This is a genomic window from Mesorhizobium sp. WSM4816 (genome assembly GCF_055811535.1).
Window position 1 is genome coordinate 1 of sequence record NZ_JBVVQR010000045.1, and the last position, 42,791, is coordinate 42,791.

Annotated in this window: 37 protein-coding genes and 2 pseudogenes; 14 read left to right on the top strand and 25 right to left on the bottom strand. The window is 63.5% G+C overall.

Annotated features, from left to right (window positions below; translation table 11 throughout):
• From AC0L3H_RS29250 to AC0L3H_RS29260, 3 genes and pseudogenes are all read right to left on the bottom strand, one after another.
• A pseudogene (locus tag AC0L3H_RS29250) lies at positions 1-81 on the bottom strand (cobalamin-binding protein); the annotation flags it as partial.
• Between the two features lie 96 nt (positions 82-177).
• On the bottom strand, positions 178-1,827 hold the full coding sequence (locus tag AC0L3H_RS29255; protein ID WP_473521652.1) for an ABC transporter substrate-binding protein: 1,650 nt from the start codon (positions 1,825-1,827) through the stop codon (positions 178-180).
• 42 nt (positions 1,828-1,869) lie between these two features.
• Positions 1,870-3,420, bottom strand: a complete 1,551-nt coding sequence (locus AC0L3H_RS29260) for a trimethylamine methyltransferase family protein (RefSeq protein WP_473587784.1) — start codon at positions 3,418-3,420, stop codon at positions 1,870-1,872.
• Positions 3,421-3,512: 92 nt separating this feature from the next.
• Between AC0L3H_RS29260 and AC0L3H_RS29265 the strand changes: the two genes are divergently transcribed.
• The gene (locus AC0L3H_RS29265; RefSeq protein WP_473587785.1) at positions 3,513-4,415 is read left to right on the top strand and encodes a LysR substrate-binding domain-containing protein; all 903 of its coding nucleotides are present in this window, start codon (positions 3,513-3,515) and stop codon (positions 4,413-4,415) included.
• A gap of 15 nt (positions 4,416-4,430) precedes the next feature.
• Here the strand turns inward: AC0L3H_RS29265 and AC0L3H_RS29270 are convergent, their stop codons facing one another.
• Positions 4,431-5,423: a zinc-dependent alcohol dehydrogenase family protein gene (locus tag AC0L3H_RS29270; RefSeq protein ID WP_473587786.1), complete on the bottom strand. Its 993-nt coding sequence runs from the start codon at positions 5,421-5,423 to the stop codon at positions 4,431-4,433.
• A gap of 103 nt (positions 5,424-5,526) precedes the next feature.
• Here AC0L3H_RS29270 and AC0L3H_RS29275 point away from each other — a divergent pair, with 103 nt between their 5' ends.
• Together AC0L3H_RS29275 and mutL are read left to right on the top strand one after the other, a co-directional pair.
• On the top strand, positions 5,527-6,429 hold the full coding sequence (locus tag AC0L3H_RS29275; protein WP_473587787.1) for a LysR family transcriptional regulator: 903 nt from the start codon (positions 5,527-5,529) through the stop codon (positions 6,427-6,429).
• An 80-nt stretch (positions 6,430-6,509) separates the two neighbouring features.
• The gene (gene mutL, locus AC0L3H_RS29280) at positions 6,510-8,399 is read left to right on the top strand and encodes a DNA mismatch repair endonuclease MutL (protein WP_473587788.1); all 1,890 of its coding nucleotides are present in this window, start codon (positions 6,510-6,512) and stop codon (positions 8,397-8,399) included.
• Positions 8,400-8,605: 206 nt separating this feature from the next.
• Here the strand turns inward: mutL and AC0L3H_RS29285 are convergent, their stop codons facing one another.
• Positions 8,606-9,499, bottom strand: coding sequence for a DMT family transporter (locus AC0L3H_RS29285; protein ID WP_473587789.1), 894 nt, complete (start codon positions 9,497-9,499; stop codon positions 8,606-8,608).
• 89 nt (positions 9,500-9,588) lie between these two features.
• On the opposite strand from AC0L3H_RS29285, the gene AC0L3H_RS29290 reads away from it, so the two are divergent.
• Both AC0L3H_RS29290 and AC0L3H_RS29295 read left to right on the top strand, forming a co-directional pair.
• Positions 9,589-10,515, top strand: coding sequence for a LysR substrate-binding domain-containing protein (locus tag AC0L3H_RS29290; RefSeq protein WP_128247848.1), 927 nt, complete (start codon positions 9,589-9,591; stop codon positions 10,513-10,515).
• A gap of 143 nt (positions 10,516-10,658) precedes the next feature.
• Positions 10,659-10,892 carry a DUF2093 domain-containing protein gene (locus AC0L3H_RS29295; RefSeq protein WP_027153867.1) on the top strand — a complete coding sequence of 78 codons (234 nt, stop codon included), beginning with the start codon at positions 10,659-10,661 and terminating at the stop codon, positions 10,890-10,892.
• Between the two features lie 242 nt (positions 10,893-11,134).
• Here the strand turns inward: AC0L3H_RS29295 and lpxK are convergent, their stop codons facing one another.
• The 6 genes from lpxK to AC0L3H_RS29325 form a co-directional block, all read right to left on the bottom strand.
• Positions 11,135-12,163: a tetraacyldisaccharide 4'-kinase gene (lpxK, locus tag AC0L3H_RS29300; protein WP_473587790.1), complete on the bottom strand. Its 1,029-nt coding sequence runs from the start codon at positions 12,161-12,163 to the stop codon at positions 11,135-11,137.
• A 1-nt stretch (position 12,164) separates the two neighbouring features.
• Complete coding sequence (gene waaA, locus AC0L3H_RS29305) at positions 12,165-13,481, bottom strand: lipid IV(A) 3-deoxy-D-manno-octulosonic acid transferase (protein WP_473587791.1); 1,317 nt, start codon at positions 13,479-13,481, stop codon at positions 12,165-12,167.
• Positions 13,478-14,266, bottom strand: a complete 789-nt coding sequence (locus tag AC0L3H_RS29310; protein ID WP_473587792.1) for a lysophospholipid acyltransferase family protein — start codon at positions 14,264-14,266, stop codon at positions 13,478-13,480. The genes waaA and AC0L3H_RS29310 overlap by 4 nt, the downstream gene beginning before the upstream one ends.
• Positions 14,267-14,271: 5 nt before the next feature.
• Positions 14,272-14,517, bottom strand: a complete 246-nt coding sequence (locus AC0L3H_RS29315) for a DUF4170 domain-containing protein (RefSeq protein ID WP_023802307.1) — start codon at positions 14,515-14,517, stop codon at positions 14,272-14,274.
• Between the two features lie 76 nt (positions 14,518-14,593).
• Positions 14,594-15,403 (bottom strand): 3'(2'),5'-bisphosphate nucleotidase CysQ, encoded by an 810-nt coding sequence (locus AC0L3H_RS29320; protein WP_473587793.1) that lies wholly within the window; start codon positions 15,401-15,403, stop codon positions 14,594-14,596.
• Positions 15,390-16,733, bottom strand: a complete 1,344-nt coding sequence (locus tag AC0L3H_RS29325) for a TldD/PmbA family protein (RefSeq protein ID WP_473587794.1) — start codon at positions 16,731-16,733, stop codon at positions 15,390-15,392. The genes AC0L3H_RS29320 and AC0L3H_RS29325 overlap by 14 nt, the downstream gene beginning before the upstream one ends.
• A gap of 356 nt (positions 16,734-17,089) precedes the next feature.
• Between AC0L3H_RS29325 and AC0L3H_RS29330 the strand changes: the two genes are divergently transcribed.
• Genes AC0L3H_RS29330 through AC0L3H_RS29340 form a run of 3 tightly spaced genes read left to right on the top strand, consistent with a single transcriptional unit; the run spans position 17,090 to position 19,239 of the window.
• Complete coding sequence (locus AC0L3H_RS29330) at positions 17,090-18,145, top strand: glycosyltransferase family 2 protein (protein WP_473587795.1); 1,056 nt, start codon at positions 17,090-17,092, stop codon at positions 18,143-18,145.
• The gene (locus AC0L3H_RS29335) at positions 18,120-18,806 is read left to right on the top strand and encodes a class I SAM-dependent methyltransferase (RefSeq protein ID WP_473494978.1); all 687 of its coding nucleotides are present in this window, start codon (positions 18,120-18,122) and stop codon (positions 18,804-18,806) included. The genes AC0L3H_RS29330 and AC0L3H_RS29335 overlap by 26 nt, the downstream gene beginning before the upstream one ends.
• A complete protein-coding gene (locus AC0L3H_RS29340; protein ID WP_473587796.1) occupies positions 18,799-19,239 on the top strand; it encodes a GtrA family protein in 441 nt (146 codons plus the stop codon). The genes AC0L3H_RS29335 and AC0L3H_RS29340 overlap by 8 nt, the downstream gene beginning before the upstream one ends.
• A gap of 22 nt (positions 19,240-19,261) precedes the next feature.
• Here AC0L3H_RS29340 and AC0L3H_RS29345 read toward each other — a convergent pair whose 3' ends face one another.
• The gene (locus AC0L3H_RS29345; RefSeq protein ID WP_473587797.1) at positions 19,262-20,098 is read right to left on the bottom strand and encodes a GNAT family N-acetyltransferase; all 837 of its coding nucleotides are present in this window, start codon (positions 20,096-20,098) and stop codon (positions 19,262-19,264) included.
• 175 nt (positions 20,099-20,273) lie between these two features.
• Here AC0L3H_RS29345 and AC0L3H_RS29350 point away from each other — a divergent pair, with 175 nt between their 5' ends.
• Positions 20,274-21,599, top strand: coding sequence for an NAD(P)/FAD-dependent oxidoreductase (locus AC0L3H_RS29350; protein ID WP_473587798.1), 1,326 nt, complete (start codon positions 20,274-20,276; stop codon positions 21,597-21,599).
• A gap of 362 nt (positions 21,600-21,961) precedes the next feature.
• Here AC0L3H_RS29350 and AC0L3H_RS29355 read toward each other — a convergent pair whose 3' ends face one another.
• The gene (locus AC0L3H_RS29355) at positions 21,962-22,939 is read right to left on the bottom strand and encodes an ornithine cyclodeaminase family protein (protein WP_473587799.1); all 978 of its coding nucleotides are present in this window, start codon (positions 22,937-22,939) and stop codon (positions 21,962-21,964) included.
• A gap of 244 nt (positions 22,940-23,183) precedes the next feature.
• Between AC0L3H_RS29355 and AC0L3H_RS29360 the strand changes: the two genes are divergently transcribed.
• A complete protein-coding gene (locus AC0L3H_RS29360) occupies positions 23,184-24,209 on the top strand; it encodes a threo-3-hydroxy-L-aspartate ammonia-lyase (protein ID WP_473587800.1) in 1,026 nt (341 codons plus the stop codon).
• Positions 24,210-24,314: 105 nt separating this feature from the next.
• Here the strand turns inward: AC0L3H_RS29360 and AC0L3H_RS29365 are convergent, their stop codons facing one another.
• The 9 genes from AC0L3H_RS29365 to AC0L3H_RS29405 form a co-directional block, all read right to left on the bottom strand.
• Positions 24,315-24,938 (bottom strand): hypothetical protein, encoded by a 624-nt coding sequence (locus AC0L3H_RS29365; protein ID WP_473587801.1) that lies wholly within the window; start codon positions 24,936-24,938, stop codon positions 24,315-24,317.
• Positions 24,925-26,088: a hypothetical protein gene (locus AC0L3H_RS29370; RefSeq protein WP_473587802.1), complete on the bottom strand. Its 1,164-nt coding sequence runs from the start codon at positions 26,086-26,088 to the stop codon at positions 24,925-24,927. The genes AC0L3H_RS29365 and AC0L3H_RS29370 overlap by 14 nt, the downstream gene beginning before the upstream one ends.
• 110 nt (positions 26,089-26,198) lie before the next feature.
• Positions 26,199-28,208 carry a glycoside hydrolase family 127 protein gene (locus AC0L3H_RS29375; RefSeq protein WP_473587803.1) on the bottom strand — a complete coding sequence of 670 codons (2,010 nt, stop codon included), beginning with the start codon at positions 28,206-28,208 and terminating at the stop codon, positions 26,199-26,201.
• A 27-nt stretch (positions 28,209-28,235) separates the two neighbouring features.
• Positions 28,236-29,093, bottom strand: coding sequence for a carbohydrate ABC transporter permease (locus AC0L3H_RS29380; RefSeq protein ID WP_473587804.1), 858 nt, complete (start codon positions 29,091-29,093; stop codon positions 28,236-28,238).
• Positions 29,093-30,019: a carbohydrate ABC transporter permease gene (locus AC0L3H_RS29385; protein ID WP_473587805.1), complete on the bottom strand. Its 927-nt coding sequence runs from the start codon at positions 30,017-30,019 to the stop codon at positions 29,093-29,095. The genes AC0L3H_RS29380 and AC0L3H_RS29385 overlap by 1 nt, the downstream gene beginning before the upstream one ends.
• Positions 30,020-30,196: 177 nt before the next feature.
• A complete protein-coding gene (locus AC0L3H_RS29390) occupies positions 30,197-31,453 on the bottom strand; it encodes an ABC transporter substrate-binding protein (RefSeq protein WP_473587806.1) in 1,257 nt (418 codons plus the stop codon).
• 55 nt (positions 31,454-31,508) lie between these two features.
• Positions 31,509-32,564, bottom strand: coding sequence for a LacI family DNA-binding transcriptional regulator (locus AC0L3H_RS29395; protein WP_473587807.1), 1,056 nt, complete (start codon positions 32,562-32,564; stop codon positions 31,509-31,511).
• 349 nt (positions 32,565-32,913) lie between these two features.
• Positions 32,914-33,384: an SRPBCC family protein gene (locus tag AC0L3H_RS29400; protein WP_473494967.1), complete on the bottom strand. Its 471-nt coding sequence runs from the start codon at positions 33,382-33,384 to the stop codon at positions 32,914-32,916.
• On the bottom strand, positions 33,381-33,725 hold the full coding sequence (locus tag AC0L3H_RS29405) for an ArsR/SmtB family transcription factor (protein WP_473587808.1): 345 nt from the start codon (positions 33,723-33,725) through the stop codon (positions 33,381-33,383). The genes AC0L3H_RS29400 and AC0L3H_RS29405 overlap by 4 nt, the downstream gene beginning before the upstream one ends.
• Before the next feature lie 593 nt (positions 33,726-34,318).
• Here AC0L3H_RS29405 and AC0L3H_RS29410 point away from each other — a divergent pair.
• The 3 genes and pseudogenes from AC0L3H_RS29410 (at position 34,319) to AC0L3H_RS29420 (ending at position 37,755) form a co-directional block, all read left to right on the top strand.
• The gene (locus AC0L3H_RS29410; RefSeq protein WP_091590900.1) at positions 34,319-34,960 is read left to right on the top strand and encodes a peroxiredoxin-like family protein; all 642 of its coding nucleotides are present in this window, start codon (positions 34,319-34,321) and stop codon (positions 34,958-34,960) included.
• A gap of 935 nt (positions 34,961-35,895) precedes the next feature.
• Positions 35,896-36,249: pseudogene (locus AC0L3H_RS29415) on the top strand (adenylate/guanylate cyclase domain-containing protein); the annotation flags it as partial.
• Positions 36,250-36,255: 6 nt separating this feature from the next.
• On the top strand, positions 36,256-37,755 hold the full coding sequence (locus AC0L3H_RS29420; protein ID WP_473587813.1) for an adenylate/guanylate cyclase domain-containing protein: 1,500 nt from the start codon (positions 36,256-36,258) through the stop codon (positions 37,753-37,755).
• On the opposite strand, the gene AC0L3H_RS29425 is transcribed toward AC0L3H_RS29420, so the two are convergent.
• The 3 genes from AC0L3H_RS29425 to AC0L3H_RS29435 form a co-directional block, all read right to left on the bottom strand.
• On the bottom strand, positions 37,738-38,265 hold the full coding sequence (locus AC0L3H_RS29425; protein WP_473587809.1) for a YHS domain-containing (seleno)protein: 528 nt from the start codon (positions 38,263-38,265) through the stop codon (positions 37,738-37,740). The genes AC0L3H_RS29420 and AC0L3H_RS29425 overlap by 18 nt on opposite strands.
• A 504-nt stretch (positions 38,266-38,769) precedes the next feature.
• Entirely contained in the window at positions 38,770-40,128 is a 1,359-nt protein-coding gene (locus AC0L3H_RS29430; RefSeq protein ID WP_473587810.1) for a phosphatase PAP2 family protein, read from the bottom strand.
• A 389-nt stretch (positions 40,129-40,517) separates the two neighbouring features.
• Positions 40,518-41,429, bottom strand: coding sequence for a LysR family transcriptional regulator (locus AC0L3H_RS29435; protein WP_473587811.1), 912 nt, complete (start codon positions 41,427-41,429; stop codon positions 40,518-40,520).
• 165 nt (positions 41,430-41,594) lie between these two features.
• Here AC0L3H_RS29435 and AC0L3H_RS29440 point away from each other — a divergent pair, with 165 nt between their 5' ends.
• Positions 41,595-42,491 carry an MBL fold metallo-hydrolase gene (locus AC0L3H_RS29440; protein WP_473587812.1) on the top strand — a complete coding sequence of 299 codons (897 nt, stop codon included), beginning with the start codon at positions 41,595-41,597 and terminating at the stop codon, positions 42,489-42,491.
• Positions 42,492-42,791 lie beyond the last annotated feature (300 nt).

The window sequence follows — 42,791 nt, forward strand, 5'->3', positions numbered from 1 at the left end:
CCCGTCATAAAGGTCGTCGTGCATCTGCTGCACGAGTTCGTCGTCGGAAAGCTCGGAAAGGATGATCTCGTCGTCGGACATGTTTGACGCACTCACTGATTTCAATGGCTTGCGGTCCGCCGGCACCTGTTTTCTGCAACGGGTGCCGGCGGGTCATTGCCAGCCTTGGGAGCTAACTCAGGCGTCCAGCCAGACGTTCTGAAGATCCATCTCGAAAGTCTGGTGGACCGCGTAGTTCTTCACCTTCTTGTTCATGTGGCTGTACAGCTTCTGCCAGAACGGCTGAATGATGACGCCCGAATCCTGCAGGATCTGCTCGACGTCCTTCATGACCTCGCGGCGCTTCTCCACGTCGATGAGTGAGAGGGCCTGCTTGAGCTTGGCGTCGAAATCAGGATTCGAATACGCCGTCTCATTCCAGGCCTCGCCGGTGCGATAGCCGAGCGCCAACACCTGAACGCCGAGCGGGCGCATGTACCAGATGGTCATGGAATAGGGGTATTTCGTCCAGTCGTTCCAGAAGGTCGACCCCGGCAGCACCGTGCGCTTCACCTTGATCCCGGCATCGCGCAGCTGGCCGGCAATCGCGTCGCCGGTGTTCTTTTGCCAATCGTCCTCGACGGTGATCAGTTCATGCTCGAAATCGGCCTGTCCGGCCTCGGCCATCAGCTTCTTGGCGCCGGCCGCATCGCGTGTCTTCTTGGGCAGCGGAAAATATTCCGGATGGATCGGGCTGACGTGGTGGTTTTCACCTGGGGTGCCGCGCCCGGCGTAGCCAAGTTCGAGCACCGCATTGTTGTCGACGGCCATTTGCAGGGCGTTGCGTACCCGCTGGTCATCATAAGGCTTGTGCGTGATGTTGGTGCGGGCAACGAGCGTGGTTGCTGTCGCGACCTCCGATTTCACCAGATCCATCTGGTCGAGGATGTCGATGAAGTCGGCGGGCGTCTCGAAATTGACGTCGATTTCCTCGGATTCGAATGCATTCACCGAGGCGTTGAAGTCGGTGCCGTAGTCGATGAATTCGACGCTGTCGAGCGGCGCTTCACCGCCCCACCATTTGCCATTCTCGCGACGCTTGACGACCGCGTTCTGGCCGACCGAATAAGACACAAGCTCGAAAGGCCCTGTGCCGATCGGCTTGGCGAGCGGATCGGCGCCATCGGCATCGAATTTGCGGTGGACGACGAGCGCTGGATAGTCGGTGAAGTTCGGGATCAGCGAGATATCAGGTTCGTTCAGCGTCAGCTTGACCGTGTTGTCGTCGACCTTGGTGATCGCCCCGTCCCTGGCCTTGCCGGTTTTGACGTCGATCAGCGCACCGACGCGCGCGGCCATCGAATTGCCGGCGGCATCCTTCTCGCACCAGCGCGTCAGATTGTAGACCACGTCGTCGGCGTTGAAGGCGTCGCCATTGTTCCAGGTGACGCCCTTGCGCAGATGCAGCACGTATTCGGTGGCGTCGTCGTTGACGTCCCAGCTCTCGAGCAGGACCGGCTCGAAAGTGAATTCGCGGGTGTAGCGGACAAGCGGCTCGAGCCAGCAGCGCGAAATGTTTGCAAGTTCGACCCAGTCGTAAGTACGCGGATCCTTCTGCGCCTTTACCGACATCGATACGCGCAGCGTTCCGCCTTTCTTGGGCTCTTCGGCCAAAGCCCGTCCCGGCACCGCAAGACCGATCATAGCGTAGGCAAGGGCAGTCGATGCCCCGAACGCGCTTGCCAGCGCCAGAAACTCGCGCCGGTCCATCCGGCCTGAGCGGGCTTCTTCAGCCATCGCCTCGATAACGCTGGGGACACGATCACCGTTGTTTCTGAAGAGTGCCATTATTTCCTCCCTTATGGTTGCCTTTGGGTCTTCGCCCGTGGATTAACTAACGCTGTCCGGCAGCTTCTCCTCGCGCAGCGCGATCAAATCTTTGAGACCATCGGCGATGCCGTCATCGAGCTTCGGCTCCTCATAATCGGCGAGCATGTTGCGCGCTTTCTCGCGGCCGCGCGTGTCGTGGTCCTTTGCCCCTTCAGCCTTCCACTGTTCGTAGGAATTGAAGTCCATGATGCTGGGCATGAAGAAGGCGGACTGGAAATGCTCGAGCGTGTGCTGGGTGCCGAGAAAATGGCCCTGCGGCCCGACCTCGCGGATCGCCGCCATCGCTTCCTTGAAATCGTCGAACGGCAGGCCGCCGGCATATTTGTACCAGCCGACAAGCTGTTCGCAGTCCGTCGCGAATTTTGAATAGCCGCAGGTCAGGCCGGCCTCGAGCCATCCGGCGGCGTGCCAGATGTAGTTGGCGCCGGCAAGGATGGCGGCATGCATCAGCATGTTCGCCTCGTAGCCTGCCTGGGCGTCGTTGAGTTTCGACCCGACATGGAAGCCCGACGTGCGCCATGGCAGCCGGTATTTCCGCGCCAGTGCTCCCATCAAATACATCATCTGGGCGGCCTCGGGCGTGCCGCCCATCGGCGCGCCGGTCTTCATGTCGACCGTGACCATGAACTGTCCGTAGATCTGCGGTGAACCCGGACGCAGCAGTTGCGTGAAGGCGACGCCCGCCAGCGCTTCGGCATTGACCTGCGCGACCGCTCCCACCGCCGAGGCCGAAGTCGAGGCGCCGCACAGCGCGAACGGCGCCAGGATCAACGGCTGGTTGTGACGTGCATAGACCTTCATCGCGTCCAGCATGGTGGCGTCCCATACCAGTGGCGAGTTGCAATTGGTGATCGCGACCAACACCGGGTTGTCGCGGACAAAATCCTCGCCGAACACGATGCCCGCCATCGCCATCGTGTCTTCGGCGCGTTCCCTGGATGTCACGATGCCCATGAACGGCTTGTCGGAATGCTTCAGCGCCGAATGAATGATGTGGAGGTGCCGCTTCGGCACCGCAATTTCCATCGGCTCGCAGATGATCGAGCTCGACGAATGCAGCGCCGGCGCCATATAGGCGAGCTTATGAAAATTCTGAAGGTCGGCGAGCGTGCCATAGCGCCTGACGTTGTCGAGGTCGCGCACGTAAGGCGCGCCATACATCGGCACGAAGATGGAATTCTTGCCGCCGACACGGACCGAGCGCTCGGGGTTGCGCGCATTGAGCGTGAACTCCGGCGGGACTTTCGAGACCAGCTCCATCAAGAGCGCGCGGTCAATGCGGACGCGCGTCTCAGAGACATCGGCTCCGGCGGCCTGCCACAGGGCTATGGCCTCGTCGTCGCGGAACTCGCAGCCAACCTCTTCGAGGATCGACAGCGACTCCTGGTGGATCAGCTCGACAGCCTCGTCCGGGACCATCTGGTATGCGGGTATGTTGCGAACCAGCGTCGGAAACGACGCCATCGGAGTTCCCCGCAGCGCCTTGCGGCCCAGGCGGCCGCCACCTCGGCGGCTGGCGTGTTCGGTGACTTCGGCGGCCGGTGCGTTCATGGCAACTCTATCCTCCCAATGACGACCAGCCTAGCGAGAGGAAATATGGCTGTGACGCTGGAAAATCCTGATCACTTGTATAAGCTCAGTTTATGCGAAGCTTGCGCCATCTGCTGCCCTCGGCCGGCAGCCTGATCGTTTTCGAGGCCGCCGGCCGGCTGTCGAGCTTTACCGCCGCCGGGCGGGAGCTCGGCATGACGCAGGCTGCCGTGTCCTATGCTATCCGCGGGCTTGAAGAGCAGCTCGGCGCGAAACTCTTTCAACGCCGCCATCGTCAGGTCAGCCTTACCGAAGCCGGCGAGCGTTTCCACGCCGACGTCTCGCTCGGCCTGTCGCACATCCGCAAGTCGGCGGAGGATTTGCGCCTACAGGCGACCGGCGGCCATGTGACGCTCGCTGCCTCGACCGCCTTCGCCTCTTTCTGGATGATGCCGCGCCTGCAGCAGTTCCGCGACGAACTGCCGGGCATCGACCTGCGCATCCAGACCGCCGACCGCGATCTCGACATCATCGCCGAAGACATTCCCCTCGGCGTTCGTGGCGGCGAACCCCGGGAATGGCGGGACTATCATTCGCTGCCGCTCGCCGATGAGGAAATATTCCCGGTTGCCGGCGCGAGCTATGTGGCGCGGTTCGGACTGCCGGAGAGCGTCGAGGATCTGCCATCGCACCGGCTCATCCATCTCGAAGAGCCGTTTCGCGAAGCCGCGAGCTGGGACGAGTGGTTCGCCTCGGCCGGGGTCGACATCACCGATGCCGGGCGCGGCTTGCGCATCAACGATTATGCGCTGGTGATCCAGGCGGTCATGGAAGGGCAAGGCATCGCACTCGGCTGGGGCCACCTCGCCGAGCGCCTGCTGGCGTCTGGACTGCTGGTGCGTGCGACCGGCCACACGATGACGACCGGCAAGGGCTTTCATGTCATCTGGTCGAGAACCCGCGAGCTCAGCGACAATGCCCGCAAGGTGCGGGACTGGCTGGCGGCGCAGGCGTGAGGCTCCCATTAATGCTCAATCAACCGTCACGACGATCTTGCCGAATTGCTCGTTCGACTCGAGAAAGCGATGCGCTTCGACGATCTGCTCGAAAGGAAAGGTTCTGGCGATTGCCGGCTTTAGCGAACCCGACATCAATCCGTCGAGGATAAACGCCTTGGCAGCTTCCAACTTCACCGGATCGCCAGTGATCTCGTGGACGAGATAGCCGCGCAGCGTCAGCGTCTTGGCCAGCACAGCGAACAGCGGGAACGGCGTCGGCTCGGGGCTCAAGCCGCCATATTCGATGAGAATGCCACCCCGTGCCATCGCCGCCGTCAGAGGTTCGAAAATCGGGCCACCGACTGCGTCGAAAACCACTCGGATGTTGTCCGGACTGGCGATTTCCTTCAGCCGGGCTTCCAGATCTTCGTCCGCTGAAGCGACGACATGGGCCGCCCCGAACTTGAGCAGGGCCTGTCTCTTGGCAGATGTCCGCGTCACCGCGATCGCGGTCGCACCAACGATGTTGGCAATCTGGATCGCGGCAAGTCCGACACTGCTCGATGCCGCGGTAATGACGACAAAGTCGTCTCTGCTGAGCTTGGCAATGTCGATCAGTGCGCCATAGGCGGTGAGATATTGCATCCAGACGGCTGCCGCCTCTTCCCAGGTAAGCGATGGCGGGTGCTTGGCCACGAGATGGGCGGGATATGTGGCAATCTCACCATAGGCGGGCCAGCGGGCCATCGATAATGGCGGCACGACGCTGACGGCGTCACCTGGCGCAAAACCGTGCACGGCTTCGCCGACCGCTTCGACGACACCCGCTGCCTCAAGGCCAAGACCGGAAGGCAACGGCGGCGTCTGGATATAAGTGCCCGAACGCAGCAGCGCCTCGGCCCGGTTGAGACCCAATGCCTTGACCCGGATCTGAATCTCGCCCCGACCGAGCGCGGGAATATCGAAATTCTCGATGCGCAGAACCTCGGGACCACCATGCTCATGAAAGCGAACAACACGTGCCATGCGGCCATACTCCAAAATATTTGAACCGAATATGCTATGCCATCGGCCATCCGGCAGATAAATGCTTGCTTGGGCAAGACAGTAGAAACTGGGAGTTTTGAATATGGATCGCCTTACGAGCATGGCCGTGTTCGTCAAAACCGTCGATCTTGGCTCGTTCGCGGCGACTGCTGCCGCTCTCGATCTGTCCGGACCGATGGTCGGCAAGCATGTCCGATTTCTCGAGGAGCGTCTGGGCGTGCGCCTCATCAACCGGACCACACGCCGCCAGAGCCTGACCGACTTCGGGCGCGCCTACTATGAGCGCTGCCGGATGGTACTCGCTGAAGCCGAAGCTGCGGATGCACTGGCGGCCGATCAACTTTCCGAACCACGCGGAAAGCTGCGCGTCATCATGCCCGTGCACTTCGGCCGGCGCTGCGTTGCCCCGGTGCTGCTGGAGCTTGCGCAGCGATATCCCGCTCTGGAACTCGACCTGTCTTTCAGCGATCCCATCGCCGATCTTGCGGAGGATGGCTGCGATCTTGCCATCCGGACCGGCAATCTGGAGGATCAGGCCGGCGTGATGGCGCGTCGCGTCGCGCGCCAGCGCATGGTCGTCTGCGCGTCCCCATCCTATCTCGAGATGCATGGGCTGCCACGGCAGATAGAGGATCTCGGCAGCCACCAGACCATCATCTACCGCCGTTCGGGCCGTGTCGTTCAACCGTGGTTGTTTCCGCGTGACGGCCAGCCTGCGCTGGAAGTCATGCCGGTCAGCCGGCTGCGGTTCGACGACCTCGCTGCAATCGCCGATGCTGCGGCAGCCGGCATGGGGCTTGCCTGGCTGCCATACTGGCTGGTCCGTGAGCGCATTCAGGCCAGCGCACTTGTCCCGCTGTTGCCGGAACAGCCGGGATTTCTTTACGACGCCTATGCGCTCTGGCTGCACACGCCTCACTTGCCGCTGAAGGTCCGCCTTGCCGTCGACGCGCTGGCAGCGGCACTGCCCAGGCTGATGACGTGAAATGCAGGAGCACGGTGAGCGGCGCGGATTCCTGAATTCGCCCCTCCCGCTTGGGCGACGAATCCGCGTATAGTACCCCCATGCCCATTCGCCAGCTTTCCGAAACGATGATCAACCAGATCGCCGCCGGCGAAGTCATCGAGCGTCCGGCAAGCGTGGTCAAGGAACTGGTCGAGAACGCACTCGATGCCGGCGCTGGGAGAATAGAGATCGTCACCGCCGGCGGTGGGCTGAACCTGATCCGCGTCACTGACGACGGCTCGGGCATCCCGGAAAAGGAACTGCCGCTGGCGATCGCACGCCATTGCACCTCGAAGCTCACTGAGGACATTCACGACATCCGCTCGCTCGGCTTTCGCGGCGAAGCGCTGCCGTCGATCGGCTCGGTGGCGCGGCTGTCGATCCGCTCGCGCACCGCCAACGGCGACAGCGCCGCCGAGATCGGCATCGAGGGCGGGCGCGTGTCCGCCGTCAAGCCGGCGGCCGCCAATCGCGGCACCACGGTCGAGGTGCGCGACCTGTTCTTCGCCACGCCGGCGCGGCTCAAATTCATGAAGGGCGAGCGCGCCGAAAGCTCGGCGACCAGCGACGTGATCAAGCGCATCGCGATCGCTTTCCCGGCCGTGCGCTTCACGCTGGCCGGTTCCGACCGCACGACGCTGGAACTGCCGGCGACCGACGACAGCCCGGAAGGCCGGCTGCGCCGCGTCGCGCAAGTGATGGGCGCCGACTTTCCGGCCAACGCGATCGCCATCGACGCCATGCGCGACGGTGTGCATCTTGCCGGCCACGTGTCGATCCCGTCGTTCAGCCGCGCCAACGCGCTGCAGCAATATGCCTATGTCAACGGCCGGCCGGTGCGCGACAAGCTGATTGCCGGCGCCATCCGCGGCGCCTTCTCCGACGTGCTGCCGCGCGACCGCCATGCGGTGACGGTGCTGTTCCTGACGCTCGATCCGGCCATCGTCGACGTCAATGTCCACCCGGCCAAGGCCGACGTCCGCTTCCGCGATCCGGGGCTGGTGCGCGGGCTGATCGTCGGCGCCATTCGCGAGGCGCTGGCCACTGCCGGCATCCGTGCCGCCACATCAGGGGCGGCCGGCATGATGGCGGCATTCCGGCCAGGCGCAGCATCCTATGCGCATCCAGGACCGGCCAATGGCCATCGCAGCTACGAAGCGGCCTACGGGGCCTCCGGCTTCGCCGGTTTCGATCCGGCCCACTCGCCGCAACGGCCGCTGGATATGGGCTCGGAAGGCTGGGGCCTTGACGATGCAGGATCTGCAAATGGCGGCTTCGGCGAAAACGATCAGGCGGCGTTCGATGCCGGTTCACTTCACAGCGCCGACGCGCGCGCCGGACAAGACGAAGCGGCGGAGACGCTGCTCGGCATGGCGCTGGGTGCCGCACGCGCGCAGGTGCACGAGAACTACATCGTCGCGCAGACCAGGGATTCGCTCGTTATCGTCGACCAGCATGCGGCGCATGAGCGGCTGGTCTACGAGGCACTGAAGAATGCATTGCATTCGCGCGCCGTGCCGTCGCAGATGCTGCTTTTGCCCGAGATCGTCGATCTGCCGGAAGAGGATGCAGAGCGGCTCGCCTTGCATTCCGAAACACTGGCCCGCTTCGGCCTCGCCGTCGAGCGCTTCGGCCCGGGTGCGGTCGCGGTGCGCGAGACGCCGTCGATGCTCGGCGAAACCAATGTCCAGCAGCTGGTGCGCGACCTTGCCGACGAGATCGCCGACAACGACACCGTCGACACGCTGAAAGTGCGGCTGGACAAAATAGCCGCGACCATGGCCTGCCACGGCTCGGTGCGTTCCGGCCGCCTGCTCAAGCCGGAAGAGATGAACGCGCTACTGCGCCAGATGGAGGCGACGCCCGGGGCCGGCACCTGCAACCACGGCCGCCCGACCTATATCGAGCTCAGGCTCGCCGACATTGAGCGACTCTTCGGGCGGCGGTGAAGAGCTCGCAGGGCGCAGCCCCCACCCGGACCTTTGGTCCGACCTCCCCACAAGGGGGAGGTAGGGAGCCCAGCCGTGGACGCCTCGCAAAGAACTTACCCTCCCCCTTGTGGGGAGGGTCGCTGCAAAGCAGCGGGGTGGGGGTCCGAAAAGAGCTGCTGTATAGCGGCTCTTTTCGTGTCAACAGACAGCCCCAACCCTCTGATTCACCGCTTCAAATTCACCACGCCCACGCCGCCGAGCGCCAGCGCGCCACCGAGAATGCCGAGCAGCGTCGGCACCTCGCCCAGCCAGAAGAAGCCGATCAGCGTCGCCACCGGCGAAACCAGATAAAGGAAGTTCGAGGCGCGCGCCGCCGGCAGCCGGGAAAGTGCTGTCGCCCAGGCGGCGTAGGCGATGAGGCTTGGCACGATGCCGAGAAAGACGACGGCGCCGAGACCGGCGGTATCGGCAACTGCCGCCTGCGCCAGGCCGTTCGGCAGGAAGGGCAGCAGACAGAGCGCGCCGAGCACCATGTTCGAGGCCGAAATGGTCAGTGGATGATGGCGGGCAAACAGCGGCTTTTGCACGATGGTGTTGACCGCCGAGCACAGCGCCGAGCCGAGGACCAGCAGCGCGCCATTGTTGAAATGCAACCCTTGCCCCTCGCCCATGGCGATGATGCCGATGCCGGCGAAGGACAGCAATGTGCCGGCCCAGGCCAGGCCCGAGAAGCGTTCGCCAAGCAGCGCCATCGCCATGATCGCGGTGAAGATCGGGCTGACATTGATGATGAAGCCGGCAGCACCCGCCGAGACGGTCAGCTCGCCGAAATTGAGCATCGCCGTATACAGTGCAACGAAGACGGCGCCGCCGAAGGCAAAGCGCCATAATTCATCGAGCCGGGGCAGCGCCGGCCGCTTGACGGCGAGGAAGATCGCCGCCGGCACCGCCGCGATGGCGAAGCGCAGCGCGCCAAGTTCCAGCGGCCCGAAAGCGACGAGGCCGGCACGGATCGCCGGAAAGGCGGAGGCCCAGCCGACCACTGTCAACACCACCGCAATGGCCGCCGTGGTGTCGATCCGCTGTGTCGTATTCAACGTGCCGGTACAAGCGTTCATTTCATTATTCCCGCGTTTCATGCTCTCAACATACAAAGCGCCTTTCCCGATCGGTTGACAAACGACCAAATCGAGGGTCAGCTGTGACTATGGATCACAGCTCAGACGCGATGCTGCCGCTCGAAACCCTGCGCGCCTTCGACGCCGCGGCACGGACGGGCAGCTTTTCGGCCGCTGCCGAAAAACTCAATCTCACCCATGGCGCCGTCAGCCGGCAGATCGCCAAGCTGGAGGACTGGCTCGGGCTGAAAGTGTTCGATCGCGGCGCGCGAGGTGTCTCACTGACGATCGAAGGCAACCGCCTGCATCTGCGCACCACTGAGGCCTTCGCGCTGATATCGAGCAATTCGGACCGCTGGATCGAGCCGCGCGGCACCGCCGTGGTGCGGCTGACCTCGATTCCCTCGGTCAGCGGGCTGTGGCTGATGCCGCGCATGGCGGCGCTGGAAAACAATCCGTCCAGGCTGCGCATCGTGCTCGACGTCGATATCCGCCAGGCAGACCTTGCCGACGAGGGCATCGATCTGTCGATCCGCTGCGGCCGCGGCCGCATCCCCGGCCGCGTCTCGGTGCAGCTGTTCGAGGAACATGTGTTTCCGGTCGCCTCGCCGGACCTCGCCCGCGAGATCGGCCGAGGCGACCCTGCCCGGCTGCTCAAATTCCCGCTGATCAACGATTCCGACGCCTCGGCCTGGCGTGCCTGGTTTGCCGCACAGGACATCGATTACCGCCCGCGTCCGCAGGACCGCCGTTTCGAGGACTACAATCTGGTGCTCGGCGCCGCAGCCCATGGTCTCGGCATCGCGCTGGCGCGGCCGCCGATGACCGAGGATCAACTGAAGTCTGGCCGTATCATCGCCGCCGACGAGCGCGTCGTCCTCAGCCCGATATCCTACTGGCTCGACCGGCCAATCGGGCGTCCGCGCGCCGCCGCAGCCGAGCTTGCCCGGCGCATCGCGGCCCAAGCCGGACTGGCGGCGGAAAAGATCGAGGATTTCATCGCAGCCGAGCAGTAGGATGCGGGGCATCCACTTTGCCGGCCTGCCCGGCTGGTTGCCGTCCGAAACGAAGCCGACTGAAGCCAATCTTGCCTCGCTCGGAGCTTGACCTTGCCGGCATTTTGTGGCGATGACATCGTCATGAACCTTGGCTCCATGTCATGATGAATCGCTTTGAAGGCCCTGGCGGCAAGGAAGCCCGTATCCGCTACCTGGACGGCGACTTCCAGGTGACCAGCCCCGGCGCCTTCGTGCGCTGTGCGGTCACCGGCGAAAGCATCCCGCTCGATGAGCTCAAATACTGGAGCGTCGCCAGGCAGGAGCCCTATGTGAGTGCCGCGGCCTCGCTGCGCCGCGAGATCGAGGCACATCCCGAACTGCGCAGCCGGCGTTAGGGCGGCGCCATCAAAGCCGTTCAGTAGCGATCCTTCGCGCCCCCCTCTGCCCTGCCGGGCATCTCCCCCACTTGGGGGGAGATCGGCAGCTTTAGCGCCCTGCTCATCCTGCGACGTCGGTGATTGGCGAAAGCCGGGGTGACGGCCGATCTCCCTCCTTGTGGGGGAGATGTCCGGCAGGACAGAGGGGGCGCTGTCCCGCCAGCGTCAAACAGCTCTACCAACGACGCAATGCTCCAAGATCAGCCCTGCAGCTTGCGCTGCCGCCAGGCATCCAACGTCTCGTCGATGATGCGTTCGGGCACGTGGTCGGGATCGAACACGGTGTCGATCTCCAGCACATCGAGCTGTCCGAGGAAATCGGCCGACGCGGCATCGTGGCGCAGCCGGGCGGCGTCCTTGGCGGTGGTGATGAGGCCAAGTCCGGCACCTCGCGCTGTCGTTGCCAGTTCGGCCAGTTCGTCCTTGCCATAGAAATGATGGTCAGGAAACGACCGGGCCAGCGCAACCTCGCCGCCGGCCTGACGGACCGTGTCGAAGAATTTGTCGGGATGGCCGATGCCGGCAAAGGCCAGATATCGCTTGCCGGCCAGTCCCGCCTTGCTGGTTGGCCGCGTATGCGCCTCGAAGATCGGCCGACCGGCGCGCGCCGCCTGGCGAACGACGGCATCGGCAGCAAGGCCCTCGCCCATCTTCAGCAGCGCGCTGGTGAAAACCAGTTGGTCGACGATGCCAGCCCTGAGCGGACCGCCGGGAATGACGCGGCCGTTGCCGACGCCGTAGCGTGCGTCGACGACGACCAGCGCATAGTCGATGTGGATGCGCGCGCTCTGGAAACCGTCATCCATGATCAGGAAATCACAGCCATGCTTTTCCAGCAGGAGGCGTGCGCCGGCGGCACGGTTCGGCGTCACTGCGACCGGTGCGTGCGCAGCCAACAGCAGCGGCTCATCGCCGACATGCTTGGCGGCGTCATGGTGCGGATCGACGACATGCGGCCGCGCGAAGGAGCCGCCATGGCCGCGCGACAGGAAACCTGGATTGAGCTGCATGCGCCTGGCTTGCCGGGCCAGTGCGATCGCCACCGGCGTCTTGCCGGTGCCGCCGACGGTGAAGTTGCCGACGCAAAGCACCGGCGCCTCGATCTTCTCGCGCGCCGCTGAGCGCATGCGGCGGCCGGCAACCAGCGCATAGACAGCCGACAGCGGCGCCAGCGCCAGCGCCCGCCAGTCCGGTTGTTCCCACCAGAAGGGGGGCGCTTCGCTGGCCATCTTAACGGCCGTTGGCGCCCTTGAGGCGCGATTTGACGACCAAAGGCTGAATGTAGGGTTCGAGCGACTTCAAGGTGAGCGCCAGGGCGCCGCGCATCTCTTCGACAGTCGCCGCACCGGCGGCCATCATCTCGTGGCGAGCCACCTCGTTGGTCAACAGGAAATTGACGGCGCCGGCCAGCATGTCGCGGTCGCGCACCAGCTTGGCGCCGCCGCTGTCGAGCAGGCGCTGATAGGTCTCGCGAAAATTCTGGACGTTGCGGCCGGCCAGCACCGCCGTGTCGAGCATGGCCGGCTCCAGCGGGTTCTGGCCACCCTCCGAGGTGAGCGAACGGCCAACGAAGGCGATCTCTGTCAGCCGGAGATAAAGCCCCATCTCGCCCATCGTGTCGCCGAGCAGAATGTCCGTATCGGCGATGATCCGGTCGCCCTTGCTGCGCCGAGCGAGTTTCAGGCCCATGCCGGAAATCTGCGCGGCAAGCGCCTCGGCGCGATCGGGATGGCGCGGCACGACGATCGTCAAAAGACCGTGGTGCCGCTTGTGCAGCATCGCGTGAACCTCGGCGGCGACCGCCTCCTCGCCGTCGTGGGTCGAGATCGCCGCCCAGGTCGGGCGGGCGCCGATCTGGCGCTTCAGCGTGTACAGCGCCCTTTCATCGGCCGGCGGCGGCGTGGTGTCGACCTTGAGATTGCCGGATACCGTGACCGGCCGGGCGCCGAGCGAGAGGAAGCGCTCGCCGTCGACATCCGACTGGGCGACAACATGGGCGAGATTCTCGAACAGCGCCTCGGCGATGTTGGCGCGCTTCTTCCAGGATTTGTACGAACGGTCCGACAGCCTGCCATTGACCAGCACCTGCGGCACACGGCGTGCGCCGAGCTCGAGGATGGTCATCGGCCAGATCTCCGATTCGGCGATGATCGCCAGATCCGGCCGCCAATGGTCGAGGAAGCGGCTGACCGCCGGCTTGAGGTCGAGCGGCACGTATTGGTGGATGATGCGGTCGCCGAGCCGTTCCTCGGCAACCTGAGCGGAGGTGACGGTCCCCGTCGTCAGGACGATGTTGACACCGTAATCGAGGATGCTCTCGACCAGCGGCACGACGGCGATCATCTCGCCGACGCTCGCCGCATGGATCCAGATCAGCGGCCCTTCGGGGCGCTCGCGCCCGGCGATGCCATAGCGCTCGCGCCGGCGAATTCGATCCTCCTTGCCTCTGGAGGTGCGCCAGGCGACATAGGGCCCGACCAGGGGATAGGCGGCTGCGCCTGCGAAACGATACGCGGTCAGGAAAGTGCGCGCCCAGCGCTCGCTCATTTTGGGCCATCCACGAGGCGGTAGGCCTCGGCGGTCGCGGCGTTGAGCGCGGCCGTGACCTCCTGGCGCTTGCGTTCCATTTCAGCCTCGTCGGCATTGGCCGGAACGAACACCGGCGCTCCAAGCACGATCGAGGAGCGGCCGAACGGCAGATTGATCGTGGTCTTGTCCCAGCTGCGCTCCAGCACCTTGCGGCGGCTGGTGGCGATGGCGGCGGGCAGGATCGGCCGGCCCGAAAGCCGCGCCAGGAGAACGATGCCAAGCCCGGCGTCGCGCGGCGTGCCATGCGGAATGTCAGCGATCATGGCGACGTTCTTGCCGGTGGCGAGTGACTTTTTCAGGGCGATCAGCGCTTTGGCGCCGCCCTTGTCGCGACGCTTCGAGCCTTCGCGTCCACCCGAGCCGCGCACCGCCTCGATCCCGAATTTCTCGATCATCAGAGCGTTGAGCTCGGCGTCGGCGCTACGCGACACCATGGCGACCACTGGCCGTCCCCCGGGATAGTAGGCCGGTGTCAGAAGATGCTGGCCGTGCCACAGGGCGATGATGGCGGGTTCGAACTGCGAATAGGCGCCGCCCGACATCTGCGCCGATCCGTCGACAGCACGGTTGGTCAGGCGGACAAGGCGAACGAACTGCGCAAACAGGCTGGCGATGGCGTTCTTGACGAATCGCGATTGCGCCAGCGGTTCGCGTATCTTGCGCCAGAATGTCTTGGGGGTGCCACCGCGACGCCGCCTTGCCGCGGACCTCGTGGCCGGCCGTTTCACGCCTTCATGATCCATCCATGTCAACCGGCAGGCTTGTTTTCGGGGTCGAGCAACCGGTGCAGGTGAACGACGAAATAACGCATGTGGGCATTGTCCACGCTGGCTTGGGCCTTGGCTTTCCACGCCGTTTGCGCGGATTGATAATCCGGATAGATGCCGACGATATCGAGCGTCTCGAGATCACGGAATTCTGTTCCGCCAAGCGTCTTCAGTTCGCCGCCGAACACCAGGTGCAAAAGCTGCTTCTTGCCGTCTTCCGCGGTCATGTCGGTCCTTCACATATCGTGAGTTTGTGACAGGTCTAGACCAAAGCCGCCGACTTTGGAACCATTGATGACATGTTCAATCGTCCAGCCCTGCGACGACGGCGGAGAGGACGGCGAGCAGTTCGCCGCTGCCGGCGACCAGCGCGCCGTGCTGGATCACTTCGCCGGCATAGCGCGGTGCGCGGCCCTTCTGGTCGAGCAACGCGCCGCCGGCCTCGCGCAGGATGAGATCCGCCGCGGCGATGTCCCAGTCATGTGCGCTGGGTTTGACGAATGTCGCGTCGAGCCGGCCATTGGCGACCATCGCCAGCCGGTAGGCGAGCGAGGGAATATAGGGCACGCGGCTCAGCCGGCCCTGCCATTGCGCCGGCATCAGGGCGATCAATGGCTTCGGCCCGCCAATTTCGACCATCGCTGCCGGGCGGCGCACGGCAATGCGCCGGCCATTCAGGAATGCCCCCTCACCGGGCAGCGCCCAATAGGTCTCCTCCGTGGCGGGACATTCGAGCACGCCGGCAAGCGTGCGGCCGTCCTCGACCACCGCGACGCTGACGCACCAGGAGCGCAGGCCTTCGAGGAAGCCGCGCGTGCCGTCGATCGGATCGACGACGAAGGTGCGGCGGGCGGCAAGCCTTGCCGGATCGTCGGCCGTCTCCTCCGACAGCCAGCCATAGTCCGGCCGCGCTGCAAGCAAGGTTTGACGCAGAAAGGCGTCGGCGGCGTGATCGGCCTCGCTCACCGGTGAGGTGCCGCCCTTCATCCACACTTGCGGATTGTTGCCGAAATAGCGCATGGCGATGGCGCCCGCCTCGCGGGCAGCGTCGCGCAGCAGCGGCAGATCCTCACGAGCCCCGGCGGCGGAGGCGACCTGGTCAAGCTCCGGCAAGGGTCATGCCTTCGATCAGCAGCGTTGGTGCGGCGGTGCCGAAATTGCGATCGAGATCGCTCGCCGGAACCATGTTGAGGAACATCGTCTTCAGGTTCGAGGCGATGGTCACTTCCGCAACCGGATAGGCGAGCTCGCCATTCTCGATCCAGAAGCCGGAAGCGCCGCGACTGTACTCGCCAGTCACCATGTCGACGCCCTGGCCGAACACTTCGGTGACGTAAAAACCTGATTTGAGCGACTTGATGAGGTCCTCGGGCGTCCGGTCGCCCGGCTCGATGGCAAGATTGGTCGATGACGGCGAGACCGAGGAGCCGTTGCGCGAGCCGCGCCCGTTGGTGGTCAGCCCCAATTCCCGCGCGACTGAGGTCGACAGGAACCAGTGGTTCAAAACGCCCTTCTCAACCATAAGCAGCTTTTCACCCTCGATGCCTTCGCCGTCGAACGGACGCGACGCCTGGCCACGGAGCCGGAGCGGCTCGTCGGTGACGGTGATCGCGGCCGCCGCCACCTGCTTGCCCATCATATCGCGCAGAAAGCTGGTCTTGCGCGCGACGGAGGCGCCATTGATGGCGCCGGCGAGATGGCCGGCAATGCCGCGGGCGACGCGCGGGTCGAACACCACATCGACCGGCCCGGTCGCCGCCTTGCGCGCGCCGATGCGCCGCGCCGCGCGTTCGCCGGCCTTGCGGCCGATGTCCTCGGGCGCGTCGAGATCGGAGAAATGCTGGCGCGAGGAGTATTCATAGTCGCGCTCCATGCCGGTGCCCTCGCCGGCGATGACGCTGGTCGAGCGCGAAAAGCGCGAGGCGACATAGTGGCCGACAAAGCCGTGCGAGGTGGCGAGCACCAGCCCGCCAAGCCCGGCGCTGGCGCCGCTGCCGGCCGAATTGGTAACGCCCTTGACGGCAAGGGCCGCCGCTTCCGCGGCCAGCGCCGCTTCCTTCAACTGGTCGGCCGAGACTTCCGTCGGATCGAACAGATCGAGGTCGCGCGGCTTCTTGACCAGCAAGGCCGGATCGGCGAGGCCCTGATAGGGATCTTCCGGCGAGACTTTCGCCATTGCCACGGCGCGCTCGGCTAGCGCTTTCGGATCGGAGGCAGCGGTTGCCGAGACGCTCGTCACCCGCTTGCCGACGAAGACGCGCAGCGAGACATCCTCGCTCTCGGACGCCTCGGTGCCCTCGACCTTGCCAAGCCGCACCGACACGCCGGTCGAACGGCCGCGCACCGCAACCGCGTCGGCGGCGTCGGCGCCGGCCCGTTTGGCAGCCTCGACCAGGGCCGCGACCCGGTCGGTCAATTTCGCTGAGTCCAGCGTATCGGTCATGCGCATAGTCCTGTTTTTCCGCCTGACATAAGGGGCGGCCGCTCCGCACCATCTATTGTTCTGATGTGGCTTGTGCAATGGCAGAAGTGGCAAGCGGGGTAGATCGGCCAGCAGACACCCGGTTTTGGGCGGCATGATCGAAGCGGGTCCTCAAAGGTTGCTTCGCGGCGGTTTGGGAGGGGCGATAGCCCATTGACGCCGTGCTCCGACCACAAGTGGACGTTCGATTGCGGTAACGCCTGTGTTCCTTTCCACGCATGATCGGCACCTGGCCGAAACCGCTAAATTTAGCGATTTCTTGTATGTCCTTGGAACTTTGTAGCTTTCGTTCCATTTTCAATGGCATGCGAGACCCTGTGATCCAAAGCATCAGGACTGCGGTGAACGTGTCGCCGCCGCGGTACTCGCTGGTCCTTCCCATATACAATGAAGAACAGGTGCTGCCGCGACTGATCGAGCGGATCCGTTCGCTGATCGGCCGGCTGGACGGCGAGACTGAGGCGATCTTCGTCGATGACGGCAGCCTCGATGGGAGCGTCGAATACCTTCGCAACGTCGTCGCCGTCGAGCCGCGCTTCCGGCTGATCGAGCTTTCCCGCAATTTCGGCCATCAGGTCGCCATCACCGCCGGCATGGATGCGGCTGCGGGTGATGCCGTCATCGTCATGGATGCCGACCTGCAAGACCCGCCGGAGGTGGTCCTCGATCTGGTGGCGAAGTGGAAGGAAGGCTTCGAGATCGTCTATGCCCGCCGTGTCAAGCGTGAGGGCGAATCCTGGTTCAAGCGCCTGACGGCGAGTCTCTTCTACCGCCTGCTGGAGAAGATGACGTCGGTCGACATCCCCCGCGACGTCGGCGATTTTCGCCTGGTCGGGCGCAAGGCTCTGGAAACCTTCAAGCAAATGCCCGAACACGACCGTTTCGTCAGGGGCATGTTCGCCTGGATGGGGTTCAAGCAGACGGCGGTGCCTTTCGAACGCCCGGCGCGGACCCTCGGCCAGACCAAATACCCATTCTGGAAGATGATGCACCTTGCCGTTCACGGCATCGTAAGCTTCTCCGAGAAGCCGCTGCGCATGGCGCTGTGGGGCGGATTGGCGATCTCCGCGCTTGCGGTGTTGTTCGGCATTTACGCCATCTTCGCCTGGATTTTTGAAACCGGCATCATTGCCGGCTGGACATCCACCGTGGTGATCGTGTCGCTGCTTTGCGGCATCAATCTTTTCATGACCGGCGTGGTTGGGCTCTATGTCGGCGGCATCCACGCCGAGGTGAAACGCCGTCCGCTTTACGTGATCGATCGGGTCGCCGGCTTCGACAAGGCGATGCGTGCCGCCAGTGAGAGCCGTCGACCGTTTCGAAAACCCAGGAACGGAGCCTCGGCTGATGGCCGAACTCTTCGACAGCTATAAATCGAACTATGGCGAGGCGGTCGCAGGATCCATCCGGTTTTCCGGACTCAGGCACGACTTTTTTCTGATCGCCAAGGCCGACCTGCTGCGGCGTCTCGCCATCGAGCGTGGGCTTCGACAGGGCGGGGTGCGGGCGCTGGATATCGGCTGCGGCGTCGGGTCGCTCCACCCTTATCTCGAAGGCGCGTTCGAGAGCCTGGATGGCTGCGACGTCTCGGAACAATCGATCCTGCGCGCCGGCCAGGACAATCCGTGTGTGACCTACAGGGCCTGCACGACGCCGCGCCTGCCTTATGGCGACGGCGCGTTCGATCTGGCTTTCGCCAGTTGCGTCGTCCATCACGTTCCGCCCGCCTCCTGGCTCGATTTCTTCCGGGAAATGCGGCGCGTCGTGCGGCCGGGCGGCGTCGCCTGCATCATCGAGCACAACCCTTATAATCCGCTGACGCGTCTCGCGGTGTTGCGGTGTCCGTTCGACCAGGACGCGGTCCTGCTCAACGCCGCCAAAGCAAGATCGCTTTTTCAGGAGACGGGTTTTCAGGATATCCGATCCGAGCACTTCCTGCTGCTGCCGTCGGCCAGGTCCTTCGCCAGACGACTCGAGCGCCTGCTCGCGCCTCTGCCGCTCGGGGCCCAGTATGCGTGCAGCGCGCATGTCTGAGGACCGTTCGACTGCCGGTGCCGGGCTGAAGCTGCTGGCGCGCTTCGGGTTGGTCGGCATCGCCGCGACAATCCTGTATGCTGCCCTGGCTATCGGTTTGGTCGAATCGAAATGGATCGGCCTTTCGCCGGTCCAGGCGTCGCTCGCGGCTTACGCCGCGGCTGCCGTGTTTTCATATTTCGCCCATAAATCGGTAACCTTCATGTCGAATGGACCGCATCGATCGGAAGCCGCGCGTTTTCTCCTGCTGACGGCGACAGGCTTTGCCGTGGCTTACGCAGCGCCGGCGCTCTTGACGGCGAAACTCGGCCTGCCGCCGATCATTGCCATTCTGGTTACATGCCTGCTTGTTCCGGCGGTCAATCTTCTCATGCTCGACCGATGGGTTTTTGCGCAGCGAGGACCCGGCGAGCACGGCGACCGCTCCACCTGATCCATGGCCTTCTGAGTTCGCCTCAGCCGAGGGCCTGGCTGACCAGGGCAAAGATGCGTGGGTTCGTGGAACCCGGGATATTGCTTGCGCCCCGAAGCATGGCAAGCGGCCCGCCCACATGGGCGAGCCCCAATTCTTCGAGCCAAGGTGAAAGGCCGGCGTCTTCAGGGATGTCGATGCGCACGAAGCGGCCCTGCATTCCCGAGAGAATGAACGCGATCAGGGCTCTCGCCTGATCGCGATCCTCCGCCACGACCGGTCCGACGACCTCGCCCCTGCCGAATGCCCTCACGGCCGCGAAGGCCTCGATGCCGTCCTCGTTGGTGATGGCCGCAAACCGTCCCTCGCCCGCCAACGCGTTCATGAGCGCGGCGCGATCCGCACCGAAGGCGGCGCGATCGAGCACGGTGAGTGTCGGAAGGTGCTCGGACCCGATCCATTCCACGGCCGGAGGCGCACTGATCTGCCCGACGGTGCCCTGGTGCTGCCGAACATCGTGCGTCGCGACAAAACCCAGCTTTTCATAAAGAGGCAGTCCGTCGGCCGTGGCGGTAAGGCGGCACTCGCGGTCGCCGGCCTGCTCGAGCGCGGTGGTGGTCAGCCGCCGTCCCAGCCCGCGACCACGCATTGCCTCAGCGACGATGATGGTGTTGAGAGTTGCGCAGGTTCTTCCGAAAGGGGTCATGAAGGCGGTTCCCACCACCCTGCCGCCATCCAACGCGACCTGACCTTCGCTCAGGGACCAGATCATGGCCCAGCCTTCCTTCCGGTGCGGCCAGCCGGCCGCTCGCGACAGGTCCGTCGCTTCCTCAAGATGGTGCGCTTCAAAAGGTTCGAATGTGACGGACTGGGTGTTCATGAGCACCAGGACTGTTGGAGTGGGAAGACTGACAGGACGATAGAACCGCCTCTTCCGCGCCACCCGCCGAATGCCGGCGAGATTCGGTGCAAAATGCCAAAATGCCGCTGCAGTCAGTGCATTCTACGGCGCCGGTCGCCGATACTGCGAGCTATCATTGATTGCCGAGGCCGCCATGTCCCCTTTAATCCACCACATCAGCAGCGATGAAACGTTGCCCAGGTCAGCGGACGTCGTGGTGATCGGCGGCGGGATTGTCGGCGCCAGCGCGGCCTATTCCCTGGCGCGGCGCGGCCTGTCGGTGGCGCTGATCGAAAAGGGCTATGTCGGCTGCGAACAGTCGAGCCGGAACTGGGGCTGGTGCCGCCGGCAGAACCGCGATGCACGTGAATTGCCGCTTGCCAATCTGGCGCTGCGGCTGTGGGAAGAGCTGACCGAAGAGATCGGGCACGACCTTGGCTTCCGCCGTTGCGGGCTCATCTATGCGACGGACGATCCAAAGCAGCTCGCCGAATGGGACAAGTGGCGCGCGGTTGCACGGCGGTTCGACGTCAAGACGCGGATGCTTACGGCCGAGGAGGCCACTGCCGCCGTTCCCGCGGCTGGCGGCCGCAAATGGCTGGGCGGCGTCCACGCGGCAGACGATGGCAAGGCCGAGCCCTGGCTGGCCGCCCCGCGGATCGCCGAGGGCGCCCGCAAGCGTGGCGCGACCATTCATCAGAACTGCGCGGCACGCGGCCTGGATATCACCAATGGGCAAGTGAGCGGCGTCGTCACCGAGAAAGGCCTGATCCGCACCAGCGCGGTGCTGTGCGCCGCCGGCGCCTGGGCTTCTGCTTTCCTGCGCATGCATGCGGTTTCGCTGCCGCAGGCCAGCGTCCGTCAGACCACCTTGCGGACCGGTCCTGCACCGGATCTTGGCGGGGCAATCTTTACCTCTGACGGTGCCCTGACGCGCCGGATCGACGGCAGCTACACGATAGCCGCCAGCGGCAGGGCGACGCTCGAGATCACGCCGCAGGGGATCCGCTTTGCCCGCCCGTTTCTGCCGATGTTCATCAAACGGCTGAAGGCCGTCGAGATCGGCATAGGCCGCTCGTTCTTCGCAGGCCCGGAAACACTCGGTCGCTGGCGTCTCGACAGGCCGACCCCGTTTGAGCGCATCCGCGTCCTCGATCCCGCTCCGGACAAGCGGATGGCGGCAAGCATCATGACGCAGATAAAGGCCCTGTTCCCCGCCATTGCCGATGCCGGCATCGTGTCCTCCTGGGGCGGGTATATCGACTTCACACCGGACGCAGTGCCTGTGATTTCGGCGGTGGACAGCATCGGCGGAGCGTTCGTCGCCGCAGGCTGTTCCGGACACGGCTTCGGCGCCGGCCCCGGCATTGGCCATCTGGCGGCGGATCTGGTCGCCGGTGACGCGGCAAGCGTCGATCCGACGCCATTCCGCCTGTCACGCTTCGCGGATAGATCCAAAATGGAAGTCGGCGCCTTCTGATGCGATCGACCGCTGGCGACAGCATGGGGCGCTGAGCGATCGTTACCTACGGGCTCAGGCGCGATCTGGACCGTTTGATGACCGCTCTCGCCGATGCGGTCGCCGCCGCCGCACCCTCTTCCGGCATCCAATACATACAGGCGCGCTTCAGGCACATAGCTTCACCGCGTCCACGGCGCATGTCCGCCATAGTCCGGCGTGGCAGTTCGTTCCTTTCGAACAGAGGAAGCTGTGGTCAGTTCTCAGCGATGACGAAGATCTTCTTGAGTGGACCCTTCGGGGCGAGCTGATTGACTGATCCGTGCGCAACGACGATCGCGTCTCGAGCTTTGTTCCGTCGCCGTCGGTCACTTCGGCCCGGCCTACCAGCGCCATGGCACGCGCGTTCCCGTGCCCCGGCTCCTGGCCTGTCGCCAGAGCATATCCGCGACCGTCAGATCCTGCAGCGCGAGCCCGGTCATATCGAAGACCGTGATGTCGGCGGCATCGCGCGTGAACGGACTTTTTCCGGTCAGAAGATCGCCGATTTCGATTGCCCGGCAGCCGGTGTCCCACTGGCCTTCGCCGACAGCGGCCGATTGCTCGCAGTCGTCGGCAAAGAGCCGTACCCGGCGAAGCAGGCCGTCGGGCAGTTCCCGCTTGCCTTGCGTATCGGCACCCACGGCGTTGATGTGCGTGCCGGGCCGCACCGCTTCTGGCGGAAACAGCGGCCCGCTGCCGGGGGTCGCGGTGATAATGATATCGCTCGAGCCGACAGCTTTGGCGGCTTGGTTCGAATGGGCCGGCGCGAAATCCTCGAATGCCGCCTCGAACGCCGCGTCGGGGCGGCCGTCCGCCGTCAGGTATTGGATGGTGTCAAGCCCAGGCATCGCACGCAGGGCCAGGCGCAGCTGGATCCGGCCCTGGGTGCCGGTGCCGAAAATGCAGATCGACCGGCTTTCGGGGCGGGCCAGCAGGGTCAGGCCAATGGCGCCAGCCGCCCCTGTGCGCAAGGTGGTGATGGCGTTCCCGTCGATGATGCACAAGGGACGCCCGGTATGCGGGTCGAAAAGCACGATGGTCGCCTGATGCGGCTCCTTGCCGGCGTCGCGGTTGGCTGGCCAGAAGCCCGCTGCCTTGAAGCCCAGAAGATCGGCTTTCGGCACGTCGCCCGACTTGATGCCGAAAATGCCGCCGGTATGCAGCTTCTCGCGCACAAGCGGAAAGACCCTGCCTTCGCGCGCACTGTGAAGCTCGAAGGACCGCCGCACGGCATCGAGGACGGCATCCGGCTCCAACAGCGGCGCGACCTGATCGCCCGCAAGCAGCACCAGCTGCGACTCGTCTGCGGTGACGGACATGACATCTCCCCGGCTTTCCCTCATTCTAGCCAGCGGTTCTCAGGGGAAGACAGCGGTGTTGGCTAACGAGCCGCATTTCCTGCGGTTTGTCGCCCGCCATTCGGGCGAATGTTGCGCCGAGCTTCCCATCGAATGCGATCGCCGGTTCGCGCAAACACGTATTCTCGCAGATAAGCCAACCCACCATCAGCCAGCCCACCATCGGCCCAGCCCACCATCGGCAAAGTGAAGAAGGCGACCCGCAATGCCCCTCAATATCCCGACATTCGACGATGTTCTGACCGCCGCGGCGCGCCTCGCCGGATTGGCCCACCGGACGCCGGTGCTGACCTCGCGCACCTTCAACGAGCTGACCGGCGCCGAGGTGTTCTTCAAGTGCGAAAACTTCCAGCGTGGCGGCGCGTTCAAGTTCCGCGGCGCCATGAACGCGCTTCTGGCCTTGGATATTTCGGCGCGGGCGCGCGGGGTGGTGGCCTATTCTTCGGGCAATCATGCGCAGGCGCTGGCCTATGCGGCCGCGATCAAGGGCGTGAAGGCAGTCATCATCATGCCCAGGGATGCGCCCGAGCTGAAGGTGCGTGCCACCCACGGCTATGGCGCCGAAGTGATATTCTACGACCGCTACAGCGAGAACCGCGAAGAGATTGGCGGCAGGATCGCCGCCGAGCGGGGAGCCGCCCTCATTCCACCCTATGACCACCCCGATGTGATTGCCGGGCAAGGGACGGCGACACTTGAACTTATCCAGGAGGCCGGCTCTCTCGATGCCCTTTATGTCTGCCTTGGCGGTGGCGGCCTGCTCGCCGGCGCCGCACTGGCGGCGGCGGAATGCGCGCCCGCCTGCCGGGTCGTCGGGGTTGAACCGGAGGCCGGCAATGATGGTCAGCAATCCCTCGCCCGGGGTGAGGTCGTCACCATCGAAGTGCCGAAATCCATCGCCGATGGCGCGGTCGTCACCCATCTGGGCGCGCATAATTTTCCTGTCATCCGCGACAAGGTTGCCGCTATCACCACGGTCAGCGACGACGAGCTCATCGAAATGATGCATTTTTTCGCCGAGCGCATGAAAATCGTGGTCGAACCCACCGGCTGCCTTGCAGCGGCGGCGGTTCGCAGGGAATCGCAAAGCCTGCGCGGCCAGCGCATCGGAGTCATCGTCAGTGGCGGCAATGTGGATCTCACCCGTTTTGCCAGCTTGATCATGGCGGCCGCAGACAAAACGCCGCGCGAGCAGGCCATGGCGCGCCCCGGGCCGGAGACCTTTCGCTAAGGCGCGCTCGGGCGCAGCTGGTACCGTGCGGCCCTGTACCGGTCGCCAGCGCACGGCAATGCTCGCGCGTCATGAGACGCATGGACTGCAGGCCGTTGAGCGTGATCAAATGGCATCCAGCCGCAAAGACACCAGCTTGATGGAGCGCTTGTAGATGTTGCTGGCGGCCGGAGTCGGCGGAATGCCGTCGAGATAGTCGAAGGCGATTTCGAGTGTATCGGCCTTGCCGAGAGCCGCCGGTGGAACGACGAACGAGACCGTTCGTGGTTCTTTGCCAGACAGCGTCTCCGCATGCACCCGAACACCGTTCACCGAGATCACCACCCCTTGCGTGATCTGCGGTGGACGAATGACGGCGGCCATTTGCAGCGTGGCCATCAGGCTGTCGCGGAGCGGCGGTATCTTCACGCGAAGCCGCGAGGTCTCGCCTAGCGAATGGGTGCCGTCGCCTGCCGACCCCGACCAGCCGCAGACCTTTATGCTGGCTGCCCGTTTGGCGCCGTCGCTCCGGAACGACACCGTCTGGCCAAGTGTGTAGCTGCCGGTCGCATCGCGATTGAGGCAGGTCGTTGTCTGATCGATGTAAAAGGCGCGGTAATCGGCGTTGACGTTCGGATTGAGAGCAAGCGCCAGGATGACGACCTCGGACCCGGCCAGAACTGCCGCAAGCGCGTAGCCGCCAAGCGAGGCGGCGCGCCGATACGGGGCCGGAATGTCAGACCAGGGCAAGATAGCCTCCGATCCACGCCACAGTCATGAAATAACAGGCGCCAAGGAAGAGAACCAAAGCCGCGAGCCAAAGGAGCCTCGACGACGACAACAGGACGACGAGCAACATTGTCAGAGGCGCAAGCCCAATCACATATCTGACCATCGAGGCCAGGTTGGTGATCAGCGGCAGGATGATGCAGAGCGCGCAGAACAGTGCCGCGCCATATTGCCTGCGAGCCGCCAGACCGGCCGACAGCGCCAGCCCGGCGATCGCGGCTAGCGCGCTCCATTGCGGCGCCGTGGGCAGCCATCCGGTGGTCGGGACAGCTGAGAGCCCGTCCCACAGGAAGACCAGCGGATTGCCCGCCACCCGTCCGAACGCGCGCTGGATGTGCAGGAATGCAAAGCCGTCTCCGACGGTGAGGTAAAGGAACAGGATGTAAGCGAACAAACCGGCCGGCGAGATGAGGACAGCGACCAGCAGGTCCGGTCGGCCAAGCAGCCAGCGTGGGAAAGACAGCGCCGATCCGCCCTGCCGGCGGTGCTCGCTGAACATTTGAATGACGGTTGCAAAGACGACGAAGACTCCGACCAGCCTGGTCGCCGACAGCAGCGCCGATGAAGCGCCCGCGGCGAGATAGCTGGAGCGCTTGAGCGCCAGAAAAACGCACGAGGTCAGCAGCACGAAAAGCGGTTCGCTCAGGAAGGTCGTGAAGTGAAACGAGAACGGCCCGCTGAGCAGAAACGCGCAATACAGTATATAGGCACGCATGTTCTTCTCGAGCAGCGGCCACGCCACCAGACAGGCGGCGTAGCTGCACGCAATCGAGGTGACCGTCGCGATCAGTATCGTAGGGTATGCGAAAACAAATCGGATCGCCGCCACCAGCATCGGATAGAGCGGGAAGAAGCTCCAGCGACCGACATTGCTGTGGTTTGGAATGGGAAAACGCTCATAGCCCTGTTCGCTGATGCCAATGTACCAGGCGCAATCCCACCGGCACAGCGCGCGGGCATAGGCCGCGAAACCTGTTTCCTCCGACACCGAAGCAAAAGCCGCATAACGGATGGCCAGTCCACCGATCACGAACAGCAACGGCACCGCCGCGATGGTCATGACCATGGCGCGAGCACCAGCGCTCGGACGCGCGACATCTTCGAGCGCCAACTCTGCCTCCACCCATTCGAGTGGCTAGCGCCACTCTCCCCTCTAAATTAGCGCCGCCGGGGCAAATTCAAGACATCCCTGTCGTCGGCGGCATCATCATCGTCCCCGGATCACGAGTCTCTCAGCCAGACCAGCATCTCGCCGGGATCGCGGTTGTCCCAGGCAAAATACGGCACGGCGGTGATTTTTGACTCTTCAACCGCCGGCGGTTCGGGGCGGTAGAGGCCGTTGTCCCAGTCTTCAAACTTCTCTTTCCTGGCAACAGCCGAAAGCGTCACGACGCCGCCCAAAAGGTTCGGCTGCTGATGCGCCTCGATCTCGGCTGTCGGCGGCAAGGCGATGCGGTGCAGCTGGCCGGCATTGTCGGTCTCCTCGACGCAATAGATCAGCGGACCGCGGGCAAGCGCGACGCGGCCGATATCCTGCCGCACCTGCGGGTTGGCATAAAGCCGGTCGATGGCCATTTCGAGGTCGAGCTCGACCTGGTCGGCCTTGCGCCATTCGCGCCGGATCGCGGCATAGCCGTCGCTGGTGACCGCCTGCAGATCGACCGCCTCCCCGTTCACCTTGAGCGCCGCCTTGCGGCACCAGGCCGGCAGGCGCAGGTGCAAGGTAAATGTCGTCGGCGCCTCGGGCTCGATCGTGATCGAGACCGCGCCGTCCCATGGATAGTTGCTGGTCTGGCGCAGCTCCGTTTGCGTTCCTGCGATATCGAAACGAGCCGTACTGTTTCCATAGAGATGGACGGCAAGGGCATCGCTGGATAGGCCGTAGAAATAACTGCCGATCGAGGCGACCATGCGGCCGATATTGGGTGGGCAGCACGGGCAGCGATGCCATTTCCAGCGGTTGTGCTTGCCCCGGCTTTCCAGCGGATTTTCATAGAAGAACAGCGAGCCGTCGAGCGACAGGCCCGAAATCGAGCCGTTGTAGAGAGCCCGCTCCATCATGTCGGCGTAACGCGCATTGGGGCCCATGCCGAGCATGCGGCTCGCCCAGAACACCAATCCGACCGAAGCGCAGGTCTCGGCATAGGCGGTTTCGTTGGGCAGGTCGTAGTCTGATGTAAAGCCCTCATTGTGCGACGACGGCCCGAGGCCGCCGGTGATGTAGAGGTTCTTGGTGGTGAGGTCGTCCCACAGCCGGTCGAGCGCCGTCCGCAGCGTGTCGTCGCCATATTCGGTCGCGATATCGGCCATGCCGGAATAGAGATACATCGCCCTCACCGCATGGCCGACGACCTTGTCCTGCTCGCGCACCGGCTTGTGCGACTGGCTGTATTCGTAGGTCTTGAAATGATAGGCTTTTGGGTCGGCGCCGCGGGCACGCGCCTCCTCGTCGAAATAATGCGGCTCAAGGCCGCGCTGGTCGATGAAGTATTTGGCCAGGTCCATGTACTTCTGCTCGCCGGTGACCCGCGCGAGCTTGACCAGCGCCAGCTCGATCTCCTCGTGGCCGCAATAGCCTTTCTTCTTGCCGGGCTCGGCGCCGAAGGTCTCGGCGATATGGTCGGCATAGCGGCACATGATGTCGAGCAGCTTGCGTTTTCCCGTCGCCTGATAGTAGGCGACCGCGCCCTCGATCAGATGGCCGGCGCAATAGAGCTCGTGGCAATCGCGCAGATTGGTCCAGCGCAGGCCGGGCTGGATACGCTGGTACCAGCTGGAGAGATAACCGTCGGGTTGCTGCAGCTTGCCGTACATGTCGATGACGGCATCGATCTTCTTCTCCAGCGCGTCATTGCGGCGGCGATAAAGCGAGTAGGCGGCGGTCTCGATCGTCTTGCCCCAGTCGGAGTCCCAGAACATCTGGGTGGTGACGGTCGATCCGGTGAACTCGTTGCCGGCGGTGGCGGCCTCATCCGGCGAAGGTGAGTGGAACGGAATGACGACGCCGGGCGATGGCCGGTCTGGATCGATCTGCTCGAGCATGCGCGCCTCGACGCAGCGATCATAGAGGATGCCGGCGGTCGTGGTGGCGACGGCATCGGCACGGTCGCCCCAGAAGCCGCGCACATCGACCTGCGGCACCGGCAGCGGGCGGAAGGCGCGTTTTGGCCTGCCCGACTTGCCAGTTTGGTCCAGCTCGGCAGCCGGCTTGGCGGATCGCGATGCGGTCATCAATTTACTCCGGTTCGGTTCGATTGGTCACTTCACGGCCCCTGCCATGAGGCCGCGGATGTAGAAGCGCTGCAGCAGCAGGAACAGCACCAGGCATGGCACCATCATCACGGTGACCCCGGCCTGCACCGCGCCCCAGTCGATGGCGCCGAAGCGGCCCGACTGCAGCGCCGTCATCATGATCGGCAGCGTGAATTTGGACTGGTCGGTCATCAGCACCAGTGCTGCCAAAAACTCGTTCCAGGCGCCGAGGAACGCGAACAGCGCGATGGTGACGATGCCCGGCCAGACCAGCGGCAGCATTACCCGCAGCAGCATGGTGACATTGTTGGCGCCGTCCATGCGGGCCGCCTCCTCGATCTCGCGCGGCACCGCGTCGAAAGCGTTGCGCATCATGAAGATCGAGAACGGCAGCTGCAGCGTGACATAGACGCAGACCAGCCCGGTCAGCGTGTTGTGCAGGCCGATCTTGGTCAGCACCAGGAAGATCGGCGTCAGGATCGACTGGAACGGGATCATGATCGTCGACAGGATAAGGACGAAGAGCAAGTTCTTCAGCGGAAAGCGGAAGCGCGAGAAACCGTAGCCGGCCAGCACGCTGACGATCACCGACAAAACCACGGTCATGACCGAGACATAGATGCTGTTTTGCGCCGGCAGCCAGAGGCCATCGCCAAAGGTGTTGAGCGTGGCATAATTCTCGACCGAAAAACCCGTCGTCGGCCAGGGCGGCAGCGGCGGCTGGCGCGATTCCTGTGCCGGCTTGAAGGCCGAAAGCACGGTCCAGACGATCGGCGCCAGAAACAGCAGCGAGGCGATGATGCCCGTCGCGTGCTCGGCGATCTGCATGCCGATGCGGCGTTTGCGGCTTCGTGCCCGCGCCATCAGTCAACGCCCTCCGGTTGGCGCAGCAGCCGCAGCTGGATCAGGCTGAGCGCGACCAGGATGACCAGCAGGACCATCGACAGGGCGGCGCCGTAGCCGAGCTTGAACGACACGAACGACTGGTTGAAAATCCAGTAGACAGCGGTCAGCGTCTGGTTGCGCGGTCCGCCGCGCAGGATGATGTAGAACTGGTCGAAGGCGAGCACCGAGCCGGCAACCGACAGGATCAGCGCCAGCGCCAGCGTGCGGCGCATCAGCGGCAGGGTGATGGCGCGAAACCGCGCCAGCGGCCCTGCCCCATCGATCATCGCCGCCTCCTGCAGATCCGGCGGGATCGATTGCAGGCCGGTCATCAGGATGATCATGGTAAAACCGGCCACCTTCCAGACGACCATGGCGATGATCGACCAGAACGCCGGCTGGAACGTCGCCAGCAGATTGACCTTCCTTTCGGTCAGGCCGAGTTCGAAGGCGGCCGGGCTGAACAGGCCGGAATCGACATTGAGCAGCCACGACCACAGCAGGCTGGCCGAGGCAAAACCGATGACGGCCGGCATGAAGAACGACGTCCGGTAGAAGCCGGTCAGCGGCCGCGGCCTTTCGATGAACAGTGCCAGCGGAAAGGCGACGACGAAGATCGCGATGGTGACGATCACCGTATAGTAGCCGGTGAATTTGAGCGCGTTCCAGAACCTGGTATCGCGCAGGATCGCCCAGTAATTGTCGAGGCCAATGAACGAGTGCGCGCCCATCAGCGGCCAGTTGTGCAGCGACATCCACGCCGTCATGCCAAGCGGAATGATGAAGAAGACGACGACCAGCGCGACGGCCGGCGCCACATAGAGCAGGCCGACCCACTGCCGGCGGCCGGCGCCTACCAGTTTTTTGGGGCGGGCTGGGGTGGAGATGGCTGCGATGGAGGTCATGCCTGCTCTCTCGTTAGCGCTACGTCCCCCTCCCCCTTGAGGGGAGGGTCCGGCCGAAGGCCGGGGGTGGGGTCGCCTGTGCAGCGCGCCGACGCAAAGAGAACGTCGAGCATTTCCGCAACGACCCCACCCGGACCTGCGGTCCGACCTCCCCTCAAGGGGGACGTAAGCCGGCGCTTACTGCTGCGGCGCCGAATCGATGATCGACTGCATGGTTTCCTGCGCGTTGGCGATGGCGCCATTGACGTCCTCGCCGAAGAAGACCTCGTTGACCATCTGGTTCCACGGACCGTTGGCGGAGTTGATCAGGTCGTTGAACACCACCGAATAGGGCGTGCGACCCTTGGCCATCGCTTCGGCGGCGATCTTGTAGCGCGGGTCCAGATCTTTCAGCGCCTCGTTGGCGATGTCGCCGCGCACCGGCAGGCTGCCGTATTTCGCCAGGATAGTCTGGCCCTCGAGCGAATAGGCGAAATCGAGGAATTCCTTCACGACCGCAACCTTGGTCGTGCCCTTGGTGACGACGAAATTGTCGCCGCCGGCAAAGGACGACCAGCCGCCATCCTTGCCCGGCAGGAAGGTGACGCCGTAGTCGATGTCCGGGTATTGCGTGTTCAGCGCGCCGATGGCGAAGGCGCCGGACGGCGAGATGCCGATATTGCCGGCGGCAAACGCCGCAAAGAAGTTGGAGCCGGTATCGGTCTGCGCGCCTGCCGGCACCAGGTCCTTCTTGACCATCGACCGATAAAGATCGATGGCGCCGCGCAGCTGCGGGCTGTCGAGCGTCGCCTTCGAGCCGTCCTCGGTGAGGATGTCGCCGCCCGAGGCCCAGATCAGCGGCGTGAAGGTGAAGATGTTGCAGCCGCCGCAATTGCCGGAGAAATAGAAGCCTTTGATATCGCCGCCAAGCGCGTTGACCTTTTCGGCATAGGCCTCGATCTCGGCCCAGTTGGTCGGCCCCTTTTCAGGGTCGAGGCCGGCCTGCTTGAACAGTTTTTTGTTCCAGATCAGCACCGAGCTATCGGCGGAGAACGGCAGCCCGTAGATGCGGTCCTTGTAGGTGCCGGTTTTGACGTGCGCCGGCGACAGGCTGTTGAAATAGGGCAGCGATTTCGCCCAGTCGGTGATGTCTTCCAGCTGGCCGGCGGCGGCGAAGGACGGCGTGTAGATCAGATCGAGCGACAGCGCATCGGGCGCCGTGCCGCCGGCGGCGGCAGCGCCGTATTTCGGGATGATCTCGGCATTGGGGATGATGTCCAGCTTGATCTGGTTCTCATGTGCCTTGTTGAAGGCATCGACGATGCGCGGCATGAAGTTCGAGCCGTCGGCGCGGACCCAGATGTTGGCGGTCTCGGCGGCGGCGGCCGACCCGACCGCTGCGAGCGTGGAAAAAATGCTCGCGGCAATAGCGAGCCCGGCAATCATAGTTCTCATGGTTCTCCTCCTGATGGTTCTGCTTAGGCCGCGCTCCCCGCGCGGCGTCTTAATCTCAGCCCTCCGGTGGACGGCCGCATGACTGACGCACCACCAGCCGGCACGGCAGTTTTCGGATGCCCGGCTCGGCGGGTTCGCCGCCGACGAGCGAAAGCAAGGTGAGGCCGGCCTCGCGCCCCAGTGCCGCCAGGTTCATGTCGACGGAGGTCAGCGGCGGGCGGGTTGCCTCGGCGACGATCTGCCAATTGTCGAAACCGATGACGCCGACATCGTCCGGCACGCCAAGCCCGCGCTCGCGCAGCGCGTCGATGACGCCGCGCGCGATCTGGTCGTTGCCGCAAAACACGGCGTCGGGCTTTTCGCCCCCGCGCTTCGACAGCCTGCCGTCGAAAAGCGTCTTCACCGCCTCGTGACCCCACGCTTCCGACCACGATCCGAGCAATGGTTCCATGACCGGCAAGCCTTTCTCGGTCAGCACGTCACGATAGGCCTGTGCCCGCGCGTGCACCACCGCAAAACTCGCCGGCCCGCTGACATGGGCGATGCGCCGCCGGCCAAGCCGCCAAAAATGCTCGACCGCCAGGCGCGCACCGCCGGCATCATCAGAGACAAACGCGATGGCGCCGGGATCGGGCTGGGTGAAGGCGTAGATCACGGGAACGCCGAGATTGGACAGGTCGACCGGCAGATGGCGATCGATCCGCTTGCCGGTGGCGATGATGCCGTCGACGCGCTTGTCGAGCATGGCATCGACATGCAGCTGGCCGAGGCGCTGGTCATCCTCGACATTGCACAAAAACACCGAGACGCCCTTGTCGACCAGCGCATCCGAAATGCCCGACATGACCGGCAACGAAAAACGGCCATAGGTATCGTTGGTCAACAGGCCGACGGTAAAGGAGCGCCGGCGCAACAGGCTCTGCGCCAGGCTGTTCGGGCGAAAGCCGAGCCGCTGCGCCGTCTCGCGAATGCGCTCGCGGGTCTCGGCCGTCATCCGCCCCTGCCCGTTGAGAGCCTTCGACGCGGTGGCCACGCTGACGCCGGCGGTGGCGGCCACCTCACGGAGGGTGACCGGGTTTTTGGCGGGCGCTGGCGAGGCGTCGGAAACCATGGTGCGCGGCGAGTTCCTTGGTTGGGAAAAGGTTTTCTCTAATCACCCTGCGAGACGCCGACTGGTAAGGTCAGCAGATGCAAGCTGATTTGGGAAAAGGTTTTCTCAGAGGAGATTAGGGGAAGGTGGTGGGGATGGCAAGAGGGGATGACAAGCAGGCGACGCGGTTGTTCGTCAATGACTGCCTTGCGCCATAACCTGTCATCGCGGCGCTTCTCCAAACCTGCCCTTCGCGCAATGGCTCGAGCCGACCCCTTGCCGTCATTCGCGACAGTGCAATGAATGACTTGATTGAGCCCCGTCTCGGTCTTTCCGGGATGGGTCGCACTTTGCGGTCTTCAGGACAGATTTATTCCAGATGCTCCACGAAGGCCGCCAACTGGTCGATCGTTGTGCCCCAACCCTCCTGAAAGCCCATTTCTTCGTGCTTGCGGCTGTCAGCGGCGTTCTTGTGCATCACGCGGGCTGAATAGTGGGTGCCGTTACCTTCGGCTGCAAATGTGATGATCGCTGTCAGTGCCAGCCAGGGTTCTGTCGGCCGCCAGCCCTCGCCGAGAGTCGTCGTCCACACCAGACGCTGCTCAGGAACAATGTCGAGGAAACAGGCTTCGACATGGGGCTTGAAGTCTCCGTCGCCCTCGCGCATCCGCGTCTCGAAGCCGCCTCCAGGGCGCAGATCCAACTTGACGACCTTGCACTCGATTGGATGGGGTATCCACCACCTCGCCAGATGTTCGGGCTTGCTCCACGCCTTCCAGACCTTGCTCGGCGCGGCATTGATGAGGCGCGAGATGGATAGCTCATTGTTAACGGCAGTCATTCGTCATCGTCCTCTGTCATTTGGTTTTCCACATAGGTGGCAAGCCGATCGGCGCCTGCCTGCCAGAGTGCACGTTGCTCAGAAAGCCATGTCTCTGCTTCCGACAAGTGCTTGGGCCGTATCCGGCAAGTTCGAACACGGCCGCTCTTTTCGGTCGCTATCAACCCGCTTTCCTCAAGCACGCGTAGATGCTTCAGGAATGCAGGGAGACCCATGTCGAAGGGTTCAGCGAGTTCCTTGACCGGGGCCGGCCCATTCATCAAACGACTGATCACCGCCCTTCTGGTCGAGTCCGCGAGCGCGTGAAATGCAGTGTCCAAAGAGAAGCTACAGTTTTCCATGTGGTGAACTATAGCATTCAGTTCACCACTTGGCAAACAAAAAGGCTGTCTGTGACAACGGGCCCGGGGCGCGGTCCAACTCGCTCTGACGTTTCATCGTCAATATCCATTTTGTACGCATCCCGGCCATTCCGTGAGTTCGCGTGGAGCGTCGACTCACCACCCAGGCCGGACCTTGCCGAGCCTCATCAGGCAATCTGAAGTCGGAACGCACCAACCGTCCACGTGCGCCATAACCTGTCATTCGCGGCGCTTCTCCAAACCTGCCCTTCGCGCAATGGCTCGGGCCGACCCGTTGACGACCTTGGGCGTTGCAGACTTGAACCTCCAAATCGAGGTCGGGAACCTGACCTTCAGCGCAAGAGCATTCGGGAGTGCGCTCGCGTAAGGTAATTCACCACATTTGGCGGCACCCGCGGATGCTTTTTCGTGTTAGGATGGGCTTGCAACGCGCGTAATCTCGACCTCGGCAATATGGCAGAGGTCGAAAGCTATTGCCTTGGCACAGGAAGCTTTCGCCCCAGCACTTGATCGCCTCCGAAACGCTGGGTGTGCTGCTTTCCCTGACTGACCCCGGGGCGAGGAGGTTGTCCATGTCCACGAGTAGTGTTGACCGCCCGCTGCAGCCGGGCGACCGGGCACCGAATGTTGTGCTCAATGCGATCTCACGCGAAGGCAAGATCGCGCTCGATGATTTTCGAGGCCGTAGCCCGTTGTTGATCGGTTTGTTCCGAGGCCTGCACTGTCCGTTCTGCCGGCGCCATGTCGCGGCGATGGCGCAACTCAAGCCGGCCCTGCGTGAGAAAGGCGTCGAATGCCTGGCTGTGGTCAACACGCCGGTCGAGCGGGCGCGGCTCTATTTCCGTTACCACCCGGCACCCGATCTTCTCGCCGCATCCGACCCGGAGCGAGCCTCGCACCGTGCTTTCGGCTTGCGCGAGGTCGGGATGGACACGGTCATGGCGATACCGTTCCATCTCCCGGGCGAGTTGCCCGAGCCTATGAACGTCATGGCAATGAATGAATTTCTTAACAAGAAGGAAGGATATGAGATTACGGAAGTCGATCAGCAGGCGATGGCTTCCAGCCAGGCGCAGCTTGTCGGTCAATTCCTAATCGACCGGGCGGGCATCGTACGCTGGAACTTCACTGAAGTTCTGGAGGATGGCCTCAACACCTTCAGAGCGCTGAATCCCGAGGAATTGATGTCGGCAGCTTCCCAAGTTGCACATTAATAGGCTGCGGAAATGGGCTGCTGAAAACTCGCTCGACGGCCACCGTCCTGTGGTGATTCTTTGGATTTAACAAAACAATCATCGAAATGCTCAGCGCGGGAGGCTAAGGTCTGCCCGTGGGGTTCGTAGCGATTTCGATTCAACGGTCTGCGGACCGCCCCGACGCTAGAGTGAGCAAGCCGCATAGGCGGGGCGACGTCCGCTCCTTGCCGCAATCACGTCGTTCCGACAGGCGCGCATACGGCCAGTTTCCACCCAACCTAGTCCTCCAACGGCTTCTTCCGCGTGCAGAGCGGTTAAAAGCACGGGTCGCCTCGATTGCGCCATTTCCAGACATTCCCGACGCTTTTCGGGAGCGGACCTTCGCTTATCGTCCGAAACCGACCCCAAGCGTTCATCTGCGGTGCAGGCGATGAACGTCTCAATTGAGCCCATTCCAGACCTTCCGGTGCATGCACAGCAAAGGGCCTTGCGGCGATACAATGCCTCCGACTTCTGCTATGGTGCATTCCTCGGGCATAGGTGGTCTTAAAACGCCGTCGTGGATCGCAAGCTTGCTGCCATTCTTGCTGCCGATGTGGTGGGCTACTCCGCGCTGATGGAGCGTGACGGCCAAGCAGGCGGCCGACGCGCGCATGTGGGCCGGGGTCCATTTTCGCTCCGATGTGGTTGCGGGCCAAAAGATCGGTGAGGGTGTGGCCGAGCAGGTCATAGCGTTCGCGGTTCCACCGCCCCAGCGGTGGGCGCGACGCTCGCCTTCGATTGGGGGCTCCTTGGGCTAAGCACTACGGAGCCCTAGGTTCCGTAGTGCTTAGCCCAGAGCTATCGGAAAAGGTGGCCGAAGCGCACGGGGGAGAGTCGGATTGTCAACCGAGCATGTAGAGCGGCGACTTACGGCCATTCTAGCGGCCGACATCTCCGGCTACAGCCGGCTGATGGGCAACGACGACGAAGGTACGCTCGCCCAGCTGAAGGCGCATCGGCGTGCTCTGGTCGACCGAAAGATCAACGAACACCGCGGGCGGATTGTCAAGACCACCGGCGATGGGATGCTGATCGAGTTCGCGAGTGTGGTCGAGGCCGTGCGCTGCGCCGTCGAGATCCAGCGCGGCATGGCGGAACGCAATGTCGCGGTGCCGGCAGGACAACGTATCGAGTTCCGCGTCGGCATCAATGTCGGCGACATCATCATCGAGGATGACGACATTTTCGGGGATGGCGTCAACGTGGCGGCTCGCTTGGAGGGGCTCGCGGAGCCTGGCGGCATCTGCGTCTCGGGCCGCGTGCAGGAAGACGTGCAAGGCAAGCTCGACATTGCCTTTGAGGATATCGGCGAACAGAAGCTCAAGAACATCGCTCGGCCGGTGCGCGCCTTTCGCGTGCGGCTCGACGCCACGGCCGCTCCGGCGCCCGCCGGCTGGCGCCGGGGATTGTTCGCCGCTCTGGCTCTGATGATTTTGCTTACTGTAGGCGCGCTGTGGGCCGGTCTTGGCTCTGAGTGGAAATTTCTCAGCATTCTGCGCTCTGGCGATCAATTCACAAAAAGTGCTGAAGTCAGCACGAAACCCGCGATCGCCATTCTCCCGTTCCTGAACCAGAGCGACGATTCGGCTCGTCAGTATTTCGCGGATGGATTGACGCAGGATATCATCAACGCACTGGGTCGGTTCTCCGCGCTGACCGTGATGTCGTGGAACGCTGTCTTCCCCTACAAGGGAAAGCCCGCAAGCCCGGAGGAGATCGGCCGCGGTCTCGCCGTCAGCTATCTGGTCGAAGGCAGCGTCCGCCAGACCGGCGACCGCGTGCGGGTCATCGCGCAACTCGTCGACACAAGGCAGGGACGGGTGATTTGGTCTGCACGCTTCGAGGAGGCGCTGGCGGACGTGTTCGCGCTGCAGGACAACATTGTCACTCGCATCGTCAGAGTCCTGGCGATTCGCGTGACCCAGATCGAACAAAATCGGGTGTTCGCGAAGCCAACCGAAAATCTCGCAGCCTATGATTACGTGCTGCGCGCCAGGCCGGCATTGCAGAGCCCGACGCATGCAAACAATGTGGGGGCGCGCGCCCTGCTCAGACGCGCCATCGAGCTGGATCCGAACTACGCTGCTGCATATGCGGCACTTGCCGAAACCTATCACATTGCCAGCTCGATGGGCTGGGCGGAATCGCCAACCGCCTTCCTGAGCCGTGCCGAGGAACTGGCAATCAAGGCGCTGAGCCTTGATGATTCCGACGTGCGCGCGCGCATCACTCTCGGCCACATCCACCTCTTTCGTCAGAGATACAACCAGGCAGAGGTTGAGATCGAGCGCGCCATTGCGATCAATCCGAACGATGCTCACGGCCTCGCCGGGCGCGGCACCATCCTGTTGTGGCTGGGACAGACGGATGCGGCGATCGAGGCCTTGGAGCAGGCGCAGCGTATCGACCCCGATCTCAATGCGATCGATCGCTTTGCGCTGAGCCTGGCCTACTATCTGAAACGGCGTTACGACGCGGCGATCGAACAGGCGGAACTTAGTCTTCGAACAACCGCAGGCGCGAATTTCAGCCGTATCCTGCTGGCGGCCGCCTATGCACAAGTCGATCGAGCGGAGGACGCCGCGCGTGTCGTGACGATGATACGCCGCATCGACCCAACCTTCGACCCGCAGGAGTTCGGAACCAAGTTTCTAAGCTCTGGCGATCTCGAACATCTGCGCGACGGATTCCGCAAGGCCCGCCTCTACCCCGTCACAGGCGACCTGCCACCGGCCGAGAGAATGAATGAACCGCTAATGCCCTTGAAGTAGCGCGCGGTTCTGGTTGGCCTTCGCGATGTTCGCAGCAAGGTCCTGCTGGAAGAGCGCGGGTCCCATCGGGGCCGGTTTGCCGAAAATATAAAGCTTTCCGTGGCTGATCAGCCAGTTCTCCGGGTTGGCCTCGTCGAGCTCGCCCAGGGCCAGCGCCATTGCACAAAAATTTCCGAACTCTGGCGCGTAGCGAACAGGATCGGCCTTGAAAAGCTCGCGATGCTCGGCGTTCGCGAAGAGGTAGCGGTGCTCATCCCATTCGTACTCGATCTCCGGCAGCCCGCGCGTGGGGCTTCCGATGGTGAAATAGGCGACCGGGTCATAACCCTTGATCGCCAGCGGAACCGCTTCCGTGGCAAAAGAGGGCATCGAGGTTGCAAACAGGGCGGCTGTGACCGCCAGAACGAAGCGAATGGCATTTCGCCGAGAGACATTGTGCATGGCGAATTCCCTGATTTGACCGTCCCGGGCCGCTACCAGCCCCGCGGCAAGCGAAACCGTCTGCGTCATTCCGTTCGGGCACTAATTATCGCTCTTGTAGCGCTCGGCCGCAACACGTTTCGGAGATTTTCGGAGTGCGAGTGTGGTGAGGCCGGCGCCCATTGCAGGGGCGCCGGGCCCCATTCTTCGTCTGCTTAGTCCGCATCGCGGTCATTCGTGCTCATCGCATTGAGGGACTGCTTCCCACCCAACCTAGTCCTCCAACGGCTTCTTCCGCGTGCAGAGCGGTTAAAACCACGGGTCGCCTCGATTGCGCCACCTGCTGACGTTTTGCGCCGGACGCAGCCAATGTCACGAGTCCACTCCGAAGCGGGTCTATAAATCGGGGCGCAGGGGAACGGCAACTTGGAAGCCCTGTTGCGTCTCAGGTCCACAAAGCGTCAGAAGATGAAGGCGCGTGGCGCCTGCAGCTTTCTGATACGTGGCGAACAAAGTTCCGTTCTACCCTTTGGCCTCGACCGGCGATCGGCAAAGAAGGTTTCGAACGGGTCGAGCAGGTGTCCTCTCCTTCCGCTAGTCAGCTCCGTCCTTTCTCGCCCGCTCGATAAATTTCCCCGCGACCGCTTTACCGAGCGCGGCACCGGCCCGGTTGTCCATTTCATAGTGGATGCCTGCCCAGACGCGGGAATCACCCGCCTCTTTGCCAGCCGCGCGGATGAACTCCGCATGGCCGGGAAACAGGTACGCCAGGACCTCGCATCGGGCAGTCGAGAGCGTGGAGTGGTTCGACGGATAACTGGGATGAGCTGGCACTGCGAACAGGGGAGTGATGCTCGCGTCAAGCATGTTGGGCCGCAGATACCAATAGGCGTACTTCCCGTCGTTGCTTGCAATATAGGCGTCGTAATAGACCGTTGCGAGCATAGCGTAAGCCCGCGCGGCACGCGGCGGGTTCGTATCCGTCTTGTCCTCGAACATCCACTTGCTGGCATAGTCATACCAATCGGTGAACAGGCCGGATGGGCTTTGCCAGTAGAACGCTTTGTAGCTGTTAGGGAATTTTCGTTCAAACTGTCGGATTGCATCCATCTCGGCCTTTATGGCCGGGGACTGGCAGTCGGGCGGCGCCGGCGGCCTGAATTCATCGGGTGCAGCCAGCACGATCGGCTTCCAGTTTGGCATGTTTACATTGGCGGGTTTGTTCCCGACCCACATGCACGGCCCGGTCGGAACAGTGCCGCTCCACGCTGCATCGGAGCCATCGGCCTTTGCCCGCGCAATCACCTGCTCTGCGACCCTGCGCCCCAACTCCAGGCCGGCAGAAGAATCGCTTGGGAACTGGACACCGGCAAGGACACGCGACTGTGCCGCTTCTTCGGCCATTGCCTTGAACGACGATGTCTCTTCGGGAAAGAAATAAGAAAGAACGGTCGCGGCAGCTCCGGCGGCTGCGGCATGCTCGGATGGATAGGAGGGACTCCGCGGCGGCGGCAGCGCAGTCGCCAGTGTCGCATCCGCCTCGCTCGGGCGCGGCCGATTGTAGAAGTACTTCGCGTCCCAGGCAGCAATGGTGGCGTCGTACATCGCCATCGTCAAATAGGAGTAGACGCGGTGCGCATTTGGAATCTGCTGGTTTTCGAGAAGGCGATTGTTGACCAGATCGATCCATCGGTACCCAGGCGAGCCGGCGTCCCAGAAGGTGATTTTGTCGGCGGCAGCCGGATCCTTTTGCGCCAAGAGTTCCCGCATCTGTGCCAATTCGGCTGCTGCGGCGGAGGCGTCAGGCGGCGGCGGGACTCGGAAGTCCTCGCCAGACGTGATTACCCACGTCTTCCACGTTCCAGCCTCTGGTTCTATCAAATCTGATTGGGCGAAAGCGCAGTTCCCTGAAAAAAGGATTACCGCACAGGCCTTGCCAAAACCGCTAAGCATGCGAGCCTCCCATAGGTGCCCCCGCCCAAAGACGGAAGTTTTTCCGTTTTCAAACCTTTATTTTAGTGAAGACTAATTATACTCCGAGACGCTGCCGGGTAAAAGGATAAAGTTAGAGCTCGGCAGCGTTGTGCAAGAGCAGGTCCGAAGGCCACGTTCTTCCTGATTTGCACCCACTTCTATCCTGCCGGCCACATTGACTGGCACTTTCACCAAGGTGCTCGTGTTCACGAAGTCAGCGTTCAAGCTGCAGTAGGGCAAACTGTGATGGGCTGGGAACTTTGCGCGGTTACGCTATGAATCGACTGATAGGTTGGCGGGACAGCGCCCCCTCTGGCCTGCCGGCCATCTCCCCCACAAGGACCCCACAAGGCGGGAGATCGGCAGCTTCAGCCTCGGCGCCCCTCCCCGCCTGACTCGACCTTCTGCTCGGCCGCAACAAGCATCTCGACAAACCTGGTCACCTTGGGCGGCCGGAACCTCGCGGCGGGGTAGACTGTGTAGATGCCTCCGGAGGGCAGCCGCCACTCGGGCAGGACCTGGACGAGCCGCCCCGTGGCCAACTCATCCCGCACCAAAAAATCCGGCAGCACCGACAGGCCGGCGCCGGCGCGGACGGCCGCCAGCACTGCCGGCGTCGCGTCGATGGCGATCGTTGCCTGCATGCGCACAGCCTCATGCTCATCGTCGCCGCGCGAAAATTGCCATAGCAGCGGTTCGCGCAGCGCCATGTTGGCGACGAAGGGCAGTCCGGCCAAGTCTTGCGGTTCGCCGGCCCTGAAGCGCCCGGCGAACTCGGCACCGCACACCATGAATTGCCCAAATGTGCCGATCCGCCGCGCCTGCAGGCTGGAATCGGCCAGCCAGCCGACGCGGATCGCCACGTCCATCCCACCAGACGCCAGGTCGATCGTCTCGTCGCCCAGCGTCAGCTCCACCCGGCAGGCGGGGTAGCGCGCGCTGAAGGCGGCGACCACCGGCACCACCGCCGAGGTGCCGTAATCGTTGGACGCGGCGATGCGCAGCGTGCCGGTCGGCTCGGCGGCGGCCTGCGCGAGCTCGTCGAAGGCAGCCTCGGCCTGCTGCAGAACCTGCAGGCAGCGGGCATGGAATGTCCGGCCGGCCTCGGTCGGATGGACGCGCCGCGTCGTGCGGATCAGCAGCGTCGTTCCGACATCACGCTCCAGCCGCGCCACCTGCTGGCTGACGACCGCCTTGGTTATGCCCAGCCGCTCGGCGGCCCGCGTGAACGAGCCGGCATCGACCACCGCAGCGAAATAGGCCAGCCGGTTCAGGTTCATGCGCGGCTCATGGCTAATGCGACCTCATTGTCAGGCAATGGCATACATTACGTCTATTTTGTTGGCCTTCAATACGCATTCCGCCTCTGCCATCTTCCCGGCATCGAGGCTGCGCCGGAAGATGCGCCCGCCCGAATTCCGCTTTCTCAAGCCCAGGAGAGATCCATGTTCACACGGAGAGCCATCATGAAAACCACCCTCGCCGCCGGCGCCGCCGCCGTCTTCGCTCCCGCCGGGCTTGCCCATGCGGCTGGCGGGCTTTCCTGGAAACATTTTCCGGCCGGCGAAAACGGCTTCTTTCGCGCCCCGGTGCTGGCCACCGGCGCCTCCGAGGCGCTGCTGATCGACGGCGGTTTCACCTATTCCGACGGCCGCGCCGTGGCCGAGGCGATCAAGGCGACCGGCAAGACGCTCACCACCATCTATGTCAGCCAGTCCGACCCGGACTATTATTTCGGCCTCAAGCCGATCAAGCAGGTTTTTCCGCAGGCACGGGTGATCGCCGCTGCCGAGACGGTGGCCGCCATCAATGGCAGCGTCGACAAGAAAATCGCCGTCTGGGGGCCGCAGCTCAAGGAGAATGGCCCGCAGGCGCTCGCCGATGTCGTCATCCCCGAAGTCTTCGACGGCAAGACGCTCACCGTCGATGGCGAGACCATCGAGATCGTCGACGCCGAAGGCCTTGCCAACCGGCGCTATCTCTCGGTGCCGTCGCTGAATGCCGTGTTCGGCGGGGTGATGATTTTTTCCGGCGTGCATGTCTGGACCGCCGACACGTCGAGCAAGGAACAGCGCGCCGCCTGGCTCGCCAATCTCGAAAAGATCGCGTCCAGCAAACCTGAGATCGTCGTGCCCGGCCACATGACGCCGCAGGCCGCCACCGACCTTTCGGGCGTCGAGCACACCAAAACCTATCTCATCGCCTTCGAGGAAGAACTGGCCAAGGCTAAGGACGCGGCCGCGCTCAAGGGCGCCATGGAAGCCCGCTTCCCCGGCCTCGGCATGGGTGTGGCGCTCGACATCGGCTCCAAGGTCGCCACCGGCGAGATGAAGTGGGGCTGAGAGCGCCAAGCTGGAATGAAGCCGCGCTCCAATAGGGATTCTTGCGAAGATGGACCCCCACCCTAACCCTCCCCACAAGGGGGAGGGAACGCTGCCGCGCGCCCTCACTTTCCCTTTGGAAAGACAGGCAATTTGCCGAGGTCAGCGCCAGCAGAAGTGTCCCTCCCCCTTGTGGGGAGGGTTAGGGGTGGGGGTACATCGTAGAGCGAAGCCTCGGCTATACTGAGGCCTTTGCACAGAATCGGATTGATGATTCCGGGGGTAAGGAAGAGAGGGAGATGATTCGGATGGTCGATCGTG

Excerpts from the sequence above, each read along its gene's own strand:
- AC0L3H_RS29255 (WP_473521652.1), bottom strand. The coding sequence starts at position 1,827 with ATGGCACTCTTCAGAAACAACGGTGATCGTGTCCCCAGCGTTATCGAG.
- AC0L3H_RS29260 (WP_473587784.1), bottom strand. The coding sequence starts at position 3,420 with ATGAACGCACCGGCCGCCGAAGTCACCGAACACGCCAGCCGCCGAGGT.
- AC0L3H_RS29265 (WP_473587785.1), top strand. The coding sequence starts at position 3,513 with ATGCGAAGCTTGCGCCATCTGCTGCCCTCGGCCGGCAGCCTGATCGTT.
- AC0L3H_RS29270 (WP_473587786.1), bottom strand. The coding sequence starts at position 5,423 with ATGGCACGTGTTGTTCGCTTTCATGAGCATGGTGGTCCCGAGGTTCTG.
- AC0L3H_RS29275 (WP_473587787.1), top strand. The coding sequence starts at position 5,527 with ATGGATCGCCTTACGAGCATGGCCGTGTTCGTCAAAACCGTCGATCTT.
- mutL (WP_473587788.1), top strand. The coding sequence starts at position 6,510 with ATGCCCATTCGCCAGCTTTCCGAAACGATGATCAACCAGATCGCCGCC.
- AC0L3H_RS29285 (WP_473587789.1), bottom strand. The coding sequence starts at position 9,499 with ATGAACGCTTGTACCGGCACGTTGAATACGACACAGCGGATCGACACC.
- AC0L3H_RS29290 (WP_128247848.1), top strand. The coding sequence starts at position 9,589 with ATGGATCACAGCTCAGACGCGATGCTGCCGCTCGAAACCCTGCGCGCC.
- AC0L3H_RS29295 (WP_027153867.1), top strand. The coding sequence starts at position 10,659 with ATGATGAATCGCTTTGAAGGCCCTGGCGGCAAGGAAGCCCGTATCCGC.
- lpxK (WP_473587790.1), bottom strand. The coding sequence starts at position 12,163 with ATGGCCAGCGAAGCGCCCCCCTTCTGGTGGGAACAACCGGACTGGCGG.
- waaA (WP_473587791.1), bottom strand. The coding sequence starts at position 13,481 with ATGAGCGAGCGCTGGGCGCGCACTTTCCTGACCGCGTATCGTTTCGCA.
- AC0L3H_RS29310 (WP_473587792.1), bottom strand. The coding sequence starts at position 14,266 with ATGGATCATGAAGGCGTGAAACGGCCGGCCACGAGGTCCGCGGCAAGG.
- AC0L3H_RS29315 (WP_023802307.1), bottom strand. The coding sequence starts at position 14,517 with ATGACCGCGGAAGACGGCAAGAAGCAGCTTTTGCACCTGGTGTTCGGC.
- AC0L3H_RS29325 (WP_473587794.1), bottom strand. The coding sequence starts at position 16,733 with ATGACCGATACGCTGGACTCAGCGAAATTGACCGACCGGGTCGCGGCC.
- AC0L3H_RS29335 (WP_473494978.1), top strand. The coding sequence starts at position 18,120 with ATGGCCGAACTCTTCGACAGCTATAAATCGAACTATGGCGAGGCGGTC.
- AC0L3H_RS29340 (WP_473587796.1), top strand. The coding sequence starts at position 18,799 with ATGTCTGAGGACCGTTCGACTGCCGGTGCCGGGCTGAAGCTGCTGGCG.
- AC0L3H_RS29345 (WP_473587797.1), bottom strand. The coding sequence starts at position 20,098 with ATGAACACCCAGTCCGTCACATTCGAACCTTTTGAAGCGCACCATCTT.
- AC0L3H_RS29350 (WP_473587798.1), top strand. The coding sequence starts at position 20,274 with ATGTCCCCTTTAATCCACCACATCAGCAGCGATGAAACGTTGCCCAGG.
- AC0L3H_RS29355 (WP_473587799.1), bottom strand. The coding sequence starts at position 22,939 with ATGTCCGTCACCGCAGACGAGTCGCAGCTGGTGCTGCTTGCGGGCGAT.
- AC0L3H_RS29360 (WP_473587800.1), top strand. The coding sequence starts at position 23,184 with ATGCCCCTCAATATCCCGACATTCGACGATGTTCTGACCGCCGCGGCG.
- AC0L3H_RS29375 (WP_473587803.1), bottom strand. The coding sequence starts at position 28,208 with ATGACCGCATCGCGATCCGCCAAGCCGGCTGCCGAGCTGGACCAAACT.
- AC0L3H_RS29380 (WP_473587804.1), bottom strand. The coding sequence starts at position 29,093 with ATGGCGCGGGCACGAAGCCGCAAACGCCGCATCGGCATGCAGATCGCC.
- AC0L3H_RS29385 (WP_473587805.1), bottom strand. The coding sequence starts at position 30,019 with ATGACCTCCATCGCAGCCATCTCCACCCCAGCCCGCCCCAAAAAACTG.
- AC0L3H_RS29390 (WP_473587806.1), bottom strand. The coding sequence starts at position 31,453 with ATGAGAACTATGATTGCCGGGCTCGCTATTGCCGCGAGCATTTTTTCC.
- AC0L3H_RS29395 (WP_473587807.1), bottom strand. The coding sequence starts at position 32,564 with ATGGTTTCCGACGCCTCGCCAGCGCCCGCCAAAAACCCGGTCACCCTC.
- AC0L3H_RS29400 (WP_473494967.1), bottom strand. The coding sequence starts at position 33,384 with ATGACTGCCGTTAACAATGAGCTATCCATCTCGCGCCTCATCAATGCC.
- AC0L3H_RS29405 (WP_473587808.1), bottom strand. The coding sequence starts at position 33,725 with ATGGAAAACTGTAGCTTCTCTTTGGACACTGCATTTCACGCGCTCGCG.
- AC0L3H_RS29410 (WP_091590900.1), top strand. The coding sequence starts at position 34,319 with ATGTCCACGAGTAGTGTTGACCGCCCGCTGCAGCCGGGCGACCGGGCA.
- AC0L3H_RS29425 (WP_473587809.1), bottom strand. The coding sequence starts at position 38,265 with ATGACGCAGACGGTTTCGCTTGCCGCGGGGCTGGTAGCGGCCCGGGAC.
- AC0L3H_RS29430 (WP_473587810.1), bottom strand. The coding sequence starts at position 40,128 with ATGCTTAGCGGTTTTGGCAAGGCCTGTGCGGTAATCCTTTTTTCAGGG.
- AC0L3H_RS29435 (WP_473587811.1), bottom strand. The coding sequence starts at position 41,429 with ATGAACCTGAACCGGCTGGCCTATTTCGCTGCGGTGGTCGATGCCGGC.
- AC0L3H_RS29440 (WP_473587812.1), top strand. The coding sequence starts at position 41,595 with ATGTTCACACGGAGAGCCATCATGAAAACCACCCTCGCCGCCGGCGCC.